Source organism: Caballeronia sp. AZ7_KS35, from assembly GCF_023631045.1.
GTDB classification, from domain to species: Bacteria; Pseudomonadota; Gammaproteobacteria; order Burkholderiales; family Burkholderiaceae; genus Caballeronia; species Caballeronia zhejiangensis.
On sequence record NZ_JALQDV010000036.1, the window covers coordinates 56,667 to 112,164 of the forward strand.

Sequence of the window (55,498 nt, forward strand, 5' to 3'; positions counted from 1 at the left end):
GGACTGCGCGTAGTGGCCCTTCGCGCGCTCGGCCAGCACGGCGCACACGCGCGGCAGGCGTGCGTCGCCGACGATGCTCGCCGGATCGCTCGTCGAAATGCCTTCGCGCGCGAGCAACTCGCGCGGCAGATACACGCGGCCGATTTCGGCGTCTTCGTCGATGTCGCGCAGGATGTTGGTGAGTTGCAGCGCGCGCCCGAGATGATGCGCGAGCCGTCGGCCGGCGTCCTCGTGCATCCCGAAGATCCTCACCGACAGCCGGCCGACGGCGCTCGCCACGCGGTCGCAATAGAGGTCGAGCGTGGCTTCGTCGGGTGCGACGATATCGCCGGCGGCGTCCATCGCCATGCCGTCGATCACGGCGTGGAAGTCGTCGCGGGAAAGCCGGAAAGCCTGGATGTGCTGCGTGAGCGCTTCGAGCGATTTCTTCGGCGCGCCGGCGTAGCACGCATCGATGTCCTCGCGCCACTGGTCGAGCGCGAGCGCGCGCTCGCGGCGCGGCAGCGTGCCTTCGTCGGCGATGTCGTCGACCGCGCGGCAGAACGCGTAAATCTGGTACATCGCGTCGCGCTGCGCAGCCGGAAGGATACGCATCGCGAGATAAAACGAGCTTCCCGACGACGTTTTCGCGGCGTCGGGGGCAGGATCGTCAGCGATGATGTTGGAAACGGCCAAGACGAACTCCGCTGTGGCGCCCCCACGGGCAAATTAAGAGATCGGGCGCCGGACCCGACGCGGCCCGGCGCGCGCGGAACCACCTGGCGCTGAGCGGGACGATCAAGGAAGAAAGCCGGCGCGAGCCGGCTGCGACTGCGCCGGAAGCGGCAAAGAGTATATCAATACTTTGCCCGATTGCGCCGGAGCCGCGCGGGACATGGCGCGGCGCATCGGGCGCGGTTTCAGGGGCGGATTCAGGCGCGTTTTCAGGCAAATCCCACCGAGCGATTGCGCCCTTCGCGCTTGGCCGTGTAAAGCGCCGCATCCGCCTCGTTGATGAGCGCTTCGTACGACGACGTCACGCCGGTACGCGCACGCGCCACGCCGACGCTCGCCGTCACGGGCACGCGCGCGTTCTGCACGTCGACGGGCGTCTCGCCGATCTCCCTCCGCACTTTCTCCGCGACGATCATCGCGTCGTCGAAATTCGTGCACGGCAAGAGCAGCGCGAATTCCTCGCCGCCAAAACGCCCGAACACGTCCTGGACGCGCACGGCCTTGGCGACGCGCTCGGCCATCACGCGCAGGACCGTATCGCCGACGAGGTGGCCGCGATCGTCGTTGATGCGTTTGAAATGGTCGAGATCGAAGAGCAGCATCGACAGTTCGCCGCCGTAGCGATGCCAGCGCTGGAATTCGTCGCGCAATCGCAGCTCGAAATAGCGCCGGTTCGCGATGCCGGTCAAGCCGTCGCGGTCCGCGAATTCCTGCAGTTTCGCGACGGCTTCGTCCCGGGCGCGCTGCATCATGCTCGCGTGCGTCACGTCGGAAATCGTCACGCAGACGGCGCGCACGTCGCCCTCCAGCGTGAGCGGCATGAACGTGCAGTCCTGCTGCATGTAATCGACGCCGCCGGTGATCGGCCGGTCGTGGTCGAACTTGAAGAGATACGGGCGCTGCTCCCACGAACTGAACGCGAAGCTGCCGAGCTGGAACACGCTTTCGACCTTGCGCGTGAACCACACGCGCGGCAGTTCCGGAAAGCTCGCGAAAATCGATTTGCCGATCACTTGCTCGGCCGTCTTGCCGCTGTGGTCCTGCATGAAGCGGTTCCACATCAGCACGTTGAGGTCGCGATCGAGCACGAAGATGCCGAATCCGACACGCTCGATCACCAGCTCGCTCAGCAGATGGCGCAGGTCTTCCATTCGTCAGAGGCTCGACAGCAGCGCATCGAGCGCTTCGCTCAGATGCGCGATCGCGTCCTCGGCCATCAGCATCACGAGATGCGCGCGAAAACTGTGGTCTTCGAGCGCGAAATTCACTTCGAGCAGGAGCGCCGTCTTCCACGCGAGCATCGCGGGCTGAAAGACCTCGTCGAGCCCGATGTCCGAGCCGAGCATGCCGGGCGGCGAAAAAATCGGCGAACGGCCGAGGCGGTCGAGAATGCACGACACGCACGCGCCCATCAGCACCGTCGCGATATCGAAGACGAGCTCGGTGCGCGTCGTCGTCGTGTACGTGGACTTCGTGTAGGGATCGTCGACGAGCGCGCACAGCTGATCGACGCTGCCGCTCTTGCAGAGCACGATCGCCTCGCCCTTGATGTCCGAGCGGAAGCCCTGGCGCACGGCGGTAACGGTATCGGTGATGCCGGTCATCTCCGAAAGCGCCGCGGATGCCTCCGCCACGCTCACGACGCGCACGCGCGGCACCGACAGCTCGATGAACGTGCCGAGCAGCTTCGAAAGACGCGTCGCGGCCTGGCCCATCGCCATGTTGGCCACTTCCTGCAGCGCGTCGCGCTGATCTTCGTTGAGGGCGGTTTCAAGCATGGAGACCGTACTCCTTCAATACGGGGCGCAGCGCTTCGGGCGTCACCGGCTTCGGCAGGAAGGCGATCGCGCCGAGCGCGCGTACGCGTTCCTGGGCCATCGGCTGCACATCGGCGGATACCACAATCACGAACGTATTCAGATCTTCGTGCTGCAAGGCGTCGAGAACCTGATAGCCCGTCATGTCGGGCATCGTCAGATCGAGGAACATCACCGAGGCGCGGCCGGCCCGATAGTGCTCGAGCGCCTCGCGCCCGTTGGTCGCGTAGGAGATCTCGACGTCCCAGTCCGGGGGCAGCGCGCGCGTCAGCACCTTGCGCGCGAGCAGTGAATCATCGGCAATGACAATCGGCAACGGCATGGTCGGCAGGATCTTTTAGGCTGTTTTCGGGCGGAGAACGGTCGTGTCGACGGACACGGCGGGCTCTCGTATGGATTACGGCATCCGCGCAGCGATCTTTATAGCGATGTTCACGGAAGAACCGGCGTGAGCCCTTGGGCCCGGCGGGAATGCGGGCGCTGTCGGTGATGCAGGTCGGCGGCGATGAGCCAGGCGCGTCGCCTGTCGACGTCGGCGCGCCACGCGGCGGGCGGGCGCTGTGTAATCAGCGCGCGCCCAGTGCGCGATGGATGCTGGCTCTCGATCGGCGTCATGTTGCCTGCCCCGTGCGTGATCCGGAGATTCCGGACCTTGGCCTTTTTCTCCTCGCTCGGTCGCGCTGCCTGCCCGCATCTGCCGGGCAAGCGGTACTTCGCCCCGACGCGCGCCGGGAGGCTGCTTGTATTCCCCGGCCGACGCTCTCAGCGGCGTTTCGGATCGGAGGATTGCATTGTCTGATTATCAGAATGTCAAAGCAACTCGATGAGGCGCCAAGCGAGAATTAATATGATGAAATAAGGTTCGATACGGGTGAATTCTGCTCGATGCGTTCCGATGCGCTGTCAGTCATGCTTTTGTGTACGTTTGCGCTTCCAAGAATCTCGCTAACTGCGCGCCGCGTGCAAGCTTCGTTCGACGGCCGGGAAGGCTGAATCGCGCCGATCCGGCATGCTTCGTGCGTCCTAGTTGCGGTTGCACCGTCCACGCCCGCCACCGCGTACGAAAGGTACGGGCCATGAGTAAGTTTTCCAATTCGCTGCCAAAAATGACGCTGCAACGTGAGGAGTCCGACGCCGTTCCCGCCGCGCAGTCGTGGCAGGAGGAACCGCCTTTTCCGGTGGTGCCCGAGCGCAACTTCGCCGCGCAGCGCCTGACGCTCTATGCGTTGCTGGTCGCGGCGGTCGTGCTGCCGTGCGTGTACGTCGCCATCACCGCATACACCGATTACCACGCGCGCGTCGCCGACGCCTCCGATCTGGTCGCGCGCAACGCCCGCGTCGCGGAAGAACACGCGCTGAAAGTCTTCGATCTGAACGTGACGCTCAACGAGCGCATCGTCGATCTGCTCGACGGCCTCGACGCCGGCGCGATCCGCCGAGAAAGCGCCACGATCCATCAGCGCCTCACGGCGATCAGCGGCTCCTATCAGCAAGTTGCGGCGGCATCCGTGTTCGGCGCCGACGGCAAGCTGCTCGCGACGAGCCGCATCTGGCCGACGCCCGACATCTCCGTTGCCGAGCGCGACGATTTCGGCGGCCTGCGCGCCGGCCAGAGCCAGCGGATTTCGCGCGTGATGGTCGGCCGCGTCGCCGGCGAGCAGGTGTTCAACACGGCCATCGCGCGGCGCACGCCGGCGGGCGCGTTCGACGGCATGGTGACGATCGCGCTGCGCCCATCGTATTTCAGCGCGTTCTATCGCGAGCTGATCGGCGATAACCCGAGCGTGTCGCTCGGTCTGACGCGCGCGGACGGCGAAGTGCTCGCGTGGTATCCGCCGCGCCCGGCCGATCGCATGGCGCTCGCGGCCAGCTCGCCGCTGCGCGAGGCGTACCGCGCGGGCGGCCGAAGCGGCGTCGTCAGGATGGTTTCGGGGCTGGACGATCAGCTGAAGATCGTCGCGTTCCGGCGCGTCGGCGGGTATCCGGCCTATGTATCGAGCGGCTATCCGATCGCGACGATCTGGTCGGCATGGTGGAAGCATCTGAGCGTGCTCGCGCTCTCGATCTTCGCGCCGTGCGTCGTGCTGTGGGGCGTAATCGCGCAGTCGTTGCGGCGCCTCGCGACCGAAGAGGAAGCGTGGGAGCGCTGGCAGGCCGAAGCGTCGATGCGCCGCTCGATCGAATCGGCGTATCGGCAGGCGCGCAAGATGGAGGCGCTCGGCAATCTCGTCGGCAGCGTAGCGCACGACTTCAACAATCTGCTGATGATCGTCTCGACCAACGTGCAGATCGCGCGGCGGCGCGGCGCGCCCGGCCTCGATCGCGAACTCACGGCGATGGAACGCGCGCTGAAAAGCGGCCAGTCGCTCACGCGGCAACTGCTCGGCGTCGCGCGCAAGCAGCCGTTGCGCAGCGAGATCATCGCGATCGGCAAATGGGTGCCGGCGGGGCGCGAGTTGCTGCGCGCATCGCTCGGTGCGAAGGTGGCGCTCAGCGTCGAAGTCGCGCCGGAGGTGTGGGCGATCCGCGTCGATCCGGCGGAACTGGAGCTCGCGCTCATCAACGTCGCGGTGAACGCGCGCGACGCGATGCCCAACGGCGGCACCTTCACCGTGCGCGCCGGCAACGTGCGCTTTCGCCACGAGGACGGCTTTCCGATCACCGGCGAATTCGTGCAGATCACGCTCGAAGACAACGGCTTCGGCATGAGCGCCGAAGTGCTCGGGCGCGCGTTCGAACCGCTTTTCACGACCAAGCCGAAAGGCATGGGCACGGGCCTCGGCCTGCCGCAGGTGTTCGCGTTCTGCGAGCGCGCGGGCGGGCTCGCGACCATCGACAGCGCGATCGGCGCGGGCACCGCCGTGCGTCTGTACCTGCCGCGCGCGACGGCGGCGGCGCCCGGCGCGGCCGCGAAGCACGAACAGGCGGCGTCGCAGGAAGCGGACGGCTTGCGCGTGCTGCTCGTCGAGGACAACGAGGAAGTCGCCGCCGGCACCGAAGCGCTGCTCACGATGATGGGCCACCACGTCACCTACCTCTTCAACGCCGATGCCGCCGCCACGATGCTCGAAGCCGCGCGCGCCGACGCATCGGCCGGTTTTCCGTTCGATGTCGTGCTCTCCGACATTCACATGCCGGGGCAGATGAACGGCATCGATCTCGCCGAAATGATGCAGCGCTTTCACCCGCGCATTCCGGTGATTCTCGTCACGGGTTACGCGGAAGAGCTCGACCGCGCGCGGCAGGTCGGCGCGCGCGTGCTGTCGAAGCCGTTCGACATCGCGCTGCTCGACGCGCTCCTGCGCGCGATCCGCGACGGCGCGACGCCTTCCGATCTGCGCGCGGCGCGTTCGGTCGATCGCTGAACCGCCCGCGCTGCAATCGACTTTTGCACGCGCGTTTGTAAAAGCGCCGGCTCCTTTTCCCGCGCCGTGCCGCTCGCGCCGGTTCACGCGCATCCGGCACGCGAGTTGCGTGAATGCCGACATGCGCGGCGACCGACGTCGCCGATTTTCGGAATTCGCCCATCCGCAGGAGGCGTACATGCGACACACCGTCATCGGAGTTTTCGACACCTATGCGCAGGCCGAGGACGCGCGCTCGGCCCTGATCGCCGCCGGCTTCCTGCGCGCGGATATCGAACTGCAGGCCAATCCCAAGCGCGACGATGCAGCCGCGCCGTCCGACATGCCCGATGCCGTCACGCATCAGGAGCCGGGCGTGCTCGCCAACATCGAGCGCTTCTTCAGCATGCTCTTCGGCGGACGCGATCAGCCGCCGGAAGTCGCGCACTATTCCGAGGCCGTGCGGCGCGGTGCGATCCTCGTCGCCGTCGAAACGCCGAGCGTGGAGCAGGCCGACATCGCGCGCGCGACGCTGTCCGATCAGGGCGCGATCGATATCGATGAACGCGCGGCAAGCTGGACGACGCTCGAACACGGCACGTCCGCGGCGGCCGCCGATGACCGCGATCATTCGGTGCTCGACGAACTGGGCCTCGGACGCGGCAGCGCGGTGCCGGGACGCGAGCCGGTGAACGATCCCGACCAGACGCCGTCGCGTGCGCGGGCTTATCCGCACGCTGATGTCGGCGATCCGGCCGCGCTGACGCCGCGCGATTACGTCAGCGATCCCGCCGACGATCCGCTGATGCCGCGCGGCGGCATGTCGCAATCGCAGTCCCAATCCCAGTCGATGACGAGCGACGCCGAACGCACCGCCCGCGATCCGCTCGCCGGTCGCGACCCGGTCACGGGCCGGGATCCGTACGCGACGACCGGCGCCGATCCGCTCGCCGATCCGCTCGCCGGGACGCCCGCCGATCCGCTCGCGGCGCGCACCGAACTCGCGGGCGATTCGCTATCGGAGCGCGACGCCATCGCGGGCCGCGATCCGCTGCGCACGACCGGCGCGGTGCCGCCCGAGCGCGCTCCGTTGCCCGGCGTGCGTACCGACACGGCGTCCGAATGGCGCTCCGTCGAACCGTTGAGCCCGCTCGACGAACCCGCGACGCCGTCTCAGGCGGGCGCGGCGCGCGCGGCGGGATCGTCGCCCGATCCGGTTGTCGCTTCGGCGGGAACGCAGGCGGGCGGGCCGGTCGGACCCATCGGAAATCCGCAAAACGTGCCCAATGAATTCATGGAGTACGAAGACGACTTCCGCGCCGATTACGCATCGAAGTATTCGGCGACGGGCGAGCCTTACGAGGACTATCAGGGCGCGTATCGCTACGGCGCGACGCTCGGCAACGACGATCGATTCCGCAGCCGCACCTGGGACGATCAGATGGAATACGAAACGCGCCGCGACTGGGAGAGCAAGCACCCCGAAGGCGATACGTGGGAACGCTTCAAGGCGGCGATTCGTCACGGCTGGGATCGTGTGACGGGACATCATCACGTCTGAGTTCCGAGCCGCTCACGACAACGGCCCGCTTGCGCGGGCCGTTTTTTCGTGTGAACGGTGAGCGCTCAGGCCGCCCGATCCCGCACCCATGCGACGTACTTGTCCATGAACGTCTGCAGATATTTGCGCGTGTCTTCGCTCACGATATTGCCGTTTTCGTCGATGCGCTTTTCGTCGTGCTTGATGTACATCTCCGGCTGATTCATCAGCACGATGTCGAGGTACGCGCACACGCCGCGCAGATGCGACTGCGCGATCGCCGTGCCGATCGCCCCGACCGACGTCCCGATGATCGCGCCCGGCTTGCCGCCCCACGCGCTTTGTCCCCACGGACGCGAGCCCCAGTCGAGCGCGTTCTTCAGCACACCGGGAATCGAGCGGTTGTATTCCGGCGTGACGATCAAGAGGCCGTTTGCTTCGGCGATCTTCTGCTTGAACGTGCGCGCGGCTTCGGGAAAGTCGCTGTCGTAGTCCTGGCTGTACAACGGCAGGCTGCCGATGTCGAGAAACTCGAACGAGAAATCGCCCGGCGCGAGCGACACGAGCGCATGCGCGAGCTGCTTGTTGAACGAACCCTGTCGCAGACTGCCGACGACCACCGCGATCTTTAAGGCCATGAGATCTTCCCCGTCAAAGGTATGAAAAGGCGGATGAAGCGTTTCAGACAACGCCGTCCTCGCGACGGCGCGCGTGCACATGATAGGCGCATCGCGGGTCGGCCGTCTTCATGCGCGCAGTCAATCGGGACTATTTTTGCGATGAATCGAGCAATGTACCTCGCGCCGCGCCACTACGCGGTTCACAGTGAGCTATCCCCATGGTTATCCACAGTTTCTGTGGATAAGTCGAGAGTAACTTTCATTCCGATAATTTTCTGATTCAACCACGAAACAAAGCGCCCCAAGTCGCGCAAAAAGGTCGTACGAATCGGAACGCATCCTTGCTGATCGCGTAAAAATCTCCGCATTAAGTGAGCGATTACTTGCCATCGCGGGCCCGCATTCATCCACTCTGAACAACAATGTGTTGGCTCAATCAGTATTTTTGTCCAATAGGAATCCTCCTAGACTGCCTCTCAAGCGTCGGCCCCGACGCACACGCATCCAGGAGATTCAAATGAAAAGCTCATTGATCGGCGGTCTCGTTTTGTCGGCGCTTCTCGCCACCGCGCCCGCTTTTGCGCAATCGACGCCTGTGGGCAAGACCCGCGCCGAAGTGAAAGCGGAGCTACAGAGCGCGCGTCGCGCGGGCGATCTGGATGCGGTCAACGCGCTGAGCTATCCGCAATTGCGTCCTTATCAGGAACGGCACGCACAGCTTCAGGCCGGCGTGCGCGACGGTTCCAGCGCGCACTGAACAGCAGCGATTTCGATAATCAGAGGAAGCAGTCTAAACTGGCCCTCCTCCACCGTCGGAATGAAGGTGGTTCGCCCGGTGCCCCCGCGCCGGGCTTTTTTTTCGCGGTCAGAGCAAAGCCGCGTTCAGTACGCGTAGCCCGCGATGATGAGACCGAAGACCGGCAGCATGATGGTGAGCTCCGAGGGAAAAAGGTGAGACGTTTCGGGAGCCTCCCCACGGTGAGCCAGCCGATACAGCCGCGCCTCACTTATAGCCGGATCATCGGGATCGCGAAGCAATTTCGGCAGCTCAGTCACATTCTTAAGTGGACCACCCAAGCCGTTGTTCTTTAACGCATTCGACTTGCTTGACCACGATGCGGCGCGGCATGTACTTCGAGCCGCCCGGTCATCGTTTCGAAACGCGCCGGCTTCGGCTACGCGACGCGCTCCGCTAAAGGTGAGCATATTCGGGAGTCAGGAAAAGGCCTTGTCGTCAGGCCGCGGCCCAGGAATTAAACCCAGTCGGCACAGCTACTTGCGCTTCCCGCGGTTATTTACCCGCGTCATGGATACGCCTTGAGGTGAGGAAATTCGGGAGCCACTCGGCGGACGGAACGGCACTTGCTGCTCTGTCAGCCCTCGTACTTCTCACCCACCCCGGCAACATGACCATCAAAAGACCTTGGGCATACGGCGCTGCGGCGCTGGCTCTGATCGGCGGCGTCGCGACGCTGGCTGCATGCGCGTCGAACGGGGCGCGCCCAAGCGGCAACGACAACGTGCCCGAACCGTCGAAGGCTGTCGACATCGATCGCTATCTCGGTCACTGGCACGAGTTCGCGCGTTACGAAAATCGCTTCGAGCGCAATTGCGAAGCCGTCACGGCGAACTACGCGCGTCGCGAGGACGGGCTCGTATCCGTCGTCAACGCGTGCAGGCAAGGCGGGCTGAGCGGTCCGTACCGGTCGGCGGAAGGACGCGCGAAGATCGTCCCCGGATCGAATGGGACGAAGCTGAAGGTGTCGTTCTTCGGTCCGTTCTATGTCGGCGACTACTGGATTCTGGATCACGCCGACGATTACACGTGGTCCATCGTCGGCGAACCGACCGGGCGTTATCTGTGGATTTTGACGCGCGAGGCGAAGCCTTCGGCGGAGTTGCGTCGCACGCTGATCGAGCGCACGCGCGCGCTCGGTTACGACGTCACGATGCTGCGCGAAACGCAGCAAGGCTGACTTTTCAGCTTGCCTTGCAAGCGACGAGCAGCGAGTTCTGATTGTTCTCGGTCGACTGGCCAAGCACGTCGTAGCCGTTCGGACAGAGCGCCTTCGCGTTGTCCGTGCAATTGCGCCATCCGCCGTAGGCGGGGCATTGAATCTGTTGCGTCGGACGCCCGTCGGCGGAGAAAAGCGGCGGCGCGCTGCTGCATCCGGCGAGCGCCCACGCGCTGCCCGCCAGCATGATCGAAAGGCCGAGTTTTCTGCCGAGTTCCGTCGCGCTTTTCATCCGCTACCCCTTTGATTCTTGGTCGTTATTTTTCGATTTCGGGAGTATGCCACGCGAAGCTTTCGCGACAATTCGCCTGTTCGCAAAAGTGCGTCAGACGGCGATGCCGAGCGCCGCGATCTTCTTGTACAACGTCGCCCGTCCGATGCCGATTTTCTCCGCCGCATCCGCGACCCGACCGCCGCTCGCGCGCAACGCATCCGAGAGAAAGCGCCGCTCGAAATCGGCCATCGCGTCGGCGTACGACACGTTCGGCGGCTCGTCGCCTTCCTGGGCGACGGGTTCGGCCTGCGCCGCGATCGCCACTCGCCCCGCATCGATGAACGCGGAGAGCGCGCGGGCGTCGATGTGCTCGGTTTCGGACAGCATCAACGCGCGTTCGAGCGTGTTGCGCAGTTCGCGGACATTGCCGGGCCAGGAATACGCCTCGAGCAGTTGCAGGCCATCTTTATGCAGCACGAAATGGCCGACGTGCCCCGGCCGCGTATCGGCGGACAGGTCTTCGAGGATCGCGTAAGCGAGCGCTTCGATATCGGCGAGCCGGTCGCGCAACGGCGGCGCGTGGATCGTCAGCACGTTCAGCCGATAGAACAGGTCCGCGCGAAAGCGTCCCGCCGCGACGAGCGCGGGCAGATCGGCGGAGGTCGCCGCGATGATGCGGACATCCGCGCGCACGATGCGATTCGAGCCGAGCGGCTCGAACTCCTTGTCCTGCAGCACGCGCAGCAGCTTGCCCTGAAGCGGCAGCGGCATATCGCCGATTTCGTCGAGGAAAAGCGTGCCGCCATCGGCGAGTTCGAACTTGCCGACGCGCCCTTTCCGCTCCGCGCCCGTGTACGCGCCCGCCGCCGCGCCGAAGAACTCGACTTCGAGCAGCGTGTCGGGGATCGCCGCGACGTTGACGGTCACGAGCGGCTTACCCGCGCGCGTCGACGCGCCGTGGATCGAATGCGCGAGCAGTTCCTTGCCGGTGCCGGTTTCGCCGAGCAGAAGCACAGGCGAATCGACGAGCGCCGCGCGCCGCGCCTGACGTTTCACTTCGAGACTGACCGGGCTCGTGCCGACGAAGCTCGAAAACGTATACTTCGCGCGCCTCGCCTGCGCGAGCGACTGGCGCGTCGCGATCAGTTCCTGCTGCACGCGCGAGTAATGCGCGAACAGCGGCGTCAGCGCCTTCATCTCGTCGAAGAGCGCGAAGCCGATCGCGCCGACCGTCGCGCCCGAGTCGTCCTTTAGCGGCAGACGCGTGACGACGAGCGGCTCGCGATCCGTTTCCAGCACGTCGAGCAGAATCGGCTTGCCGGTCGCGACGACCTCGCGCATCAGGCTGTTCGGAATCACCGCTTCGCAGTCGAGTCCGATCGCGTCGAGCGGATCGTCGAAGCCGAAGCGCGCCGCGTAGCGCTTGTTGATCCACACGACGCGCGCGTCCGCGTCGACGATGAAGGTGCCTTCGCTCAAATTCTCGAAGGTCTTGAAAAGCGACTCCATCGCGCGGCGCATCACGTCGCTGTAGTCCGCCGGCACGTTGATCCAGTCGTTGCGCATGGCGCCCAAAGTCTCCGTTTTCTCCATATCGAGACGACTATCTCAATCCGGAGACGCGCCCGCTATCCGCATCTGCACTAGTTCTCAATGCTGTATGCAGCTGTTTCGATAGACGAGGATGTCTCCATTCGGAGACATTTTCCTGAAACCTTGCGATGTCATCTTCCCCTGATGCCTGTCGCGCCTGAGTTTCAGCACACTGGCACGGAAAGTGCATTTTGCACGCGCGGTGCGTTATCCATGCGCCGGCAGCGCTTCCAGAAGAGGCGCGCTGACAGTTTCAAAGAACAACCATCACGGAGACTCAATGTCGTTCATCATCGTGCTCGCCGCCCTGGCGTTCCTGATGCTCGCCGCCTATCGCGGCTACAGCGTCATTCTTTTTGCGCCGATCGCCGCGCTCGCGGCCGTCCTCCTCACCGATCCCGCTGCCGTCGCGCCCGTTTTCTCCGGCATCTTCATGGAGAAGATGGTCGGCTTCGTGAAGCTCTACTTTCCTGTGTTTCTGCTCGGCGCGGTGTTCGGCAAGGTCATCGAGCTGTCGGGATTCTCGGAGTCGATCGTCGCCGCAGCCATTCGATACATCGGCAAGTCGCGCGTGAATGCGGTGATCGTCGCGGTGTGCGCGTTGCTCACCTATGGCGGCGTGTCGCTGTTCGTCGTCGTGTTCGCGGTGTATCCGTTCGCGGCTGAGATGTATCGGCAGAGCAATATTCCGAAGCGTCTGATGCCGGGCGCGATTGCGCTGGGCGCGTTCTCGTTCACGATGGATTCGCTGCCGGGCACGCCGCAGATTCAGAACATCATCCCGACGACGTTCTTCAAGACGACTGGCTGGGCCGCGCCGTGGCTGGGCGTGATCGGTTCGCTGTTCATTATCGTCGTCGGCCTGGCGTTTCTCGAATGGCGCCGGCGCTCGGCGATGGCCAAGGGCGAAGGCTACGGCACGTCGCTCGTGAATGAGCCGGAGCGTGTGGAATCGACGTCGCTGCCGAATCCGATGCTCGCGATCGCGCCGCTGATTCTCGTCGGCGTTGCCAACTTCGCGCTGACGAAGTGGATTCCGACGTGGTATGGCGCGAGCTATACCGTGCCGCCGGAAGTGCTGCCGGGCGTGCATGCGCCTGTCACGACGGCTGTCAAAACCGTCGTCGCGATCTGGGCGGTGGAAGGTGCGTTGCTGCTTGGCATCGTGCTCGTTCTGCTGACCGCGTTTTCGCGCGTGAAGGAGCGGTTCGCGGTGGGGACGCGGGCGGCCGTTGCGGGGGCGCTCCTCGCGGCGATGAACACGGCTTCCGAATATGGCTTCGGTGGTGTGATCGCGGCTTTGCCAGGGTTTCTCGTGGTCAGCGATGCGCTCAAGAGCATTCCCAATCCGCTCGTCAATGCGGCTATCTCCGTTTCGTCACTCGCGGGGATTACGGGGTCTGCTTCCGGCGGGATGAGTATCGCGCTTGCTGCCATGTCGGATACGTTTATCGCTGGCGCTCAAGCTGCACATATTCCTTTGGAAGTGCTGCATCGCGTTGTGGCTATGGCCTCCGGTGGTATGGATACGCTGCCGCATAACGGTGCTGTTATTACTCTTCTGGCCGTGACCGGGCTCACGCATCGCGAGTCTTATCGCGATATTTTCGCTGTGACCATCATCAAGACTTTGGCTGTGTTCTTTGTTATCGCGGTTTATTACGCGACCGGCATTGTTTGATTTTTTTCGGTTTACGCCGGATCCCGTTTTCTTAGTGGTCTATTAGCGTTGCCCCTGTGCGGGGCGGCACCTACTTTCTTTGCTGCTGCAAAGAAAGTAGGCAAAGAAAGCAGCTTTTCAAGCCCGCGGTCACACGCAATTTGGGTAGTCCTCTCGTCCTAGGCGGCACTCGCCTAAAGAGTGCCCTCGAAGGACTAACCGGGCTTGGCTCGCGCACGGTCTGCCGCCCGAAACCGTTGAGAACGCTGGTTCAGCACGAAATGGCTTCGGCACAGCGCTACGCGCTGCCGCCGGGTCCGCAAGGGAAACCAACGTGAGGCAAGTGCAGTGAGATGGAGGCGTTAGTGAAGAAGCGCATGCATCCCCGCTTGACCGGTCGGCCGCGAAGCGGGCTGGAGCTATTTCGTGCTGAACCAGTTTGTTATGTGGTGCGATGTTACAGACCGTGCGCGAGCCAAGCCCGATTAGGTGTTTGAGGGCACTCTTTAGGCAGCCCACGATGGACGAGAGGACTACCCAAATTGCGTGTGACCGCGGGCGTATCAGTAGCTGCTTTCTTTGCTTACTTTCTTTGCAGCAGCAAAGAAAGTGAGTGCCGCCCCGCACAGGGGCAGTGCTAATAGACCGACGCGAAAACGGGATCCGGCGAAAAAAAAGAAAAAACCCTAATTTACGCACAGCAAGCCAACACACCAAACTCCGCAGAACCCGATCAAAACTCCGGAAAGAAGGAAAAAACCCGCATATGACCCAAACCGCATTGAACAAAGCGCTCGCCGGCAAGACGGCATTGGTCACCGGCTCGACGAGCGGCATCGGCCTCGGCATCGCGACGGCACTCGCACAGGCAGGCGCGAATCTCGTGCTCAACGGTTTCGGCGATATCGAAGGCGCGCTGAAGCAGATCGAAGCCACCGGCGTGAAAGCGGTCCACCATCCCGCCGACATGACGAAGCCCGAAGAAATCGAAGCGATGATCGCCTTCGCAAACGAGCAATTCGGCGCCGTCGATGTCCTCGTCAACAACGCCGGCATCCAGCACGTCGCGACCATCGACGAATTCCCGGTCGATCGCTGGGACGCGATCATCGCGATTAACCTCAGCTCGGCGTTCCACACGATGCGCGTCGCGCTGCCGCAAATGCGCGCGCGCAACTGGGGCCGCGTCATCAATATCGCGTCGGTGCACGGGCTCGTCGGCTCGGCGGGCAAATCGGCGTACGTCGCCGCGAAACACGGCATTCTCGGCCTGACCAAAGTCGCCGCGCTCGAAAACGCCCGCACCGGCGTGACCGTCAACGCAATCTGCCCAGGCTTCGTGCTCACGCCGCTCGTGCAGAAACAGATCGACGATCTCGCCGCCCGCGACTCGCTCACGCCGGACGCGGCCCGCGCCAAGCTGCTCGGCGACAAACAGCCGTCCGCGCAATTCGTGACGGCGCAGCAGATCGGCGATATGGCCGTGTTCCTCTGCTCCGATGCCGCCAGCGAAATGCGCGGCTCGGCGCTGCAAATCGACGGCGGATGGAGCGCGCAGTAACTAACGCGCCCCTATCGGCGACAAATCGCCACACTTGAGCGTTTCAGTCGGATTCCCCTAAAGATTGTGGGGCCAATCGCCGTTATGTCCTTGTAATAAGACGCGCGCCGCCTTCGAAAAGCGGCGCGCGACGCGAAGAAGAATCAAGGACACCATGCGCAATAATCAGCCCGTAACCCAGCAAGAGTTCGAATTCCCCGCCTCGGCGATGCTCGTCTCCGCCACCGACCTTTCCGGCAACATCCAGTACTGCAATCCGGCTTTCGTGTCGGTGTCGGGCTTCTCGCGCGACGAGCTGATCGGCCAGCCGCACAACCTCATCCGCCATCCCGACATGCCGCGCGAAGCGTTCGCCGATCTCTGGTCGACCGTGCGCGCCGGCCGCTCGTGGACCGCGCTCGTCAAGAATCGCCGCAAGAACGGCGATCACTACTGGGTGCGCGCGAACGTCACGCCGGTGATGGACCACGGCAAGGTCGTCGGCTATCTCTCCGTGCGCGTGAAGCCGACGCGCGATGAAGTCCGCGACGCCACCGCGCTCTACGCGCAGATCAAGGCCGGCAACGCGTCGCGACGCCTCGTGCGCGGCGCGCTCGTGAAGAACGGCATCGCGGGCAAGCTCGCGGCGCTCGCGAACCTGCCGGTGAGTTCGCGTCTCGCCACGGCTTTCGCCGCCGTGCCCGTCAGCATGCTGGTCGCGGCGCTGGCAGGATGGCGCGGCGCGCCGCCGCTGCCCTTCTGGATCGCGCTCGGCGTGAGTTCCGTTGCGAGCTTCGTGGGCTGGCTCGCGCTTTCGCGTCAGGTCGATGCGCCCGTCCGCACGATGTCCGGTTTCGCGGCGCGCATGGCCGCGGGCGATCTGACCGCCGACATGCCCGATGCGCGTCACGACGATCTCGGCGACGTGCAGCGCGCGCTCGGGCAGTTGAAGGCGAATCTCGCGGCGATCGTCTTCGACGTGCGCGGCCAGATCGGCGGCATGCTCGAGGCCGCCAACGAGATTTCGAGCGGCAACACGGACTTGTCGCGCCGCACGGAGATGCAGGCGGCATCGCTCGAACAGACGGCCGCGACGATGGATCAGCTCACGACGACCGTGCAAGGCAACGCCGACGCCACCGTGCGCGCGCTGGAAGTCGTCAAGGAAGCGCAGGCCGCGGCGGACGACGGCGGGCGCATCGCGAGCCAGGTCGAGCAGACGATGGCAGGCATCACGGCGGCGTCGCGGCGCATCGCGGACATCACCGATGTCATCGACGGCATCGCGTTCCAGACCAACATCCTCGCGCTCAACGCGGCCGTCGAGGCGGCGCGCGCGGGCGAAGCGGGCCGCTCGTTCGCGGTCGTCGCGACCGAAGTGCGCAATCTGGCGCAGCGCTGCGCGGCATCGGCGAAGGAAATCGAAGGCGTCGTCGCGACGAGCGTCGCGCAGATCGCGGAAGGCACGAGCCTCGTCGCGCGCACGACGAGCCAGATGCGCGCCATCGACGAAGCGGTGAACCGCGTATCGGCGATCATCATGGAAGTCGCGAAGGCGAGCGGCGAGCAGGCCGAGGGCATCGCGCAGGTGAATCAGGCGGTCGCGCATCTCGACGATTCGACCCAGCAGAACGCCGCGCTCGTCGAGCAGGCGGCGGCCACCGCGCAGCGCCTCGCGGAACGCGCGGTCGTGCTCGACGAAGCCGTGCGCCTCTTTACCGTGGCGAAGGCTTAGGATCGCTTGGTACTATCGGACATTGCCCACGAGGAGTGTCTCCGATGACCGCTGAGAACAATCGCACGGAAGAAGCGCGAGCGATGGAACGTATCGTCAACGCGACGCGCCAGGTTCAGTCCGCTTTCCTGGCGCTGCAAAAGCAGTTTCCGCCCGAAGGCGACGGCCGGCCTTCGCAGATGGCGCTGCAGACCTTCGACGCCGCGCTTCAGGAACTCGAAGACGCGCAAGCCGCCTTCGACACCATGCTCAACGATCTGTTCGACGGCAACCGCTAAATCGCCACGTTCTCGCGCGGGCCGTTCAGCGCGGTTTCATCGCCGGCGTCGTTGAGGCCCGCCCACGGCACGCCGTCGGCGGACTGGCGGCGCGCGGCGGCCACGCACGCTTCGACCAGCTCCCTGAACGACACCGCCGCCGAACTCGTACGCACGAGCACTTCGCCTTGCAGCGAACTTTCGGGGAAGATCAAGCCGACGATCAGTTCCGCCGACGGCGCGCGCTGATGCAGACGCCGCAGCAGGTTGCGCAGATACGGCGGCGACTCGGCGGCATCGAACGACACGACGCAGATGATCGTCACGCCGGCGAGATCGACCTCGCCGAAGCGTCCGCGCGAAAAGCGCTCGTAGCCCGCGAGGTCCGCGTACAGGCCGTGCTTGCGAAACAGCTGCACGGCGATGGTCGCCGCGAGATCGTCGAGCTCGTTTCTCCCCGCGATGCAGAGCACCGACGCCGTGTGGCCTTCCTTCTGCGCATCGAAGCGCGCGGGCGGCGTCTCGGGCGCGATGCGCGGCCCGTCGTCGGGCGATTCGAAACTCGCGGGCAAGTCCTCTTTCGGCGCGACGGTGACGGCCGTGTCCTCCGCATCCTCCAGCCCTTCGATGATGTCGAGCGCCGACTCGTTGATGCGCCGCAACTGATCCGCCGTGACGACGCCGCGCAGCACGTCGTTATGCGCGTAGCGCAAGCCTTCGAGCGCGACATCGTCGTAATACGCGATCAGAGAGCGTTCCTTGAGCAACGTCTCGGCCTGCACGAGCGCCTCGTCGGGATCGTTCGCGAGCAGGCGCTGATAGAAGTTCTCGGCGGGCGTGAGCGCGGGCCGGTCGCCGAACAGCACGTCGAGAAATTCGAGGCGATCGACATGGCGGCCGAGAATCACGAGGCAGAGCGTGAGCGGCGTCGAGAGCACGAGGCCGATCGGCCCCCAGATCCAGCTCCAGAAAATCGCCGCGACGATCACCGCGAACGGCGACAGGCCCGTGCTATGCCCGTACAGCAGCGGCTCGACGACTTGACCCGCGACGATGTCCGTCACGCCGAAGAGCACGATGGTCCACACGAGCATCGCCCAGCCGGGACCGACGGCCGCCGCGAACACGACCGCGACGATCGCCGCGATCCACGTTCCGACATACGGCACGAAGCGCAGAAGCGCGGTCATCACGCCGAAGAGCAGCGCGCCCGGCACGCCGATGATCGCGAGCCCGATCGAAATGACGATGCCCACGCCCACGTTGATGCCGAGCTGCGCGAGGAAGTAGCGCGACAGGCGCCGCGCGGCTTCGTCCATCGCGGTGGTCGCCCGATGCAGGTCGCGCGAGCCGAAAAGCCGTATCAGCCGGTCGCGCAGATCTTCGCGCTGAAGCAGGATGAACACCGCGACCACGAGCACGATGCCGGTGGTTTCCAGCGGACTGATGATCGGCGACAGAAAGCGCTGCGCGAGTTCCAGCGGCGTCGGCGTGGGCTCGTGCACTTCGACGGGCATCGGCTGGTCGATCGGCGAAGCGGCCGGATTGTCCTCGTTCTTCGGCTCCTGCTCGCGCGCGGGCGAAATCCGCTTCAGCGCGCGCGATGCGCGGCCGAGAAACTCATCGGCGCGGCCGACAGTCATCTTCTGCACGGAATCGATTTTGCGCTCGACGGCGACCTGATACTTCGGCAGGTCGCCCGCGAGCTGCGCGACCTGAGCGCCGATCAGCGCGCCGACCGCCGTCAGCACCGACAGCGCGACCACTACGGCGACGATCACGGAAGGCACTTGCCCGAAGCGCAGCCGCCGCAGGAAATCGACGAACGGCGCGAGCAGAAAGCTCAGCAGAATCGCGAGGATGATCGGGATCATCACCGCGCGGCCGAAGTACAGCGCGCAAATGACGATGACGCCTGTCACGAGCGACGCCAGCGCGCGCACGCCGGGCGCTTCCGGCGGCAGGATCTTCGCGGGTGGCCGGCGCGGCCCGGGTGCTTGCGGCATGGAAACGGCTCGCTTTTAGTGTGTGGTCGGCGTGGAACGGCCAGTGCGCAGGCCGGAGCAACGTTGCATTATGCAAGACGCGTGCCGTCGATAAGCCGTTCGCCGCGAATAAGGTGAGCGCCTCCGGGATTCAAATTCGGCTGCGATCGGTTCAATGGTGAGGCAATACGGGAGCGAGCGCGCCGGAACAAACGCTGGTCTGGTTGTAAGAAGGGTGATCGGCCAATGCACCGGCGCGCGGACTACACTGAATCACGCTCTGCATTGGAGTCCGCCATGAACGCGATCCGCGCTTCAGTCGTAGTCATATCGGCATTCGCCGTCACATCGGCGTTCGCGCAGCTTCATCCGAGCGCCGAAACCGACATGTACGCGCCGCAAAACAGCACCAAGCTCATGCCGAACGCGCCGCTCGGCAGTCAATACCCGACGCACGGCAACGCGCAGGCCGGCGAGCTCAATCTCAATCCGAGCGATCCGCGCGCGCAGCTCGTCAACGGCCTGCCGAACAACGCCAACAGCGGCGGATACGGTTCGCCGCTCGCCGGCAACAAGGCGAACGTGCCGCGCGGCGAATAAATGACGTGGGTCCGCGCACCGAAAGCGCGCTCACCATTCTCGTTTCGAGAATGGTGATTTGAAAATCGACGGGATTCTCCTCATCGCGGCAAGAACCGATACTCGATTCACAGGACGGGACGTCTCCCGGCCATCAACCGAATCAGGGAATCTGCCGTGAAGATCTATCACCATCCGCTGTCCGGGCACTCGCACCGCGCGCGTCTCTTCCTGAATCTGCTGGGCGTCGAACACGAAGAAGCGTTCGTCGATCTCGCCGCCGCCGCGCACAAGACGCCCGACTATCTGAAGCTGAACCGCTTCGGCCAGATTCCCGTGCTCGTCGATGGCGACACGGTCATCGCCGATTCGAACGCGATCCTCGTCTATCTCGCGAAAAAAGCCGGCAACACGAAGTGGCTGCCCGAAACGCCCGCCGAAGCCGCCGCCGTGCAGCGCTGGCTCTCCGTCGCGGCCGGGCAGATCGCGTTCGGTCCCGCCGCCGCGCGTCTCATCACCGTGTTCGGCGCGAAGTTCGACGCGAACGAAGTCATCGCCCGCGCGTACAACGTCCTCAAGGTGCTCGACGCGGAACTGGCGAATCGCGACTGGATCGCCGATATCGACGAGACCGCCGCCGCGCACCCGACCATCGCGGATGTCGCGCTCTACAGCTATATCTCGAGCGCGCCCGAAGGCAACGTCGACCTTTCCGCCTACGCGAACGTGAACGCGTGGCTGAAGCGCGTCGAAGCGCTGAAGGGTTTCGTTCCGTTCCAAAAGACGGCCGCGGGTCTCGCGGCGTAAAGGGAGCGCGGCGGCCGGCTCGCGCCGTGCCGCCGCGCCCGAATCGAAGAGGCATACGATCATGTCCGCTTCCGCGCTTGGCAATGTCAAACAGGTCGCCACGCCCTCGCCGTGGCATCGCGGCGAACTCGCCATTCAGAAGGCTTTCGGCGTCGACGAGCGCATGGACGGCGTCGGCCGGCGCGTCGTGCGCGATTACATGCCGGATCAGCATCGCCAGTTCTTCGGGCAACTGCCGTTCATCGTGGCCGGTTCCGTCGATGAACGCGGCGATCCGTGGGCGACGCTGCTCGCCGGGCATCCCGGCTTCATGCACGCGACCGATGCCAAAACGCTGTCGATGAGCCCCGCCCGCGATCCGCTCGATCCCGCCGACGCCGGCATGCACGATGGCGCGTCGATCGGCCTGCTTGGCATCGAAATGCACACGCGCCGCCGCAATCGGATGAACGGCGTGATTCATCGCGATGGCGCGAACCTCGCGTTCGACGTGGCCGTCGAACAGAGCTTCGGCAATTGCCCGCAGTACATCCAGTTGCGCGATTTCGAGTTCGTGCGCGATCCTTCCTTGCCGTCGCCGGTCGAGCCGCTCGAATCCGACGCCCTTTCGCCGCGCGCAAAAGCGATGATCGCGGGCGCGGATACGTTCTTCGTCGCGTCGTATTTCGATCGCGAGGACGGGCATCGGCAAGTGGACGTGTCGCATCGCGGCGGCAAACCGGGTTTCGTGCGTCTGTCGGACGACGGCTCGCTCACGATTCCCGATTTCGCCGGCAATCTCTTCTTCAACACGCTCGGCAACATTCTCGTGAACGCTCGCGCGGGACTCGTGTTCGCGGACTTCGAAACCGGCGACATGCTGCAGCTCGCGGGCGACGCGGAAGTGCTGCTCGACTCGCCCGAAACCGCCGCATTTCAGGGCGCGGAACGGCTGTGGCGCTTCACGCCGCGCCGCATCGTGTATCGCGCCGAGGCGCTGCCCTTGCGATGGAAAGCGCGCAGCGACGGCGCATCGCCCAATTCGCTGATGACCGGCGACTGGACGCAAGTGGCCGAGCGCCTGAAGGCGTCCACGCTCGCGAACGTGTGGCGCGCGTTTCGCGTGAGCAGAATCGTCGATGAAAGCGATGCGATCCGCTCGTTCCATCTCGAACCCGCCGATGGCGCGGGCATCGTTCCGCACAAGGCCGGTCAGCATCTGCCGATGCGCGTGACGCTGCCGGGCGAGGCGAAACCGCAGATTCGCACGTACACGCTGTCGGTCGCGCCGTCGGACGGCGTGTATCGCATCAGCGTGAAGCGCGACGGGCGCGTGTCGGCACATCTGCACGACACGCTGAAAGCGGGCGACGTCATCGAGGCGCGCGCGCCCGCCGGAGACTTCACGATCGATCCGTTCGAGCAGCGTCCCGCCGTGCTGATGGCGGCGGGCGTCGGCATCACGCCGATGCTCGCGATGTTGCGGCACATCGTCTACGAAGGCTTGAGGAAGCGCCGCGTGCGGCCGGTGTGGATGATCGTGTCGGCGCATTCGCTCGCGAGCCGCGCGTTCTCGCGCGAAATCGATGCGCTCGCGCAGAGCGCGGGCGGCGCGGTGACCGTGATCCGCGTGCTCAGCGACACGAACGGCGCGCAAATGGACCGCGATTACGACGTGTCCGGGCGCATCGACATCGATCTGCTGACGAGCCGTCTGCCCTTCAACGACTACGACTTCTATCTGTGCGGGCCGGGCGCGTTCATGCAGTCGATCTACGATGGCCTGCGCGCGCTCAATGTCGCCGATGCGCGCGTGCATGCGGAAGCGTTCGGTCCATCGGCGCTAAAGCGCACGGCGGATCGCGGCGCCGACGTCAAGCCGATGCGTCCCGCCGCGACCGAGCCCGTGAAGATCGAATTCCTGAAGTCGGGCGCGAGCGCGCAATGGCAGCCGGGCAGCGGCACCTTGCTGGAACTCGCCGAAGCGAGCGGTCTGTCGCCCGAGTTCAACTGCCGCGGCGGCACTTGCGGCACATGCCGGACGCGCATCGCGAAAGGCGCGGTGTCGTATGAAAGCGAGCCGGCGTTTCATGTCGGCGATGACGAAGCGCTGATCTGCTGCGCGATGCCCGCCGCCGATGGAGACACGCTCGAACTCGATCTGTAACGATTGTGCCCCGCGCGCATATCCGTGAGAATGCACGGCATCTCAAGCCTGCATGTCTCGTGCTTTCCCATGGACCGTTTACAGGCAATGACGACCTTCGTCACGGTGGTCGAAACCGGCGGCTTCGCATCGGCGGCGCGCAAGCTCGACGTGTCGCCGTCGGTCGTGAGCCGCGTCGTGACGGAACTCGAAGAACATCTCGGCGTGCGCCTGCTCACGCGCACCACACGCGTCGTGCGTCTCACCGACGCCGGCAGCGGCTATTTCGAGGACTGCCGCCGCATTCTCGGCGAAATCGATAACGCCGAACTTTCCGCGACCGGCACGCATTCCTCGCCGCGCGGACTGCTTTCGATCACCGCGCCGGTGATGTTCGGCCGCCTGCACGTCACGCCGATCGTCCTCGATTATCTGGGCCGTTATCCCGAAGCGGACGCAAGCTGCTGGTTCGTCGATCGCGTGGTGAATCTCGTCGATGAAGGCATCGACGTGGCGGTGCGGATCGCGCAATTGCCGGACTCGTCGTTGCAGGCGATCAACGTCGGGCGCGTGCGGCGCGTGCTGTGCGCCTCGCCCGCTTATCTCGCGAAGCACGGCACGCCACGTCATCCGGACGATCTCGCGGAGCATGTCGTGATTGCGTCGACGGGTTCGTCGACGCCCCCGGAATGGCGTCTCTCCGACGGCGAGCGGCAGTTTCTCGTGCGCTCGCATCCTCGCCTGACGACGACCACCAACGACTCGGCCATCGCCGCCGCGCTCGCGGATTTCGGCATCGCGCGGCTCCTGTCGTATCAGATCGCGCAACACGTTGCCGACGGGCGTCTCGCAATCGTGCTGCCGGAGTTCGAGACGCCGCCCCTGCCGATCCATCTCGTGCATCGCGAAGGGCGTCACGTCACGCAGAAGGTCCGCGCATTTCTCGACCTCGCCGTGACGACGCTGCGCGCGAACGAATCGTTGCGCTGAGCGCGTTAAACAAACACGTCTTCGGTGACAAATCGTGCATCGCTCGCCGAATCGAACGGCCGTTAGCACGACTGCCGTGCAAAATGCCGGCAAAACATGCAACATAGCTGTCTCGAACGATCGCTTCGATCGCCGCGCTTTCGGCTTATCTGAACCCTTACCGGCTCACGCACCATGACGAATCCAACTTCTCCCGTGAATGAACGCCCGCTCGACATGATCATCTTCGGCGGCGGCGGAGACCTGGCGGCGCGCAAGCTGCTGCCGGCGCTCTACATGGCGCACACGCACTGCAACCTGCCCGCGGACACGCGCATTCTCGCCATCGGCCGCAAGGACTGGACGCGCGAGGATTACCTCAAGAATTTCATGGAAGAGCAGGCGCGCCCTTTCATCGATTCCAAGGTTTTCGATGCCCAGTCGTGGGACAAATTTCTCGCGCTCTTCGATTACGTGCGCATCGACGTCGAGAATCCCGGCGATTTCGAGCGTCTCGCACAGGCCGTGCGTCCTGGCTCGCAGCGCGTGCTGTATCTGTCGACGTCGCCGGAACTGTTCGTGACGATCTGCACCAACCTCGATAACGCCGGCATTCTCGACGAAAACGCCCGCGTCGTGCTTGAAAAGCCGCTCGGCCACGATCTCGCATCGGCGCGCGCCATCAACGATGCGGTCGGCAAGCACTTCAAGGAAGAGCAGATCTATCGCATCGACCATTATCTCGGCAAGGAAACCGTGCAGAACCTGATGGTGCTGCGCTTCGGCAACGCGATCTTCGGCCCGCTGTGGCAGGCGCCGTACATCAAGAGCGTGCAGATCACGGTGTCGGAGACGGTGGGCGTCGGCAGCCGCGCGGGCTTCTACGATCACACCGGCGCATTGCGCGACATGGTGCAGAACCACTTGCTGCAACTGCTTTGCATTGTCGCGATGGAGCCGCCCGTCTCGCTCGATCCGGACGCCGTGCGCGACGAAAAGCTGAAGGTGCTGAAGTCGCTGCGGCCGATGACCGTCGCCGATATCGCACGCGACACCGTGCGCGGCCAGTACACGGCGGGCGCGGTCGGCGGCGAGGCGGTGAAGGGCTATCTCGAAGAGCAGAACGTGCCCGCCGACAGCCGCGCGGAAACCTTCGTGGCGCTGCGCGCGCATATCAACAACTGGCGCTGGGCCAACGTGCCGTTCTTCCTGCGCACGGGCAAGCGCATGCAGAATCGCCGCTCGGAGATCGTCATCGACTTCGCGGACCTGCCGTTCTCGATCATCCCCGAAGGCCCGCGCCATTACGGCAACCGCCTGACGATCACGCTGCAGCCGGAAGAATCGATCCAACTCCAGATGATGGCGAAGGAACCCGGCAGCGGCATGCACATGCAGCCCGTCACGCTCAATCTCGACCTGCAGCAGGCCATGACGCAGCGGCGCGCGGAAGCGTACGAGCGCTTGCTCATCGACGTGATTCGCGGCCGCCTCACGCACTTCATGCGGCGCGACGAACTGGAAGCGGCATGGACGTGGGTGGAGCCGATTCTCAACGGCTGGAAGGAACTCGGCGACCGTCCGCGCGGTTATACGGCGGGAACGTTCGGCCCGGCCGCTTCGAGCGCGTTGATGGCGCGCGAGAATCTCGCCTGGGCGGAAGAAGCCTGATTCACCGCATCGCGGCGTGCGGCCCCCGTTTCGAGGCCCACGCCGCGCCCGCGGCCATCACCGCGGACAACACCACGATGCCCGCGAGAATGCCTTCGAGCCGCATCAGCGCGGGCATCGGGTCCGACGACCAATGGTGGTCCTGCACGAACACCATGATGAACGCGATGCTGAACTGCCGTCCGACATAGCTCGCGCCCTGCGTGCCCGTCTGCACATGACAGCCGATCCACACGCCCACGCATAGCGCGATCATGCAGGCGAACGCGTTGTCGCCGAGTAGCGGCAACAGCGCGAGACTCGCCGCGCCCGCCAGCAGACAGCCGATGAAACGCTGAATCATGCGCTCGGCGATCGGCTTTCGCGTCGGCTTGCCGAGCGCCGATGTCGGCAAGATCAGCACGGCAACCGCCGTCACCATCGCCTGCGCGAAGCCCGGCAGATTCCACGCATACGCGATCGCCGCGAGGATCATCACCGACCATGCGCCTTGCCACGCGAGCCGCTTGCGCATCGCGAGCGCGGTCTGCTCGGCGCGCGCGAGGTGCGTCGCGTCGAGCGCCTGCACGGCGCGGGCGGCATCGGAAGGAATGACGGTGACGGTTTGCGCGTTGACGCCATCGACGCGATCCACGGTGGATGCCGCCTGCGCGCGCGGCACCGGCGGCGCGCCGCGCGACTTGCGATAGTGCTGCACGCCCGCATGCACAAGCGCCGACACGGCCACGCACGCGGCCGTCCCGACCATCACTTCGGCGACGCGCAAGAGCGCAAACGACGCCGTCGCCGCCGCGGATTCGAGCCGATGCGCCTCGAACGTGACCATGAGCGAGGTCACGCCGCCGAGCACCCACGCGTAGCCCGCATCGGAAACGAGCGCCCGATACACCGACATCCCGACGATCGCCCCGAGCAGCGGCACGAAGAGCCACGGCACGTCGCCGATGATCGGCCCGGCGACCGCGCCGATCAGCGCGCCGGCGATCGTCCCGACCACGCGATGCACGCCGCGTTGCGCGCACGCCGAGAATTTCGACTGCATCACCGCGAAGCCGCTGATCGCGGCCCACCAGATGTTGCTCAAATGGAAAGCGTAGGCGAGCGCGACGGCAAGTCCGACGGAAAGCATCGCCTGCGTGGCGAAGAGCGCACGGGCGGGCGTCGGCCTGATCGCGACGAGTTCGCGCCCGAGCGCGGCGAAGGCGTCGCGGACGATGTGGACGAACGCGGCTGCGGCGGTTTCGTGCGGGATCGGGCGGGCGCTTCGGGAAGAATCGTCGGTCGGCATCGTTCTCGCGATTGTTCGGACGTCTGGCTTGAGCGTAGCCGCCGATCGTCCGGATGCAAAGCCGAACCGCGAAAGTGCGGCAAATCCGCTACACGCGCGAAGTGAGCAGACGCAGGCCCGCCGCGCCGAACACGAGCGCGAGACATGCATCGAGGCCGCGCTGGATGCGTTTGTACATGCGCCGCGCGGAGGCCATCGAGAAGAGCGCGGCATAGCCGCCGAACACGCATACGCCGATGCAGAGGCACCCCGCGACGACGACGAGCATGTGTCCCGGCCCTTCCCCCGCCGACGATCCGAGCGCCGCCACGGACATCCACACGAGAATCGCTTTCGGATTCGTGAGATGCAGAAGTGCGCCGCGCGCGTAGAGCCTGCGCGCGCTCTGCCCTTGCGCATCCGCCGACGAAGCGCGCAGCGGCGGCTTCAACGCCGCGCGTCCCGACTTGAACGCGAGCCACAACAGATACAGCCCGCCGCAGATCTTCACGCCGACGAGAAAGCCCGAGTACGCCGTCAGCGCGGCGGAGAGGCCGAGCGCGGCGAGCATCGCCCAGAAGAAGGAGCCGGACATCACGCCCGCCGCGAACGCGAAGGCCGCGCGCCGCCCGGACGTGCTCGCGATCGACATGATCGCGAGATTGCTCGGCCCGGGACTCGCGGTGCCGACGAAATACGCCGAATAAGCGATGAGCAGATTCGCGCTGAGCAAGGCGTGGCCGTTCATGGCGTGTGCGTCTCCGGTTCGGGTTTCGGGCAGTGTCGTCGAAGGCAGACGCGCGCGTCCATGAACGCTTCGCATTTTTGCGGGCAGGCCAGTTCCTTGCGCACGCACTCGCCGGTGCTATCTTTGAATGCGCACAAGCCCCTCTCACAAGGACACATCATGGCGAAAGTACTGGTTCTCTATTATTCGATGTACGGCCACGTGGAAACGATGGCGCAAGCGATAGCCGAAGGCGCGCGCGGCGTCGCGGGCACGGAAGTCACGCTCAAACGCGTGCCCGAAACGATTCCCGCCGATCAGGCCGCGAAGATCGGCGTGAAGCTCGATCAGCAGGCGCCGGTCGCGACCGTCGACGAACTCGCCGACTACGACGCGATCATCTTCGGCACGCCGACGCGCTTCGGCAACATGGCCGGCCAGATGCGCACGTTTCTCGATCAGACGGGCGGGCTCTGGGTGAAAGGCGCGCTCGTCGGAAAGATCGGCAGCGTGTTTTCATCGACGGCTTCGCAACACGGCGGACAGGAAACCACGATCACATCGTTCCATACGACGCTGCTGCATCACGGCATGGTGATCGTCGGCGTGCCGTATGCGTGCGCGGGACTCACGAACATGAGCGAGGTGTCCGGCGGCACGCCCTACGGCGCGACGACGCTCGCTTCGTCCGACGGCAGCCGTCAGCCATCGCAGAACGAACTCGATATCGCGCGTTATCAGGGCAAGCACGTCGCCGAGCTGGCCGCGAAGCTCGCCGCTTAAGCGACGCTCACGCCTCGACGTCGAGCTTCACTTCGTACAGCGACTTGCCGTTGAGGTCGTGCAGCGAGACCGTCAGCGCGCGGCTCGCGGGATCGATCTTCGCGCGGCCATAGAACTGCTGCATGGCCGCCGGCGAACGGTTCTGCGGATTGTCCTTCGGCACGCTGACATAGCGCAGTTCGGGACCGAACGTCATGTCGAGATCGTTCGGGCCGAACGTGCCCGCGTTGATCGGCCCGCCGACGAATTCCCAGAACGGCTTGAACTCCGTGAACTTCGCACGCGACGGATCGTAGTGCGTCGCCTGCGCGTAGTGCACGTCCGCCGTAATCCACACGACGTTCTTGATGTCTTCCTGCTTGATGAAGCGCAGGATGTCGGCAAGCTCCAGTTCGCGGCCGGACGGCGCGCCGTTGTCCGCGTTGGCCCATGCCTCGAAGGTGCCTTTGGGCACATCGGGGTTCGCATCGGGCACGACGAGCGAGATCGGCATGTCGCTCGCAATCACCTTCCACGTCGCGCGCGATGCCTTGAGCGATGCCTTCAGCCACGCGGTCTGCTGCGAGCCGAGAAATGCCGAATCCGCGTCGAGACGCGTTTGCGTGTTCGGCGAGTTCGCGCCGCGATACGAACGCTCGTCGAGCATGAACACATCGAGCAGCGGCCCGAACTGAAAGCCGCGATACACCTGTTCCGGATCGAGCTGATTGATGCGATACGGGTTGTACTCGAACATCGCCTGCTTCGCGCGCGCTTCGAGCAGGTTGATCGAACGCGTCTGATAACGCTTCTCCGCTTCGCCGATCAGTTGTCCCGGATACCAGTTGTTGCGCACTTCGTGATCGTCCCATTGCACGAGGAACGGCACTTCGGCTGCGAAGCGGCGCTTGTTTTTATCGAGCTGGTTATAGGCGAACGCCGCGCGATAGTCGTCGAGCGTCTGCGCGACATGCGACTTCCCTTCGGTCACGATGTTCGTCCACATCGTGCCGTCGGGCAACTTCACTTCCGGTTCGATCACGCTGTCCGCATAGATCTGATCGCCCTGATGGATGAAGAAATCCGGCGCTTCGCGACGCATCGCTTCATAGATGCGATAGCCGCCGAAGCGCTCGTTGATGCCCCAGCCCTGCCCCGCTTCATCGCCGGAAAATACGAAGCAGATCGGCTTCTCCGCTTCGATCGATGCCGTGCGCAGACGTCCAGTCACCGGCTCGCTGTAGGCTTTGCCATCGACGAGATCGGCGAAGCGCACGCGATAGAACACATCGGCGCCGGGCGGCAGGCCGGTCAGATCGACGCGCGCCGTGAAACCGCTGCTTTCGAGCGCGGCCGGTCCGATGCGCCGTTGAATCGTCCTGAAGCTTTCGCTCGCCGAATACTCGACGATCATGCGCGCGGGCCGGTCCGTGCGGCTCCAGACGATGCCGCTCGTCGCGGTGACGTCGCCGCTCATCACGCCGCTGGGTAGTTGCGGACGCAACTTGTCGGCGGTGACGACGGCGGGCGCGACGCCTTGCGCGAGGGCATCGGCGAGACCCGCGCCTGTCAGGGCGAGGCCCGTGCCGGAAACGAGGCCCTTCAGCAAGGTGCGTCGGGACGGTTTGATGATGCGATCCGGCATGGCGAGCTTCCTCTCGAACTGAATGATGGGGTTGTGCGCTGCGTCGAATCGACGATGGTAAAGCGTAACGGTGTCGCTTTTGTTTCAACGCTCGCTTCATTACCCGCGCGGTTCGATGCGATCAGCACGCGGCGATTGCTGTGGCGGCTCACGGCATCGGCCACGCGTTCTTCCCAGAAACGCCAGTGCGTGGCTTTCGTGCGGCCTATCACGATGAGATCCGCGTCGAACTCGCGCGCCGCCTGCGCGATCGTGCGCGCGAGCGTCGTGCCGCCCGGCAGGTCCATCGTCACGCACATGCCGTTGATGCTCGATGCGCGTATCGCCTGAAGCGTGCGCTTCTCGACTTCGCGCGCGAGGTCGTCGACCTGCGCGAGCGCCACGCCGAAGTCGTATTGCGCGGACGATATCGCCCAGAACGGCGCGCGGTCCACGACATGAAGCGCCGTGAGGCGCGCGTTGCATTCGCGGGCCCGCGCGATGCCGAGCGCAAGCGCTGCATGGCTGCCATCCGGTCCCACTGCGACGAGAACGTGTTGTTGCATGATGTCGTCTCCGGTTGAGTTTCGCGCGGTTCAGTGCATGCGCCACGCGCGCTTCACGGCATCGATCACGGCGGCTTCCGTGCAACTCATGACGCCATCCGCGACCACCGCCGATTCGCACAGCGTGAGCACATCGCGTCGCACGCGCTCGTCGGATACGTCCTGCGCGAGCTGATGCACGACATGCGGGTCGACGCGGCACACGTCGTCCCATGTCAGATACGAGCATCGCGTGAGATCCTCGCAAACCTCGCGCACGACGTCGTGCAACTCGCCCGCATGAAGCCCGAGCCGCGCATAGAAGCCGCGCCGTTCGAGCGCTTCGATTTCCGCACTGCCGATATGCCCGTCCGCGATCAGCGACATCACGACGATGCGCGCGGCCGCGCGAGGACTGTCCGATGGATAGTGGCGCATGGCATTACTCCTTCGATGAAACGTCGTCAATGAAAGGCAGTGCGATGGTTTCGATCAGGACCGCGCCGCCCGGATGCCTTGCATCGTAGGCGCGGACAATGAGCGTCGAATGAGCGTGCGATGTCTGCGCGAGCCGCACAGCGGCGCCGAAAAAGCGTTGGCCTTGGCACGACAGTTCGCATCTCCGCGCGCCTGCTACTCCCGTTCTGTGCGCCTTGCCACACAAGGCTTTCGCGCGCGCGATGCACCGACTGGCATGGCGGATGCATAAGGCCTGCCGTCGCGTCATGACTGCCTGCCACTGTTTGACGCGACCGGGCCGACGCCTCGCGCGCCGGCCCGTTTCTTCCGGCGCCGCGACGATGGTTCCGGCGGCACGCGCAGGCGCCAAGGAGATCGACATGAACAGCTTCGACGACGCCTTCGAAGCGCTGATCGGCAGCGAAGGCGGCTACTCATTCCATCCGGCGGACCCGGGCGGCGAAACGATGTGGGGCGTGACGGCGCGCGTCGCACTCGGCTATGGCTATGCGGGCGCGATGAAGGACTTGCCGCTCGATCTCGCGAAGCGCATCGCGAAGCAGAAGTACTGGGACCCGCTGCATCTCGACGAATTCGATCCGCGCGTCGCGTTCCAGATCTTCGATGCCAACTACAACGGCGGGCTCGTCGTGCTGTGGATGCAGAAGGCATCGGGCGCAAAGGAAGACGGCAAGTTCGGCCCCGATACCGTCGATGCCGTGAAAGCCGCCGATCCGATGCGCTTCGTCCTGCGCTTCATTGCGTATCGATTGCGCTATCTGAAGGGCCTGCACGCATGGCCGACGTTCAGCCGCGGCTGGACCGAGCGCATGGCGACGAATCTTCTTTTGGGAGCAGCATGATGGACTGGTCGAAAGTGGCGGCAACCATCGGCGCGAAGGCGCCTCTTCTCGCGGGTCTCATCGGCGGGCCCGTCGGGCTTGGCGTCAGCACGGCGGCCGCGATCATCTCCCATGCGCTCGGGACGCCTAACGATCCGGATATCGTCGCGACCGCGCTCAACGATCCCGCCGCGCTCGACAAGATCAGCCAGGCCGAAAACGCGAACTCGTTGCAGTTGCAACAACTCGTGGTGGCGGCGGCGCAGGCGCGTCTGTCGTTCGAAGCGGACATGGCGCGCATCTCGGCGGGCGACCGCGCCGATGCGCGCGCAATGGGCATCGCGAACAGGGACTGGGTGCCCAAGTTCCTCGCGATGGCCGTGACCGGCGGCTTCTTCGGCATTCTGCTGCTGATGGCGTTGCGCGCGTTGCCCGAGGCGAATCGCGATCTCGTGAACGTCGTGGTCGGCGCGCTCGGGACCGCGTGGATCAGCATCATCGGGTATTACTTCGGGACGTCGGCGGGCTCGATGCGCAAGACCGAACTGCTCGCGCAACCGAGCGTGCCGATCACGCCCGAAACGGCGGTGACGTTGCGCGATCCGGCGCCCGCGTCGGGCGCGAACGGCGATAGCGCGCATCGCGCATTCGTGCCGGGCGGGCAAGGCCCGATCTTCACGGGCGCGTCGTGAGCGTCATCGTGTCAGAGCTCAGTTGGTCGTGCAACGCGCATGTTGATCGGCGATGTCTGCGCATAAACCGGCGCTGAGCCGACTCCGAGTGAAAGCGCGGTGGCGACCGTTGCTGCCGACAGACTGAGAAGCCGTTTCGCGTCGAACTGAGTCATGTCGATTCCCCTTTCCTTGTGTCGATATCCGCTTGGCGTTGCGAACGCTGGTCGCTGCAACCGTGGGGGGAATGTGGAGCTGGGGAATTAGGTAAAAGTGAGGATGATGCGGTCTGATCCCGAAAACGCTCACCTTTGCGTCATAGGCGATTCAGAAATTACCTTTAAACAAGGGCTGCGAGCGCCATTCGACACGCATTCCCGAAAACCCTCACCTTTGCGCGATCTCGCCGCGGTCAGATCACGTTCAACATCGACAACGCCGTCTCCTGCAACGGCGGCAGCACGCGGGCAAGCGCTGCCTCGGCGGTTTCCTTTCCGATCGGCATGTTCGCCGACAACGCCGCGACCACTTCGCCGTGCCGGTTCTTCATCGGCACCGCGATGCCGCGCACGCCCATCTGCAATTGCTGCTCGATCGCGACGTAGCCATCCACGCGCGCCTGCCTGATCTTCTCGTATAGCTTTTCCTTGTTCGTGATCGTGAGCGGCGTGAAGGGCTTGAACTCGGTCGCTTCGAGCCAGCCGCGCACCGATGCCTCGTCCATATACGCGAGCATTGCGATGCCGCCCGACATCAGCGCGGCCGGCACGCGCGCGCCGAGCACGAAGCCGGTCGTCATCACGCGCGTCGAACCATTGCGCGCGATGATCACGAGGTCCCAGTCATCGAGCACGCTGACATACACCGACTCGTGAATCAGCGCGCTCAATTGCTGCAGATAAGGCTGCACAATCCGCGGCAGCCGCGCCGACTCGAAATACGACCAGCCCATGCGCAGCACGCGCGGCGTGAGATTGAAGAGCTTGCCGTCGGTCTGCACGTAACCGAGATGCGCAAGCGTCAGCAGATAACGCCGCGCCGCCGTGCGCGTGAGGCCGGTGCGCGCCGCGGCTTGCGTCGGCGTCATGCGCGCGTGCTGATCGTCGAAGGCTTCGAGAATCGCCAGTCCCTTCTCCAGTCCGGCGATCCAGTCGCGCTTGTCGAGTTCCGGTTTAGTCATGCTTGCATGCTTGTTTAGTTATGGATGGGCCGATGTTTCGGCGCTCCATCAAAGTCAATTGCTAGTGCTAACCCCCAAAGTGATCGATTATCGGACACGCGCGTGCGATAATCGCGCAAAACTTATCATAAATCGTTGATCGAAAGGGGTTGCGCTTTTATTCTCCAATCACTTTCAGAGCGCGCGTATTGCGACAAACCAAAACGCTCCGCCGCTCGGCCAGATTCCAGGCTCAACTCCATAAACCCATTGTTCGGAGACATCTCTATGGCTAGCCCTAAGGAAGACGCGCACGGCGGCCGCCAGGCGAAAAAAGCGACCGCGAGCGGCTGGATCGGCTCGGCGCTGGAGTATTACGACTTCTTCATTTACGCCCAGGCTGCTGCACTCATTTTCCCGCAGTTGTTCTTCCCGTCGGGCAATCCGAAGGTGGCGATCATCGCGTCGCTCGCGACCTACGGCGTCGGCTACGTGGCGCGTCCCATCGGCGCATTCGTGCTCGGTCATCTGGGCGATACGCACGGCCGCAAGAACGTGCTGCTCGTCTGCATGTTCCTGATGGGTATCTCGACGATGGCTGTCGGCCTGCTGCCGACGTATCACCAGATCGGCATGGCCGCGCCCGCGCTGCTCGTCGTGTTGCGCCTGCTTCAAGGCTTCGCGGTGGCCGGTGAAATCTCCGGTGCAAGCTCGATGATTCTCGAGCACGCGCCGTTCGGCCGACGCGGCTACTACGCGAGCTTCACGCTGCAAGGCGTGCAGGCCGGCCAGATTCTCGCGGCCGCCGTTTTCCTGCCGCTCGCCACGTTCATGCCGGAAGACATGTTCAACTCGTGGGGCTGGCGTGTGCCGTTCCTGCTGTCGGCCTTCGTGCTGGTCGCGGGCTACATCATCCGTAAGGAAGTGCATGAAACGCCCGCGTTCACGTCCGAGGAATCGCATGGCGGTGTGCCGAAGTCGCCGATCAAGGAAGCGTTCGCCAACAGCACGCCCGACATGATCCGCGTCGTCTGCATGGCGCTGATGAACGTGATTCCCGTGGTCGCGACGATCTTCGGTGCGGCGTATGCGGTGCAGTCTTCCTACGGCATCGGCTTCCACAAGAGCGTGTATCTGTGGATTCCGGTCGTCGGCAACATCGTCGCGGTGCTGGTGATTCCGTTCGTCGGCAATCTGTCGGACAAGATCGGCCGTCGCCCGATGATGATCGGCGGCTCGCTCATCTCCGGTCTGCTGGCCTTCGCGTATCTCTACGCGATCAGCATCCATAGCGTGCCGCTCGCGTTCCTGATGTCGCTGCTGATGTGGGGTGTCGTGTATCAAGGCTATAACGCGATCTTCCCGAGCTTCTATCCGGAACTCTTCCCGACCCGTTCGCGCGTTTCGGCGATGGCGATCTCGCAGAACATCGGCACGACGATCACCGCGCTGTTGCCCGCACTCTTCGCGGCCGTTGCGCCGCCGGGGTCGGACAACATTCCGCTGACGGTCGGCGCCATTGCCTTCGGCGTGACGATCATCGCGGCGATCGCGGCTTACTCGGCGCGTGAGACGTATCGCATCCGCCTGAGCGATCTCGGCAAGAAGGACGCCGTGCCGATGAGCCAGCAAGAATACGAGCGCCTGCGCGCCGATTCGATCTCCGTGGACAAGGTCGCGAAAGCGCACCACGCATGAGTTGACCGTGTTGGAGTGATCTTCCGGGCCCTTCGGGGCCCGTTTTTTTGCGTGACGCGATAACATGAATGCCTTCTCATCCATGACGCGGAGGCATGAATGGCCGGCTTCAACGAACGCATCCTCAACGGCATCAGCGTGTTCGCGGCGATCGTCGATGCAGGCACGTTCGCCGCGGCGAGCGATCGGCTCGGCATGTCGCAGCCCGGCGTGTGCCGCGCGATCGCGCGCCTCGAAGCGCGTCTGAAGATTCGTCTTTTCGATCGCACGACGCGCAGCGTTTCGCTCACCGACGATGGCCGGCGCTTCTTCGAGCACGTCATGCCGCATCTCGCGGGACTGGAGGAAGCGGCGGCCACGGCATCCGAAGGCGCGACGGCGGTGCGCGGCCGCTTGCGCGTGAACGTCGATCCGATCTTCTCGCGGCTTCTGCTCGGCCCGAAGCTCGACGCGTTTCTGAAGGCGCATCCCGATCTGCAACTCGAACTCATCACGAGCGACCGTCTCGGCGACATGATCGCGGATGGTTTCGATCTCGCCGTGCGCTTCGGCGAGCCGCGCGATTCGAGTCTCGTCGCGCGCAAGCTGCTCGATACGCCGGTGCGGACCGTCGCCGCGCCGTCGTATATCAAGCGATGCGGCACGCCCGCTACCCCGCAGGCGCTCGCAGACGGCACGCATACGTGCATCGAGTTTCGCGATCCCGAAACGGGACGGCCGTTCGCGTGGGAGTTTCATCGCAAGAAGAAGCGCATCACGGTGGAAACGCACGGCCGTCTCACGCTCAACGATCCCGGCACGATGCTGAGCACGCTGCTCTCAGGCTATGGCGTCGCGCAGATTCTGCTGCTGGGTCACGAACATCTGATCGCCGATGCCAAGCTCATCGACCTCTTCCCCGACTGGCCCGACGAGCGCTTTCCGCTGTATGCGTTTTATCCGTCGCGGCATCATCCGCCGGCGAAGACGCGCGCGTTTCTCGATCTCGTCATCGCGCTGACGGGAGGCGTCAACGCAAACTCTTCTCGAACCAGTGATGCGCGTAAGCCTCGTCGCTGAACGGCGCGACCTCGACATAGCCGGATCGCCGATACAGGCCGATCGCTTCCCCGAGCGCCTTGTTCGTCTCCAGACGCACGGCTTTCGCTCCGTTCTTCGACGCGAGCCGTTCGGCCTCTTCGAGCAGCCGACGTCCGACGCCGAGTCCGCGCGCGCCGGCGCTCACCCACATGCGCTTCAACTCGGCCGGCGACGCGCCGTGGAACTTGAGCGCGACGCAGCCTATCGCCGCGCCGCGCAGCCTCGCAACGATCAGCGCGCCCTGCGGCGCCGTCAATTCGCGCGCATCGGCGGACAGGCTGACGGACGGATCGAAGCCCGCTTCGAAGCGCGCGTTCAACTCCGCGAAGTATTGGTCGATGCACCATTGCGCATCCTCGCTCGTCGGGTCTTCGATCGCGAAGCGCATCAGCGAAGGTTGCAGCAAGCGCTCGACTTCGGCCATCGCCGCGATCAGCCGCTTGCGCTGCGCATCGTTCAACGGCGCGAGCATGCCCCCCGCGACCGCGTCCGATAACCTTTCGAGTTCTTCACGTTCGGCGCAGCCCGCATCGGTGAGGCTCGCGCGGCGCACGCGGCGGTCGTCGGGACGAGACTCGACCGCGACGAGACCTTGTCGCTGCAGCGCGGCGAGCGTGCGGCTCACGTAACCCGAATCGAGACCGAGACGCTCGCGCAACACGCGAAGATCGACGCCCTGCGCACCGATTTCCCAGATGAGCCGTGATTCGCCCATCGGACGGCCGCGCCCGAGAAAATGCTCGTTGAGCGCACCGATGCCCTCGGCAACGGTGCGATTGAAGCTGCGAATCTGGCTGATGTCGGTCGGGTTCATATCTCTGACTCTAGTCAGAGAATCGCCCGGCGTCAATCAATGTGCTTGGGTCTCGGCTTCCACGCGCGTTTTCTCCCGGCGCCACGTCGCGGGCGGCTTGCCGACGAGGCGCTTGAACGCACGAATGAACGCCGCTTCGGATGCATAGCCGACGTCCTGCGCGACCGCTGCGATCGTCGCGTTCGTGTTGCGCAGCAGTCCGGCCGCGACCTGCATGCGCCAGTTGACGAGGTACTGCATCGGCGGCAAGCCGATGATCTCGCTGAAGCGCTCGTGCAACGCCGAACGCGAGAGGCCCACGCGCTCGCCCAGTTCTTCGACGGTCCACTCGTGCGCGGGCGCATCGTGCATGACGGCGAGCGCGCGCCCGACGAATCGGTCGCGCAGGCCCGCGAGCCAGCCGCGGCTTTCATCGGGCAGTACATCGACGTAACGGCGCACGGCATCGACGAACATCATCTCGCTCATGCGTTCGAGCATCGCTTCGCCGCCCGGCCGCTTGTGACGCGATTCGACGACGGCCTGCTGCATGAAGTGATTAATCCAGCCCTGCGCGCCCGATTCCTTCAGATGCAAGAGGCGCGGCAACGTCGCGATCAGCGGATTGAACGGACGCAGATCGCAGCCGAGAAAGCCGCATACGAGCATCGTTTCATACGCGTCGTCGGGGCGTCGATTGTTGCGCGCCTCGACCGCGTCGTAGGTCAGCGTGAAGGGCAGCTGATCGATCTTCATCGAGAACGGATCGATATCCGCTTCGGCGCGAATGCCCGGCGCGCTCGAAATCACATGCGCGTCGCCGTGCGGAAACACGATGATGTCGCCGCTCGCAAGACGCACCGGCGCTTCGCCGACGAGCGCGCCCCAGCAGTTGCCGTGCGTCACGACGTGATACTCCATCACATGCTCGCAATCCGGCATGACGATGCTCGCGATGTCGCGCGCGGGCGGCGCCTCGGCCGCCCAGCTTCGATTGCCGCTCACGTGAAAGAACAGCGCGCCGCGCAAGCGCACGGTGCGCAGCACGTCGGACAGGATGTCGAGACTCATGGCGTCTCCCGGTGATCGTAAGCATCGCAAAGCGGACGAACGGACAATTCGCGGCGACTTGCGGACAGGCGTCGAAGCGATGGTAACGGGATACTGCATCTGCCCGCTATCAGGGCGACGCTCGACACATCATCCGGAACTGGAGAACGAACCATGCATGCGTTGAATACATCCGCGGTCTGCGACGAGCCGGCCAAATCACAGCAACCCGATTTCGCCGCGATCAAGGCCCGCCAGCAAGCCACCTGGGCGAGTGGCGACTTCGCGGTGATCGGCACGACATTGCAGATCGTCGGCGAGATGCTTGCCGAATCGATCGATGTGCGCGCCGGCGAGCGCGTGCTCGATATGGCCGCCGGCAACGGCAATGCGACGCTCGCCGCCGCGCGACGTTTTGCCCGCGTGACATCGACCGATTACGTTCCGGCGCTGCTCGAAAAAGGCCGTGCGCGCGCGCAAGCCGAAGGACTCGCGATCGACTTCGAGGTCGCCGATGCCGAGAACCTGCCCTTCGACGACGGCAGCTTCGATGTGGTGCTGTCGACATTCGGCGCGATGTTCACGCCGGATCACAGGCGCTCGGCGAGCGAAATGCTGCGCGTGGCGAAGAGCGGCGGACGCATCGGCATGGCGAACTGGACGCCCGAAGGTTTCATCGGCCAGTTGTTCAAGATCATCGGCGCTTACGCGCCGCCGCCCGCGGGGCTGCAATCGCCCGCGCTTTGGGGCACCGAGCCGCATCTCGTCGCGCTCTTCGGCGCCGAGGCAGCTGATATTCGTTGCGTACGCAAGTACTTCAACATGCGCTATGAATCGCCGGCGCACTGGATACAGGTGTTCCGCGATTTCTACGGGCCCGTGCATCGCGCGTTCGCGGCGCTCGATGCAGCGAAGCAGGCCGATCTCGAACGCGAGATCGGCGGCCTGCTCGAACGCTGCAATGTTGCGGGACCGTCTTCGCTCGTCGTGCCGAGCGAATACATGGAAGTGGTGATCGTCAGGCGTTGACGAGATGCGCTCGCGCGCGAATCACAGCGTGACGGGCTTGCCGCTGCGCGCGCTTGCGATGATCGCGGCGAGCGTCGCGGCATTGTCGAGACTCACTTGCGCGTAGTACTCGATGGCGGCGGCATCGTGCGTTGCGACCATGCGCGCGAAGCTTTCCGCCGCGAAGAAGAAGCCGCTTCCGGTGTCCGACTCGACCGTCTCGAACGGCACCGAATTCGGAATGCCGCGACGCACGCGCATTTGGCTCGGCAGATAGCCGTATTGATCGCCCGCCGTCTGCGCGCTCGTGTGATTCAGATATTCGGTGTCGATCGTGCCCTGCGTGCCGATGATCGTCGCGTGCCGATGATTCGCCGCATCCATCGAGCACGAGACTTGCGCGCGGCGGCCATCGGCGTAGATGAGCGTCGCCATGAGGCTGATGTCGACGTTGCTGTCGGCCCATGTCGCGATTGCATCGACGCGTTGCGGCGCGCTGCCCATCACGAGACGAATGAGGCTCAGCGGATAACTCCCCGCATCGAGCAGCGCGCCGCCGCCGAGCTCGGGCTTCATGCGGATGTTTGCGCCGGGATTGCCGACGGTGAAGCCGAAGTTCGCCTGAATCGCGCGCACGTCGCCGATCGCGCCTTCGCCGATTAGCGCCATCATCGTCGCGGTCTGCGGCTGGAAATAGTATGGGAACGCTTCGAGCAGCAGCACGCCGTTGCGATCGGCGGCCTCGAACATGCGCGCGGCTTCGTCGCGATCGAGCGCGAGCGGCTTCTCGCACAGGATGTGCTTGCCGTGATCCGCGGCCTTGATCGCCCATTCGGCATGCAGGCTGTTCGGCAGCGGAATGTAAACCGCGTCGATGTCCGGGCTCGCAAGCAGCGCGTCGTAGCTGCCGAACCATTTTTCGATGCCGTTTGCTTGCGCGAAGGCTTGCGCATTCTCGTCGCTGCGGCTCGCGACCGCGACGACGCGCACGCGCTCGCTCGGTCTCACGTCACGCGTGAATTGTCTGGCGATGTTCGCGCCACCGAGAATGCCGAGGCGCAGGACGGACGATGCTTGAGTGGATGACAAGGCGGGCTCCTGAATTTGTACCAAATGGTTCACCACGTCAAAGGTAACACAATCGCGTGCTTCAAGGCATGCACTTGTCGGGACGAACTTTCGTGCCGCGCCGGTCCGCCGGGACGTGGCAATTGTCCACGCGTTGATCGTCGCTGGCCTTGTCGCCGAGACGTTCCTTCAAGGTCTTCGGTTCCGGTGCGGCGGACGAAGCCGCAACGGGCGCTTCCGCTGCGTCCGTTGCAAGCGCGGCGCCGGTCCACGCGAGACAAGCGCATAGAAGAACGAGTGTCTTCATGACAGACCGCCATGAAAGATGAAACGAGCAGCTTCGCCGCGCGGCGAGCGCACGACGCCCCGCTTCTTGCGGTTTCATTCAGGCATGCATTCCGCTGACGACATCCTTCGCGCGCGCCGCCGACGCAACCGGACACAAGCCGCGCACCGCGACGATCAGACCGCTCGCGTCATCGCGGTTCCTGACGTCGAGCGTCGCGTGATGCCGTTGCGCGACGCGCAGCGCGATTGCGAGACCGAGCCCGCTGCCGTGTCCCGACGTCCCGACGCAACGATAAAAGCGGTCGCATACGCGATCGATCTCGTCCGGCGGAATGCCGGGACCGGAGTCCAGCACGGTGAGCGCGATGCCATCCGCTTGGCGCCGCAAGGTCACGTCGACGCGCCCACCGTGCGGCGTGTGACGGATCGCGTTATCGAGCAGGTTGTTCACGAGGACGGCGAGCGCGTGCGTGTCGCCCATGATCGTGAACGGATCGTGATCGTCCAGCGCATGTTCGAGTTCCAGGCCGAGGTCGATCGATCGTGCTTCGGCCAGCAACGAGAAATCGCTCACGCGGAGTTCGCAGAGCGTGCGCAGGCTCATCGGCGCGATGGCCGCTTCGCGCGCGGCGTCTTCGCGCGCCATGCTGAGTAGCTGCTGCGCGAGATGGATGAGGCGATTCAACCGGCCGTCGATCTTCGCGAGCGTCGCGGCATCGACCTGAAGCGAGCCATCGCCGATTGCGCCCTGGATTTGCAGCTTGAGCGCGGTGAGCGGCGTGCGCAGTTCGTGCGCGGCATCGGCGACGAACGTGCGCTGCGCCTGCGATGCCTCCGAGAGACGCGCGAGCAGGCCATTCAACGCATCGACGAGAGGACGCAGCTCGTCGGGCATCGGCTTGTGGAAGACGACGGGCTCGAGCGATTCCGGCGAGCGCGCGACGAGCGATTGCGACAGCCAGCGCACCGGCGAAAGCCCGCGCGCGACGACGAGAAGCACGATCACGACGATCACCGGAATCAGCAATGCGAGCGGCCAGATCGTGCGCAATGCGAGCGCCATGGCGAGATCGTCGCGGATGAAATAAGGCTGCGCGACCTGCACGAAGCGATCCGGCTGCGCGACGCCGAACGCGCGCCAGCGATACCCTTCCCGCTCCGCCGATTCGAAACCGTCGCCGAAACGCGGCAAGGCGGGCTCGCGCCGCGAGTGATAGATGAGGCGGCCCGTCCGATCCCAGATGTCGATGACGAGCCGGTCGTCCGCGATGCCGTGCAGTTCGGGATTGCGGCCCTCTGCAACGTCGTCGGCGGTGATGTTATGCGGCAGCGAGAGCGCGACGGTGCGCAGTTCGTAGTCGAAGAGTTCGCCGGCTTCGAGGCGCGCGGCGTCGAATATGCCGACGCCCGCAATCAGGCACGCGATGCCAAGGCTGCAGATGAGCCAGCCGAGCAGCCATCGGCGGATCGTTGTCATCCGATCCTCTTCAATCGATAACCGACGCCGCGCACCGTCACGATCTCATCCGCGCCGATCTTGCGCCGCAAGCTGTGAACGTGGACTTCGATCGCGTTGCTGCCCACTTCCTCGCCCCAGCCGTACAGTTTTTCTTCGAGCTCGGGGCGGCGAAATACGCGCGACGGCTCTTCGATCAGCGCCTGCAGCAGCGCGAACTCGCGCGGCACGAGATTGAGCGCGACGCCGCCCTTGGTCGCCTCGTGCGCGGCCGGATTGAGCGTCAGCTCGCCGTGCGAGTACACCGGATGCTTGTGCCCGGTGCGGCGTCTCAACAATGCGCGGACGCGAGCCGCGAGCTCGTCGAGATCGAAGGGCTTCATCAGATAGTCGTCCGCGCCGGCGTCGAGGCCGCGGATGCGGTCATCAACGGCATCGCGCGCCGTCAGGATCATCACGGGCGCGTCGCCGCCGTTCTTGCGATACGTGGCGAGCACGTCGAGGCCGTCGCGCTTGGGCAGGTTCAGGTCCAGCAGCACGAGGTCGTACACGCCGTTGCCGAGCGACAGCTCCGCGGCCCGTCCGTCCTGCGCCCAATCCACCGTGTAACCGGCGCGGCGCAACGCGGCGAGCACGGTCTCCGCGATCATCTCGTCGTCCTCCACCAATAACAGGCGCATGCGCTTTCTCCAGGCTCAACAGGTCGCCGCCGATTGTCCGGCTTGCATGCTTAAGCGCCACTTAAGCTTTGCGCGCAGCCGCACATTATGTCCCCGATAACGCCTTGCGGCGCCGGCGGCTTAAGCATCGCATAAGGTTTGTCCACGCACTATACGTCGAGCGCGCCGATTCGCGGCCGTGCGGCCCCGGAGATGCCGATGCGAGCGTCCACTGTCGTTTCCCTGCGTGCGAACGCCGTGCTGATCGCATTGTGCGTCGCGGCATCGGATGCGGCGTGGCTCGCGGTCTGCGGTTGCACGGGCCATGTGCATGCGCTCGAAACCACGACGATGCGTCTCGCGACGCTCGGGAGCGCGGCAGGCATCGTCTTCATCGTGCGACGCATCGCCAAGCTCGAATTCGATGCGGCCAGAGCCGCAAGGCGCATCGCCTGGACCACCGACAGATTCGTCATCGACGGAACCTGTCCCGGCGCCTGGCTCGTGCAGCTCCATGTGGAGCTTCATCCCGACGGCTCACGGTCGAGCGCCGCGCACGCGTGTCCCCACGCAGCGGCGTCCAGCAGAGTGCCACGCGGTCGGGCGTGACCTCGGAATCGCGCCCGACCTCCTTCGACCCGGCTCATGAGCCGGGTTTTTTTTGTCCGCGAATATTTACCGCGTCTCGCACTACACATTGCTTTCGCTCGCATTTCAATGTCCATTCGTTCGCTTACCTAAGCATCCCCGGCTGTTTCGTGCGCGGCGCGTGTGCGAGTTCGCGTGGGGCGGCATCGCAATCGTGTTGCTGCGCGTGGCGGAACCGCGGCGCGCGAGCGAATTGGCGCGCCATCGCGGCTAAAGGTGAGGCTTTTCGGGAGCGCGATTTTTCTTGCGAAAGTTGCAGATCGCAACTAAATTAGAGGCATTTGGTTGCGCCTCGCAACCGATGGAGAGGACATGGACTTCATCGACACACCCGTTCAATCGCGCGACAAAACCATTCTCGAACTGCGCGAATTCTCGCGCAAGCTCGTGCGCGAACTGGGCTTCATGCGCAACACGCTGGCCGACAGCGGACTCGCGCCTTCGGCGGTTCACGCGATCATCGAGATCGGGGCGACGCCCGGCATTCAGGCGCGCGACATCGCGCAAATTCTGCGGCTCGACAAATCCAACGCCAGCCGGCAGATCGCGCGGCTCGAAGCGGCGGGGCTCGTCACGCGGCAGACATCGAGCGAAGACGCGCGTTCGTCCGAGCTGTATCTCACGGCGAACGGACAGAAGCTGCGCAGAAAGATCGACAAGTTCGCGACGGATCAGGTTTCCGACGCGCTGCGCCGCATGGTGCCCGAAGATCAGCAGACGCTCGTGCGCTCGCTCGCGCTCTACGCCGATGCGCTCGCCCACGGTCACGAACACAAGATCGATCACAGGACGCCGCATGCCGCGCATACGGAAAGCGCGCGCATCGTCGAGGGATACCGGCCCGGCTGCATCGGCGATGTGGCGAGCCTGCACGCGCGTTTCTACGCGCATCACGCGGGCTTCGGCGTGTTCTTCGAGCGCAGGGTCGCGACGGAATTGGCCGCATTCGCGGAAAGTCTGCCGGTCGAAGGCCGCGCGTTGTGGCTCGTGATGGAAGGCGAGCGCACGCTCGGCTCGCTCGCGATCGATGGCGATCTCACCACGCGCGTCGCGCATCTGCGCTGGTTCATCGTCGACGATTCGTTGCGGGGCAGCGGCATAGGCAGGCAATTGATGGCGCGCGCGATGAGCTTCGTCGACGCGCACTACGACGAAACGTATCTCTGGACCTTCAAGAGCCTGGACGCCGCGCGGCACTTGTACGAATCGTTCGGATTCACGTTGAGCGATGAAGCCGAAGGCACGCAATGGGGCACATCCGTGATCGAGCAGCGCTTCACGCGGCACGCGGCGCGCTGATTCATCGGCGCAAGACGCGCGATGTCGGCCCTAGTCGTTGCGCGAAACGGCGCGCGCATTCGATGCCGAACGGCGTCGGACGCGCGCCGCGATCGTGCTGCACGTCGAAGCCCATGCGCCACGCCGCGATGCGCTTGCCGTAACAGGTGAGCGTTTCCAGGGACTGCATCACGAAGACGATTTCCGGCAGCGTCTCCGCATACAGCGATTCGGCATCGTCCTCGCGGCCTTCGGCGAACGCGTCGTAAATGGCGGCCTGACGATCGAACGCGTCGGGCGCGACGATCAGGCCATCGCAGCCCGCACGCAAGTTGTCCACGAGTTCCTGGCCACCGCGCCCGTTGAACACCGCGAGCGTCTGTTCGAGCGCGCGCAATCGTTCGATGGTCGCGCGGATCGTCACGGCCGGGCCCTCGCCCTTCAGCAAACGGAAGTTCGGCCGCTCGGCAGCGAGCGCGGCAATCGATTCCGCCGACAAACCCACGCCCAGATATTCCGGCGCGTTCTGAATGCCCGCATTCGCGCCGGTCCGTTCGAGCACCGACGCGAAGAAGTCGTAGTAGAACGCTTCCGGCTCGCCGCGTTTGGACGGCGGTTGAAGGATCAACCACGACGCGCCGCGTTCGAGCGCATGGCTTGCGAGCGCGACTTGTGCATCGACGCTGTCGCCGGTGATCGTGACCGCGAGCGGCACGCGACCGGCGATATGCGCGGCGCATACGTCGATCATCGTGCGCTTCTCGTCTTCCGACAGGCGATGCACTTCCGTCGCGAGACCGAGCGTGACGATCGCCGGCGCGCCCGCCGCGAGGGTCGCGTCGATCTGCTTGCGCGTGGCGTCGTGGTCGAGGCGGTTCAGCGCATCGAAATAGGCGTACAGCACCGGCCACATGCCGGGCGGCGGCGTTTGCAGGTTCGTCATCGATTGCCTCCGCTCAATGCGAATCGCGCGGCACGGGCGCGCCGCTCGAACCGACGAGAAAGTCCAGGTCCGCGCCCTGATCCGCCTGCAAGACATGCTCGACATACAAGCGGTAATAACCGCGCTTCGGCAATTCGGGCGCCTGCCATGCGGCGCGGCGCTTCGCCAGTTCTTCGTCCGATACTTCGAGATGCAGACGCCGCGCTTCGACGTCCAGTTCGATCATGTCGCCGGTCTGCACGAGCGCGAGCGGACCGCCCGCCGCCGCTTCCGGCGACACATGCAGCACGACCGCGCCGTAGGCGGTGCCGCTCATGCGGCCATCGGAGATGCGGACCATATCGGTGATGCCTTTTTGCAGCACCTTTTTCGGCAGCGGCATGTTGCCGACTTCCGCGAAGCCGGGATAACCCTTCGGCCCCGCGCCCTTCAGGACCATGATGCAGTGCTCGTCGATATCGAGCGAATCGTCGTCGACCTTCGCGTGCAACTCTTCGACGTTTTCGAATACGACCGCGCGCCCGCGATGCTTCAGCAACGATTGCGTCGCCGCCGATGGCTTGATGACCGCGCCGTTCGGTGCGAGATTACCCTTCAGCACCGCGATGCCCGCGTGCGGCTTGAACGGCTTCTCGAACCGCGTGATGACCTTCTCGTCGTAGTTCTGCGCGTCGCTGACGTTGTCCCAGATCGTGCGGCCGTTCACCGTGAGCGCATCGCGATGCAGCAAGCCTTGCTCGCCGAGCTGACGCAACACCGCGGGCAAGCCGCCCGCGTAATAGAAGTCTTCCATCAGATACTCGCCCGATGGCTGCAGATTCACGAGGCAAGGCACCTTGCTGCCGAGTTCCCAGTCTTCGAGCGTGAGCTCCACGCCGATACGCTTCGCCAGCGCGATCAGATGCACGACCGCATTCGTCGATCCGCCGATCGCCGCGTTCGTGCGGATCGCGTTCTCGAAGGCTTCGCGCGTGAGGATCTTGTCCATCGTGAGATCGTCCTTGACCATATCGACGATGCGTCGTCCGGCCATGTGCGCGAGCACCTGACGGCGCGCATCGACGGCGGGAATCGCGGCATTGTGCGGCAAGCCCATGCCGAGCGATTCGACCATCGAGGCCATCGTGGATGCGGTGCCCATCGTCATGCAATGGCCGCGCGACCGGTTCATGCACGATTCGGCTTCGACGAATTCTTCCTGCGTCATCGTGCCCGCGCGCACTTCCTCCGACATCTGCCAGACGCCCGTGCCCGAGCCGATGGTGCCGCCGCGAAAGCGGCCGTTCAACATCGGTCCGCCCGACACCGCGAGCGCGGGCAGATTGCACGACGCCGCGCCCATCAGCAAGGCGGGCGTGGTCTTGTCGCAGCCGACGAGCAGAATGACGCCATCGATCGGATTGCCGCGTATGGATTCTTCGACGTCCATCGACGCGAGATTGCGGAACAACATGGCTGTTGGCCGCAGATTCGATTCGCCGAGCGACATCACCGGAAACTCCAGCGGAAAGCCGCCCGCCTCGCGCACGCCGCGCTTCACGTATTCCGCGAGCTCGCGAAAATGCGCGTTGCACGGCGTGAGTTCCGACCATGTATTGCAGATGCCGATGACCGGCCGGCCATCGAACTGATCGTGAGGTATGCCCTGGTTCTTCATCCACGAACGATGGATGAACGCGTCTTTATCGTTGCCGCCGAACCAGCTTTGCGAGCGTAGCTTCTTGCGCATGGAAGTCCCCTTTATCGCGCTTTCTTCATAGTGTGGGATCCAGTAAAAAAGGCCGCGCGGGCGGCCTTTTCAGAAACCCGGACACGTCGAGTTATACACCTCGCATACGCATCCGGCGCGCGTGCAGCGCAAGATTTGACGATCAGTCGAGCATTTCCTGCGACCTTTCGCGCATGCACGCCACCGCGATCACGGAGAGCACGCCGCAACCGATCACGTACCACGCGGGCGCCATCACGCTCTTCGTAATGACGATGAGCGACGTCACGAAGAACTGCGCGAAGCCGCCGAAGATCGCCACGCCGATGCTGTAGACGATGGCCGCGCCCGTCGCGCGCACCGAACGCGGGAACAGCTCGCCGAGCATCGCGCCGGTCGGACCGACGTTGAGCGAATGCACGATAGAGAGCACGGTGACGACCGCGAGCAGCGTCGTCGCGTTCGGCGATTTGTTCAGCAGCGCGAAGGCCGGCCAGATCGCGAGCATCAGCAGGATGCGCGTCGTCTGCGCGAGCTTGTTGCGGCCGATGCGGTCCGACAGATAGCCACCTATCGGCGCGACGATAAAGAGAATCGCGCCCGACACGCAGCCCGAAAGCATCGACGTCCAGCTCGGCAGGCCGAGCGTCTTCACGCCGTAGATCGACAGATAGAACACGATGATGAAGTGCGCCGACGTGCCGCCGATCGTGAGGCCGAGTCCGTTGAGCACCGCGCGGCCATGTTCGCGCAGCACGGTGACAAGCGGAATCTTCGGTGCCTTGGGCGCGGCGGCGACGTTTTGCGGCGGCGCTTCTTCCATCGTGCGACGCAGCCACCAGCCGACGGGCACGATCGCCGTGCCGATGAAGAACGGCACGCGCCAGCCCCAGCTTTCGAGTTGCGCGGTCGTGAGCGTCGCCGTGAGCGCGACGCCGGTCAACGCGCCGGCGAGCGCCGAGAGTCCCTGGCTCGAGAACTGCCACGATGCATAGAAGCCGCGCCGGTTCGCGGGCGCCTGTTCGAGCAACAGCGTCGTCGATGCGCCGACTTCGCCGCCCGCCGAGAAGCCTTGAATCAGCCGTGCGATCACGAGAATGATCGGCGCGGCGATGCCCGCTTGCGCGTAAGTCGGCGCGACGGCGATCATCGCGGTGCCGAGCGCCATCAGCCCGAGCGTGAGGAGCATCGCCTTCTTGCGGCCGGCGCGATCGGCGTACATGCCGATCAGCAAGCCGCCGATCGGCCGCGTGAAGAACCCGACGCCGAAGCTCGCCACCGCAAGCAGCAACTGGCCGACCGGATCGTCCACCGGAAAGAACAGCTTGCCGATGGTCAGCGCGAAGAACGCATAGACGATGAAGTCGTAGAACTCGAGCGCGTTGCCGACCGCCGCCGCCAGGACGAGCCGCGTGCGCGCCGCGCGGCGGGTTTGCATCGAAGGATTCGCCGGCGCGCTGGCAAAGGTAGGTGCGTTCATGATGGATTCCGAAGGATCAGTCGGCGAGCCAGGCTTCGGCCAGGCGCACCCAGTAGCTCGCGCCGATCGCGAGGATGTCGTCGTTGAAATCGTAGCCGGGGTTGTGCACCATGCAGCCGCCCTTCGAGCCGATGCCGTTGCCGATCCACGCATACGTGCCGGGGCACGCTTCGAGCATGAAGGCGAAATCTTCGCTGCCCATCAGCGGACGCGCGGCCGGATCGACGCGTTGCGCGCCGAGCATTTTTGTCGCGACATCGGTGGCGAAGGCGGTCGGTTCCGCGTGATTCACGAGCACCGGATAGCCGAGTTCGTAGTCGATGTCGGCCGTGCAGCCGAACGCCAATGCCTGCGCGTTCACGAGCGCGGTGATGCGCTCCTGAAGCTGCTTGCGCACGCCCGCGTCGAGCGCGCGCACGGAGAGCTTCAGCAGCGCGGTCTCGGGGATCACGTTGCACGCCTCGCCCGCCTGCACGCTGCCGACGGTGACGACCGCGGATTTCTGCGCATCCACTTCGCGCGCGACGATGCTGTTGAGACCGAGCATGATCGATGCGACCGCGGGCATCGGATCGCATGCGACGTGCGGCATCGCGCCATGTCCGCCGACGCCGCGCACGGTGATGTTCACGCGATCCGACGACGCCATGCCCGGACCCGGCGTGAAGAACATGTCGCCCGCGGGCAGGCCGGGCATGTTGTGCAGGCCGAACACGGCGTCGCACGGGAATTTTTCGAAGAGACCGTCTTCGATCATCGCGCGCGCGCCCGCCTCGCCTTCCTCGGCGGGCTGGAAAATCACGATCAGCGTGCCCGAGAACTGGCGGCTTTCGGCGAGATGGCGCGCGGCGCACAGAAGCATCGCGGTGTGGCCGTCGTGGCCGCATGCGTGCATCGTGCGCGCGTGTTTGCTGGAATACGGCAGGCCGGTGGCTTCCTCGATCGGCAACGCGTCCATGTCGGCGCGCAGTGCGATGCGCTTGCCGCCCTCGCCTTCCGTCAACACGCCGACGACGCCCGTCTTGCCCAGCCCGCGATGCACTTCGTAGCCCCATTGCGCGAGCAATCCCGCGACGAGATCGCTGGTTTGCGTTTCCTCATACGCAAGTTCCGGATGCGCGTGAATGCGCCGGCGCACATCGACGAATTCCGATGCGATGGCGGCAATGCCGGGGATGACGGGCTCGACTGACAACATATGACGCTCCTTGCTCGATGCGATTCGATGTGTGCCAAGCATATAAAGCCGATAAGCAAACCAAAAGACGGTAAATTTATTGCGTGATGACTATTGGTTGTCGGCGATAACCCTAGGATGTCGGCCATGAGCATGAAATATCATCAGTTGCGCGCTTTCCTGACGACCGCCGAGCAAGGCAGCATTCGCGCGGCGGCGCGCAGCCTTCATTTGTCGCAAGCGGCGCTGACTAAGGCGATCAAGGAACTGGAACAGGATCTGGGCGTACCGCTCGTGTTGCGCACAGCGCGCGGCGTGCAACTGACGGCGTTCGGGCAGCAGTTGCGCGTGCGGGCGCATCTGATCGTCAGCGAAATGCGCCGCGCGGAAGACGACATCGCGCAGATGAAAGGCGCCGGCGCGGGCAGCGTGAGCGCGGCCGTCACGCCGACTGCCGCGCTATCGATATTGCCGCAGGCGTATCGGGCGTTTCGCAAGCAGATGCCGGACGCGCGCGTGAGTTTCATCGAAGGCTTTCCGGGCGTCGCGATGCCGCGTCTGCGCGATGGTTCGCTGGACTTCGTCGTGGCGGTCGTCGTGCCCGAACATCTCGCGCCGGAGTTTGATCACATCGAGCTGTACGAGAGCCGCTCGGCGATCGTCGGGCGCGCGGATCATCCGTTGCGGCACTGCACGTCGCTCGCGGAGTTGTCGGATGCGGAGTGGCTGCTGAATCCGTCGCCGGAAAGTTCGACGCAGGCGCTGCTCGATTCGTACGCCGAGCGCGGTCTGATGGTGCCCAAACGCGTGATCGAATGTCCGAGCTTCATCATCGCGCACGGGTTGTTGCGTGGCTCGGATGCGCTCGCCGCGATGCCCGCCGCGTTGCTGGAACATCCATGGGTCGGCGAAGGGCTCGCGATCTTTCCTATCGTTGATCCGTTGCCTGCCGTGTCGGTGCGAATCGTGACGCGCAGGGACAGTCCGCTGACGCCCGCTGCAACGTTGATGCTGGAGTGCTTGCGGCACGCGGCGCGGGGACAGTGAGGCAGGTGCGCTTCAAGAAGATTCCGGATTCGTGGAATAGACAGCGAGAATCGGGGCTGTGAGGAGGAATGCACTCACTTTTTCTGGACGATCATTGCATCAGTCGATGCCTATCCGAATTAGCGACTAAACTTCAAAGAGGCGTCGGTGCATGCGTCCAACGTCTGCGCCCAACCAGTCACGATCCAGGCGTGCAAGCGAAGGAGGCAGACCCATGCCGAAAACCGTTCGAACCCCTGAGCAGATTCGCGACGAACTGCAAAGCCGCATGGCCAAAATCTCCGCTGACGCGCCGGGAGCCTTGCGCGTGCGCATACCGCTGCCAGAGCGGCATCCGCCCGACGCATCCGGCCGCAACTGGAACATCGCGCCGCTCAACGACCTCGGTGCGGACTATGTACATCACGTCGAGAAGGTGATCGAAGACATGCGTACCGAGTTCGTGCTGCCAGATTGACGCTGAAAGCATCGGCAGCACGCCAACAGAATATCAATCGCGCTTTTCGCGATCCCGCGCGGCGCGCTCTGCAATCGCCGCATCGACGGGATCGTCGCGTTGCCGCATTAGCCAGTAGACGCTGCCGAGCGCGATCAGCGCGGCCGCCAGTGCGGCAATGCGGCCCGGGTCCGTGGCTGGATCAAGGATGATGAACTTGCGCGCTATCGCGAGCATCGCCACGAGAAGCACTGTCTTGACCTGCACGATGTGATCGCGTCTTAACATGACGCGAGTGATCGAATGCTTGAATTCCATCGCGATCAACAACGTCATCACCATGCCGAAAACCGCCTGAAAGATCGCATGATCCAGCGGATCGAGCGCCCCCGACAGCGTCAGCGCTATGACCGCCCGAATCAACTGCCACAGCGATACGACGATGATCACCGAGATCACGACGCTCAGGATGTGGGCGATGATCTGCTCGAAGCGCTCGTAGAAGGTCAGCACGCGCCATTGCAGCCGATATTCGTCGAGCTTCATGCGAATCTGGGTTGGCTTGCTCATGGATAGGGTCGCAGAGAGACTCGGGCACGGAGTGACGCCGACATCGCGTAGCGAGCCAAAGCCGGGCCTATGACGTTGAGCCATGCGTGCGGCGTTTTCTTTCGTCCACGTGCTGATTCTTTTCTCTTGTCTGCTGTGCACGATGCGTCACATCGCACCCCTCAGCAATCGTTGGGCCGCCAACGCTGGTGTAATGAACGCATGCGCGGCGCGCCTGACAGCGTCGCCGGTTTGCCTCGGCCGCGAAGGCGTTAGCTGGATTCTCGTTCAGTCGTCTGGAGCTTGGGAGTACGTCACAAACCACAAACCCCGCACGATGTTCAGAATCGCAGTCTGAGCATGAACCCAAGCGTGAATGGAAGATCGCTCGAAGGGATCGGCGGAATCAGGATGATGTTCGCGCCGACGCGCTTGTATTCCAGCATGATGAGCGGCGCGGCAACCGGACCGACCGTATGGTTATGGCCGAGGCCGTAGCTGCCGTAGTCGTAGCCGGAGATGAGCCCGGCCATGACTGCGAGCCTGATGTAATTCCAGTGAAGGAAGTCCGGTCCCCACACGCCGCCGCCGTAGAACGACGGCTTCGACAGCGAATTGCGAAAGTAGCCGCCTGTCACCGCCCATTGCGGCGTGACCCAGCATTCCACGCCGATGCCCGGATTGAATTGCTCGAAGTCCTTGTCCGGGTGAAAGTGATGCGAAGCGACCATCGCGTCGAGCCAGAGACCGTCGCCGCACCAGCTTGCGTGCGCGGCGGGCGTCCAGCCCAGCGCGACGAGCGCGGCAACCGCCGACAAGTGCGCGCGAAACGTTCGGAATCGGGACAGCCATGTGCACATGTTTTATCCGCCAACGCGCGTACGGTGGCGCCGCTTTTTTGAGATGTAGGTCGAGGCGAACTCTACCCGATCGCGACATTTTCGTGTGTGCTGACGAAAAGTCCGTGACGGCTTGCGCGCGTTCGGATGATCTCGGCGAAACTTGTCGACGTTCTATTTTTGTTTTCGAGGCAATGCGCGATGAAGGCTTATAAGCGTCTCGTTCTTTTTCTCGCGGCGATCGCATTGACGGCGTGCACGCCGCTTCAGGTCGTGACGCATCACGTTTCGTCGAGTGAATCGAGCGTGCCGGCAGGACGTTATCAGCTCGATCCGCATCACTGGAACGTGAGTTTCGACGTCGATCATTTCCACTACTCGCGCTTCGTCATCCGATTCGATAAGACCACGGCGCAACTCGACTGGAACGCGGACGGAATGTCCGGAAGCTCGGTACGCGCGCGAATCGACGCGTCCAGCGTCAACACCAATGTGCCGCTGCTCGATCGCATGCTGAAAGGGCCGGACATGTTCGATGGCGCGCGTTATCCGGACATCGTTTTCGTCAGCACGGCGTTTCAACGCACCGGCGAAGACAAGGGCATATTGACGGGCGATCTGACGATACGCGGCACGACGAAGCCGGTCACGCTCAACGTGACGTTCAACGGTCACGCGGTCAATCCGCTCACGAAGCAGGAAACGCTGGGCTTCTCCGCCGACGGACATTTCAGCCGCGCTCAGTTCGGACTGACGACGTGGTATCCGGCCGTCGGCGACGATGTGCACGTCGCCATTCAGGCCGAATTTTCGAAGGCGTCTGCGGACAACGCGCCGTGATGCGTGCCGCTCAGGCCGCGACGGCGGTCCAGTCGAGCACGACCTTGCCGCTGTTGCCGGAGAGCATCGTGTCGAACGCGCGCTGATAGTCGTCGACGGGAAACGTGTGCGTGAGGATCGGGGAGAGATCGAGGCCGCTTTGCAGCATCGCGACCATCTTGTACCAGGTCTCGAACATCTCGCGTCCGTAGATGCCCTTGATTTCGAGTCCCTTGAAAATCACCTGATTCCAGTCGATCGCGGTCTGCGCCGGCGGAATGCCGAGCAGTGCGACCTTGCCGCCGTGATTCATCGATTCGAGCATCGCCGTGAATGCGCTCGGCACGCCGGACATTTCCAGGCCCACGTCGAATCCTTCGGTCATGCCGAGTTCGCTCATCACGTCGCGCAGGTTTTCGTTCGCCACGTTGACCGCGCGCGTCGCGCCCATCTTGCGGGCAAGTTCGAGCCGATAGTCGTTCACGTCGGTGATGACGACGTTGCGCGCGCCGACGTGCCGCGCGATCGCCGCAGCCATCACGCCGATCGGCCCGGCGCCGGTAATCAGCACATCCTCGCCGACGAGATTGAACGAGAGGGCGGTGTGCGTCGCGTTGCCGAACGGATCGAAGATCGCAGCGAGATCGTCGGAAATGTCAGGCGGAATCTTGAACGCGTTGAACGCCGGGATCACGAGAAACTCCGCAAATGCGCCTTCACGATTCACGCCGACGCCGACCGTGTTGCGGCACAGGTGACGACGGCCCGCGCGGCAGTTACGACAAAAACCGCATGTGATATGGCCTTCGCCCGACACGCGATCGCCGATGGCGAAGCCGCGTACTTCCTGTCCCATCTCCACGATCTCGCCGACGTACTCGTGACCGACATGCATCGGCACCGGAATCGTCTTCTGCGCCCATTCGTCCCATTTCCAGATGTGGATGTCGGTGCCGCAGATCGCCGTCTTGCGGATGCGGATGAGAACGTCGTTGTGACCGACTTCGGGTCGCTTCACGCGCGTCAGGGTGAGGCCGGGTGCGCGTTCGAGTTTGGCAAGGGCTTTCATTGCGTTTGATCCTGGCGTTTGGTCTTGATGATGCTGCTTCGAAGGTCGCGGGCCTTTATGCGCATAAAGTCAGCCGATGACGCCGAGGGATCGGCCGACGCGAGCGAACGCATCGACTGCACGATCGATCTGTTCCGGCGTGTGTGCCGCGCTCATCTGCGTCCGGATGCGCGCGCGTCCTTTCGGCACCACAGGGTAGGAAAAGCCAATCACATAGACGCCTTCGTCGAGCAGCGCATCAGCCATCTTGGACGCGAGTTGAGCGTCGCCGAGCATGACCGGAATGATCGGATGTTCACCGGGGACAAGATCGAAGCCGAGCGCGGACATCGCCTTGCGGAAGTGCGCCCCGTTCTCGCGGACGCGCCGGCGCAACGTCGCGCCTTCGTCGCTCGCGAGCAGTTCAAGCACTTTCAGCGATGCCGCGGCGATGTTCGGTGCCAACGTGTTCGAGAAAAGATACGGCCGGCTGCGCTGACGCAGCAAATCGATGACTTCCTTATGGGCGGCGACATAGCCGCCTGACGCGCCGCCAAGCGCCTTGCCGAGCGTGCCGGTAATGATGTCGACGCGATCGAGCACGCCGCATTGCTCCGGGGTTCCGCGCCCGTTCTCGCCGATGAAGCCGACGGCGTGGGAATCGTCGACCATGACGAGCGCACCGTAACGGTCAGCGAGATCGCAGATGCCGGAAAGGTTGGCGATGATGCCGTCCATCGAAAAAACCCCGTCGGTCGCGATCAGCTTGAAGCGTGCGCCGGCTGCATCGGCTTCCTGAAGACGCGCTTCCAGATCGGCGAGGTCGTTGTTCTTATAGCGCAGACGCCGGGCCTTCGAGAGCCGCACGCCGTCGATGATGCTGGCGTGATTCAGTTCGTCGCTGATGATCGCGTCTTCTTCGGTCAGCAGCGTTTCGAAGAGGCCGCCGTTTGCATCGAAGCAACTCGAATAAAGAATGGCGTCGTCCGTTTCGAGAAAACCCGCGATCGCCTGTTCGAGTTCCTTGTGCACGGTCTGCGTGCCGCAGATGAAACGCACGGACGCCATGCCGAAACCATCGGCGTCCAGTCCGTCCTTCGCGGCCTCGATGAGCCGGCGATCGTCCGCGAGACCCAGGTAGTTGTTCGCGCAGAAGTTAAGCACTGCCGCGCCGTTCGCGAGCCG

53 protein-coding genes (2 of these 53 only partly in view) are annotated in these 55,498 nt (G+C 64.3%); 24 read left to right on the top strand and 29 right to left on the bottom strand.

Annotated elements, in window-relative coordinates:
• From hpnD to NCT05_RS22245, 4 genes are all read right to left on the bottom strand, one after another.
• Window positions 1-675: the 5' portion of a presqualene diphosphate synthase HpnD gene (gene hpnD, locus NCT05_RS22230; RefSeq protein ID WP_250436266.1), read on the bottom strand. Its footprint begins 174 nt before the window's first position; only the first 675 of its 849 coding nucleotides appear in the window; it begins with the start codon at window positions 673-675; the stop codon falls past the left edge of the window.
• Window positions 676-923: 248 nt separating this feature from the next.
• Window positions 924-1,865: a sensor domain-containing diguanylate cyclase gene (locus NCT05_RS22235; protein ID WP_008354268.1), complete on the bottom strand. Its 942-nt coding sequence runs from the start codon at window positions 1,863-1,865 to the stop codon at window positions 924-926.
• 3 nt (window positions 1,866-1,868) lie between these two features.
• The gene (locus NCT05_RS22240) at window positions 1,869-2,492 is read right to left on the bottom strand and encodes a chemotaxis protein CheC (protein ID WP_008354267.1); all 624 of its coding nucleotides are present in this window, start codon (window positions 2,490-2,492) and stop codon (window positions 1,869-1,871) included.
• On the bottom strand, window positions 2,485-2,853 hold the full coding sequence (locus NCT05_RS22245; protein WP_008354266.1) for a response regulator: 369 nt from the start codon (window positions 2,851-2,853) through the stop codon (window positions 2,485-2,487). The genes NCT05_RS22240 and NCT05_RS22245 overlap by 8 nt, the downstream gene beginning before the upstream one ends.
• Before the next feature lie 784 nt (window positions 2,854-3,637).
• On the opposite strand from NCT05_RS22245, the gene NCT05_RS22250 reads away from it, so the two are divergent.
• On the top strand, window positions 3,638-5,896 hold the full coding sequence (locus tag NCT05_RS22250) for a hybrid sensor histidine kinase/response regulator family protein (RefSeq protein ID WP_502801797.1): 2,259 nt from the start codon (window positions 3,638-3,640) through the stop codon (window positions 5,894-5,896).
• Window positions 5,897-6,074: 178 nt separating this feature from the next.
• Window positions 6,075-7,436, top strand: a complete 1,362-nt coding sequence (locus NCT05_RS22255) for a hypothetical protein (RefSeq protein ID WP_250503180.1) — start codon at window positions 6,075-6,077, stop codon at window positions 7,434-7,436.
• Between the two features lie 65 nt (window positions 7,437-7,501).
• On the opposite strand, the gene NCT05_RS22260 is transcribed toward NCT05_RS22255, so the two are convergent.
• The gene (locus NCT05_RS22260; protein ID WP_008354262.1) at window positions 7,502-8,053 is read right to left on the bottom strand and encodes an NADPH-dependent FMN reductase; all 552 of its coding nucleotides are present in this window, start codon (window positions 8,051-8,053) and stop codon (window positions 7,502-7,504) included.
• 499 nt (window positions 8,054-8,552) lie between these two features.
• On the opposite strand from NCT05_RS22260, the gene NCT05_RS22265 reads away from it, so the two are divergent.
• Together NCT05_RS22265 and NCT05_RS22270 are read left to right on the top strand one after the other, a co-directional pair.
• Window positions 8,553-8,792 carry a DUF4148 domain-containing protein gene (locus NCT05_RS22265; protein WP_008354261.1) on the top strand — a complete coding sequence of 80 codons (240 nt, stop codon included), beginning with the start codon at window positions 8,553-8,555 and terminating at the stop codon, window positions 8,790-8,792.
• Window positions 8,793-9,441: 649 nt separating this feature from the next.
• Window positions 9,442-10,011: a lipocalin family protein gene (locus NCT05_RS22270; protein ID WP_008354260.1), complete on the top strand. Its 570-nt coding sequence runs from the start codon at window positions 9,442-9,444 to the stop codon at window positions 10,009-10,011.
• Between the two features lie 4 nt (window positions 10,012-10,015).
• Here NCT05_RS22270 and NCT05_RS22275 read toward each other — a convergent pair whose 3' ends face one another.
• Together NCT05_RS22275 and NCT05_RS22280 are read right to left on the bottom strand one after the other, a co-directional pair.
• Window positions 10,016-10,282: a hypothetical protein gene (locus NCT05_RS22275; protein WP_008354259.1), complete on the bottom strand. Its 267-nt coding sequence runs from the start codon at window positions 10,280-10,282 to the stop codon at window positions 10,016-10,018.
• 93 nt (window positions 10,283-10,375) lie between these two features.
• Window positions 10,376-11,830 (bottom strand): sigma-54 interaction domain-containing protein, encoded by a 1,455-nt coding sequence (locus tag NCT05_RS22280; protein ID WP_008354258.1) that lies wholly within the window; start codon window positions 11,828-11,830, stop codon window positions 10,376-10,378.
• A 307-nt stretch (window positions 11,831-12,137) separates the two neighbouring features.
• Here NCT05_RS22280 and NCT05_RS22285 point away from each other — a divergent pair, with 307 nt between their 5' ends.
• The 4 genes from NCT05_RS22285 (at window position 12,138) to NCT05_RS22300 (ending at window position 17,070) form a co-directional block, all read left to right on the top strand.
• Window positions 12,138-13,538 carry a GntP family permease gene (locus NCT05_RS22285; protein ID WP_008354257.1) on the top strand — a complete coding sequence of 467 codons (1,401 nt, stop codon included), beginning with the start codon at window positions 12,138-12,140 and terminating at the stop codon, window positions 13,536-13,538.
• A 745-nt stretch (window positions 13,539-14,283) separates the two neighbouring features.
• Window positions 14,284-15,078: a 3-hydroxybutyrate dehydrogenase gene (locus tag NCT05_RS22290; protein ID WP_008354256.1), complete on the top strand. Its 795-nt coding sequence runs from the start codon at window positions 14,284-14,286 to the stop codon at window positions 15,076-15,078.
• A 154-nt stretch (window positions 15,079-15,232) separates the two neighbouring features.
• Window positions 15,233-16,792, top strand: a complete 1,560-nt coding sequence (locus tag NCT05_RS22295; RefSeq protein WP_175982344.1) for a methyl-accepting chemotaxis protein — start codon at window positions 15,233-15,235, stop codon at window positions 16,790-16,792.
• A 44-nt stretch (window positions 16,793-16,836) separates the two neighbouring features.
• Entirely contained in the window at window positions 16,837-17,070 is a 234-nt protein-coding gene (locus NCT05_RS22300) for a hypothetical protein (RefSeq protein WP_008354254.1), read from the top strand.
• Here the strand turns inward: NCT05_RS22300 and NCT05_RS22305 are convergent.
• Window positions 17,067-19,055, bottom strand: a complete 1,989-nt coding sequence (locus NCT05_RS22305) for an AI-2E family transporter (protein ID WP_250503181.1) — start codon at window positions 19,053-19,055, stop codon at window positions 17,067-17,069. The two genes, NCT05_RS22300 and NCT05_RS22305, sit on opposite strands and share 4 nt — an antisense overlap.
• Window positions 19,056-19,331: 276 nt before the next feature.
• Between NCT05_RS22305 and NCT05_RS22310 the strand changes: the two genes are divergently transcribed.
• The 5 genes from NCT05_RS22310 to zwf all read left to right on the top strand — a co-directional run bounded on the left by NCT05_RS22310 (window position 19,332) and on the right by zwf (window position 25,185).
• The gene (locus NCT05_RS22310) at window positions 19,332-19,634 is read left to right on the top strand and encodes a hypothetical protein (protein WP_008354251.1); all 303 of its coding nucleotides are present in this window, start codon (window positions 19,332-19,334) and stop codon (window positions 19,632-19,634) included.
• Between the two features lie 156 nt (window positions 19,635-19,790).
• Entirely contained in the window at window positions 19,791-20,420 is a 630-nt protein-coding gene (locus NCT05_RS22315; protein WP_250503182.1) for a glutathione S-transferase family protein, read from the top strand.
• Between the two features lie 61 nt (window positions 20,421-20,481).
• Window positions 20,482-22,566 (top strand): 2Fe-2S iron-sulfur cluster-binding protein, encoded by a 2,085-nt coding sequence (locus NCT05_RS22320; protein WP_250503183.1) that lies wholly within the window; start codon window positions 20,482-20,484, stop codon window positions 22,564-22,566.
• A gap of 69 nt (window positions 22,567-22,635) precedes the next feature.
• Window positions 22,636-23,535 (top strand): LysR family transcriptional regulator, encoded by a 900-nt coding sequence (locus tag NCT05_RS22325; RefSeq protein WP_008354248.1) that lies wholly within the window; start codon window positions 22,636-22,638, stop codon window positions 23,533-23,535.
• Between the two features lie 174 nt (window positions 23,536-23,709).
• Window positions 23,710-25,185 carry a glucose-6-phosphate dehydrogenase gene (zwf, locus tag NCT05_RS22330; RefSeq protein WP_033535836.1) on the top strand — a complete coding sequence of 492 codons (1,476 nt, stop codon included), beginning with the start codon at window positions 23,710-23,712 and terminating at the stop codon, window positions 25,183-25,185.
• A gap of 1 nt (window position 25,186) precedes the next feature.
• On the opposite strand, the gene NCT05_RS22335 is transcribed toward zwf, so the two are convergent.
• Complete coding sequence (locus NCT05_RS22335; protein WP_175982347.1) at window positions 25,187-26,473, bottom strand: FUSC family protein; 1,287 nt, start codon at window positions 26,471-26,473, stop codon at window positions 25,187-25,189.
• Window positions 26,474-26,561: 88 nt separating this feature from the next.
• Complete coding sequence (locus NCT05_RS22340) at window positions 26,562-27,200, bottom strand: LysE family translocator (RefSeq protein ID WP_175982348.1); 639 nt, start codon at window positions 27,198-27,200, stop codon at window positions 26,562-26,564.
• Window positions 27,201-27,359: 159 nt separating this feature from the next.
• Between NCT05_RS22340 and wrbA the strand changes: the two genes are divergently transcribed.
• A complete protein-coding gene (gene wrbA, locus NCT05_RS22345; RefSeq protein ID WP_008354244.1) occupies window positions 27,360-27,962 on the top strand; it encodes an NAD(P)H:quinone oxidoreductase in 603 nt (200 codons plus the stop codon).
• A 7-nt stretch (window positions 27,963-27,969) separates the two neighbouring features.
• On the opposite strand, the gene NCT05_RS22350 is transcribed toward wrbA, so the two are convergent.
• From NCT05_RS22350 to NCT05_RS22360, 3 genes are read right to left on the bottom strand one after another with little or no spacing between them, the layout of a single operon-like run.
• Window positions 27,970-29,586 carry an alkaline phosphatase D family protein gene (locus NCT05_RS22350; RefSeq protein ID WP_250503184.1) on the bottom strand — a complete coding sequence of 539 codons (1,617 nt, stop codon included), beginning with the start codon at window positions 29,584-29,586 and terminating at the stop codon, window positions 27,970-27,972.
• Entirely contained in the window at window positions 29,544-30,131 is a 588-nt protein-coding gene (locus NCT05_RS22355) for a universal stress protein (RefSeq protein ID WP_008354242.1), read from the bottom strand. Before NCT05_RS22355 ends, NCT05_RS22350 begins: the two co-directional genes overlap by 43 nt.
• 30 nt (window positions 30,132-30,161) lie before the next feature.
• Window positions 30,162-30,548: a tellurite resistance TerB family protein gene (locus NCT05_RS22360; protein ID WP_008354241.1), complete on the bottom strand. Its 387-nt coding sequence runs from the start codon at window positions 30,546-30,548 to the stop codon at window positions 30,162-30,164.
• Between the two features lie 401 nt (window positions 30,549-30,949).
• On the opposite strand from NCT05_RS22360, the gene NCT05_RS22365 reads away from it, so the two are divergent.
• Together NCT05_RS22365 and NCT05_RS22370 are read left to right on the top strand one after the other, a co-directional pair.
• Window positions 30,950-31,432 (top strand): glycoside hydrolase family 108 protein, encoded by a 483-nt coding sequence (locus tag NCT05_RS22365; RefSeq protein WP_250503185.1) that lies wholly within the window; start codon window positions 30,950-30,952, stop codon window positions 31,430-31,432.
• The gene (locus NCT05_RS22370; RefSeq protein ID WP_008354239.1) at window positions 31,432-32,103 is read left to right on the top strand and encodes a hypothetical protein; all 672 of its coding nucleotides are present in this window, start codon (window positions 31,432-31,434) and stop codon (window positions 32,101-32,103) included. Before NCT05_RS22365 ends, NCT05_RS22370 begins: the two co-directional genes overlap by 1 nt.
• Before the next feature lie 11 nt (window positions 32,104-32,114).
• Here the strand turns inward: NCT05_RS22370 and NCT05_RS22375 are convergent, their stop codons facing one another.
• Together NCT05_RS22375 and NCT05_RS22380 are read right to left on the bottom strand one after the other, a co-directional pair.
• Complete coding sequence (locus NCT05_RS22375) at window positions 32,115-32,258, bottom strand: hypothetical protein (RefSeq protein ID WP_250503186.1); 144 nt, start codon at window positions 32,256-32,258, stop codon at window positions 32,115-32,117.
• Between the two features lie 236 nt (window positions 32,259-32,494).
• Window positions 32,495-33,262: an IclR family transcriptional regulator domain-containing protein gene (locus NCT05_RS22380; protein ID WP_008354238.1), complete on the bottom strand. Its 768-nt coding sequence runs from the start codon at window positions 33,260-33,262 to the stop codon at window positions 32,495-32,497.
• A 267-nt stretch (window positions 33,263-33,529) separates the two neighbouring features.
• On the opposite strand from NCT05_RS22380, the gene NCT05_RS22385 reads away from it, so the two are divergent.
• On the top strand, window positions 33,530-34,939 hold the full coding sequence (locus NCT05_RS22385; RefSeq protein WP_008354237.1) for an MFS transporter: 1,410 nt from the start codon (window positions 33,530-33,532) through the stop codon (window positions 34,937-34,939).
• A 99-nt stretch (window positions 34,940-35,038) separates the two neighbouring features.
• Entirely contained in the window at window positions 35,039-35,998 is a 960-nt protein-coding gene (locus NCT05_RS22390) for a LysR family transcriptional regulator (protein WP_250436288.1), read from the top strand.
• On the opposite strand, the gene NCT05_RS22395 is transcribed toward NCT05_RS22390, so the two are convergent.
• Entirely contained in the window at window positions 35,949-36,833 is an 885-nt protein-coding gene (locus tag NCT05_RS22395; protein WP_250436290.1) for a bifunctional helix-turn-helix transcriptional regulator/GNAT family N-acetyltransferase, read from the bottom strand. The genes NCT05_RS22390 and NCT05_RS22395 overlap by 50 nt on opposite strands.
• Before the next feature lie 36 nt (window positions 36,834-36,869).
• Window positions 36,870-37,883: an AraC family transcriptional regulator gene (locus NCT05_RS22400; protein ID WP_250436292.1), complete on the bottom strand. Its 1,014-nt coding sequence runs from the start codon at window positions 37,881-37,883 to the stop codon at window positions 36,870-36,872.
• Between the two features lie 153 nt (window positions 37,884-38,036).
• Between NCT05_RS22400 and NCT05_RS22405 the strand changes: the two genes are divergently transcribed.
• Complete coding sequence (locus tag NCT05_RS22405) at window positions 38,037-38,891, top strand: class I SAM-dependent methyltransferase (protein WP_250503187.1); 855 nt, start codon at window positions 38,037-38,039, stop codon at window positions 38,889-38,891.
• A gap of 21 nt (window positions 38,892-38,912) precedes the next feature.
• On the opposite strand, the gene NCT05_RS22410 is transcribed toward NCT05_RS22405, so the two are convergent.
• The 4 genes from NCT05_RS22410 to NCT05_RS22425 form a co-directional block, all read right to left on the bottom strand.
• Window positions 38,913-39,959 carry a Gfo/Idh/MocA family protein gene (locus NCT05_RS22410; RefSeq protein ID WP_175982354.1) on the bottom strand — a complete coding sequence of 349 codons (1,047 nt, stop codon included), beginning with the start codon at window positions 39,957-39,959 and terminating at the stop codon, window positions 38,913-38,915.
• A 61-nt stretch (window positions 39,960-40,020) separates the two neighbouring features.
• Entirely contained in the window at window positions 40,021-40,245 is a 225-nt protein-coding gene (locus tag NCT05_RS22415) for a hypothetical protein (RefSeq protein WP_239295342.1), read from the bottom strand.
• Window positions 40,246-40,323: 78 nt separating this feature from the next.
• On the bottom strand, window positions 40,324-41,703 hold the full coding sequence (locus tag NCT05_RS22420; protein WP_250503188.1) for an ATP-binding protein: 1,380 nt from the start codon (window positions 41,701-41,703) through the stop codon (window positions 40,324-40,326).
• Window positions 41,700-42,362 carry a response regulator gene (locus NCT05_RS22425; protein WP_008354227.1) on the bottom strand — a complete coding sequence of 221 codons (663 nt, stop codon included), beginning with the start codon at window positions 42,360-42,362 and terminating at the stop codon, window positions 41,700-41,702. Before NCT05_RS22425 ends, NCT05_RS22420 begins: the two co-directional genes overlap by 4 nt.
• A 198-nt stretch (window positions 42,363-42,560) precedes the next feature.
• On the opposite strand from NCT05_RS22425, the gene NCT05_RS22430 reads away from it, so the two are divergent.
• Window positions 42,561-42,950, top strand: a complete 390-nt coding sequence (locus tag NCT05_RS22430; protein WP_175982357.1) for a hypothetical protein — start codon at window positions 42,561-42,563, stop codon at window positions 42,948-42,950.
• Between the two features lie 351 nt (window positions 42,951-43,301).
• Window positions 43,302-44,288: a bifunctional helix-turn-helix transcriptional regulator/GNAT family N-acetyltransferase gene (locus tag NCT05_RS22435; RefSeq protein ID WP_175982358.1), complete on the top strand. Its 987-nt coding sequence runs from the start codon at window positions 43,302-43,304 to the stop codon at window positions 44,286-44,288.
• Between the two features lies 1 nt (window position 44,289).
• Here NCT05_RS22435 and NCT05_RS22440 read toward each other — a convergent pair whose 3' ends face one another.
• The 4 genes from NCT05_RS22440 to NCT05_RS22455 all read right to left on the bottom strand — a co-directional run bounded on the left by NCT05_RS22440 (window position 44,290) and on the right by NCT05_RS22455 (window position 49,596).
• Entirely contained in the window at window positions 44,290-45,210 is a 921-nt protein-coding gene (locus NCT05_RS22440) for a dihydrodipicolinate synthase family protein (RefSeq protein WP_008354223.1), read from the bottom strand.
• Between the two features lie 13 nt (window positions 45,211-45,223).
• Window positions 45,224-46,939, bottom strand: a complete 1,716-nt coding sequence (locus NCT05_RS22445) for an IlvD/Edd family dehydratase (protein ID WP_008354222.1) — start codon at window positions 46,937-46,939, stop codon at window positions 45,224-45,226.
• A gap of 142 nt (window positions 46,940-47,081) precedes the next feature.
• On the bottom strand, window positions 47,082-48,398 hold the full coding sequence (locus NCT05_RS22450; RefSeq protein ID WP_250503189.1) for an MFS transporter: 1,317 nt from the start codon (window positions 48,396-48,398) through the stop codon (window positions 47,082-47,084).
• Between the two features lie 16 nt (window positions 48,399-48,414).
• The gene (locus NCT05_RS22455) at window positions 48,415-49,596 is read right to left on the bottom strand and encodes a M20 aminoacylase family protein (RefSeq protein WP_250503190.1); all 1,182 of its coding nucleotides are present in this window, start codon (window positions 49,594-49,596) and stop codon (window positions 48,415-48,417) included.
• 132 nt (window positions 49,597-49,728) lie between these two features.
• On the opposite strand from NCT05_RS22455, the gene NCT05_RS22460 reads away from it, so the two are divergent.
• Window positions 49,729-50,622 (top strand): LysR substrate-binding domain-containing protein, encoded by an 894-nt coding sequence (locus NCT05_RS22460; protein ID WP_033535848.1) that lies wholly within the window; start codon window positions 49,729-49,731, stop codon window positions 50,620-50,622.
• A gap of 214 nt (window positions 50,623-50,836) precedes the next feature.
• The gene (locus NCT05_RS22465; protein WP_250503191.1) at window positions 50,837-51,079 is read left to right on the top strand and encodes a hypothetical protein; all 243 of its coding nucleotides are present in this window, start codon (window positions 50,837-50,839) and stop codon (window positions 51,077-51,079) included.
• Window positions 51,080-51,112: 33 nt separating this feature from the next.
• Here NCT05_RS22465 and NCT05_RS22470 read toward each other — a convergent pair whose 3' ends face one another.
• Both NCT05_RS22470 and NCT05_RS22475 read right to left on the bottom strand, forming a co-directional pair.
• Window positions 51,113-51,604 (bottom strand): phosphate-starvation-inducible PsiE family protein, encoded by a 492-nt coding sequence (locus NCT05_RS22470; RefSeq protein WP_008354218.1) that lies wholly within the window; start codon window positions 51,602-51,604, stop codon window positions 51,113-51,115.
• Window positions 51,605-51,948: 344 nt separating this feature from the next.
• On the bottom strand, window positions 51,949-52,467 hold the full coding sequence (locus tag NCT05_RS22475) for a hypothetical protein (protein WP_250503192.1): 519 nt from the start codon (window positions 52,465-52,467) through the stop codon (window positions 51,949-51,951).
• Between the two features lie 180 nt (window positions 52,468-52,647).
• Here NCT05_RS22475 and NCT05_RS22480 point away from each other — a divergent pair, with 180 nt between their 5' ends.
• Window positions 52,648-53,286, top strand: coding sequence for a YceI family protein (locus tag NCT05_RS22480; RefSeq protein ID WP_034472270.1), 639 nt, complete (start codon window positions 52,648-52,650; stop codon window positions 53,284-53,286).
• A 10-nt stretch (window positions 53,287-53,296) separates the two neighbouring features.
• Here the strand turns inward: NCT05_RS22480 and tdh are convergent, their stop codons facing one another.
• Both tdh and NCT05_RS22490 read right to left on the bottom strand, forming a co-directional pair.
• Entirely contained in the window at window positions 53,297-54,334 is a 1,038-nt protein-coding gene (tdh, locus tag NCT05_RS22485) for an L-threonine 3-dehydrogenase (protein WP_008354214.1), read from the bottom strand.
• Between the two features lie 69 nt (window positions 54,335-54,403).
• Window positions 54,404-55,498: the 3' portion of a glycine C-acetyltransferase gene (locus NCT05_RS22490; RefSeq protein ID WP_250503193.1), read on the bottom strand. The gene runs 108 nt beyond the window's last position; the window shows 1,095 of its 1,203 coding nt (coding positions 109-1,203); its start codon lies off the right edge, out of view; it ends in the stop codon at window positions 54,404-54,406.

Bases quoted from the DNA above. Each gene is read 5' to 3' on its own strand.
- NCT05_RS22235 (WP_008354268.1), bottom strand. From the start codon at position 1,865: ATGGAAGACCTGCGCCATCTGCTGAGCGAGCTGGTGATCGAGCGTGTC.
- NCT05_RS22240 (WP_008354267.1), bottom strand. From the start codon at position 2,492: ATGCTTGAAACCGCCCTCAACGAAGATCAGCGCGACGCGCTGCAGGAA.
- NCT05_RS22245 (WP_008354266.1), bottom strand. From the start codon at position 2,853: ATGCCGTTGCCGATTGTCATTGCCGATGATTCACTGCTCGCGCGCAAG.
- NCT05_RS22250 (WP_502801797.1), top strand. From the start codon at position 3,638: ATGACGCTGCAACGTGAGGAGTCCGACGCCGTTCCCGCCGCGCAGTCG.
- NCT05_RS22255 (WP_250503180.1), top strand. From the start codon at position 6,075: ATGCGACACACCGTCATCGGAGTTTTCGACACCTATGCGCAGGCCGAG.
- NCT05_RS22260 (WP_008354262.1), bottom strand. From the start codon at position 8,053: ATGGCCTTAAAGATCGCGGTGGTCGTCGGCAGTCTGCGACAGGGTTCG.
- NCT05_RS22265 (WP_008354261.1), top strand. From the start codon at position 8,553: ATGAAAAGCTCATTGATCGGCGGTCTCGTTTTGTCGGCGCTTCTCGCC.
- NCT05_RS22270 (WP_008354260.1), top strand. From the start codon at position 9,442: ATGACCATCAAAAGACCTTGGGCATACGGCGCTGCGGCGCTGGCTCTG.
- NCT05_RS22275 (WP_008354259.1), bottom strand. From the start codon at position 10,282: ATGAAAAGCGCGACGGAACTCGGCAGAAAACTCGGCCTTTCGATCATG.
- NCT05_RS22280 (WP_008354258.1), bottom strand. From the start codon at position 11,830: ATGCGCAACGACTGGATCAACGTGCCGGCGGACTACAGCGACGTGATG.
- NCT05_RS22285 (WP_008354257.1), top strand. From the start codon at position 12,138: ATGTCGTTCATCATCGTGCTCGCCGCCCTGGCGTTCCTGATGCTCGCC.
- NCT05_RS22290 (WP_008354256.1), top strand. From the start codon at position 14,284: ATGACCCAAACCGCATTGAACAAAGCGCTCGCCGGCAAGACGGCATTG.
- NCT05_RS22295 (WP_175982344.1), top strand. From the start codon at position 15,233: ATGCGCAATAATCAGCCCGTAACCCAGCAAGAGTTCGAATTCCCCGCC.
- NCT05_RS22300 (WP_008354254.1), top strand. From the start codon at position 16,837: ATGACCGCTGAGAACAATCGCACGGAAGAAGCGCGAGCGATGGAACGT.
- NCT05_RS22305 (WP_250503181.1), bottom strand. From the start codon at position 19,055: ATGCCGCAAGCACCCGGGCCGCGCCGGCCACCCGCGAAGATCCTGCCG.
- NCT05_RS22310 (WP_008354251.1), top strand. From the start codon at position 19,332: ATGAACGCGATCCGCGCTTCAGTCGTAGTCATATCGGCATTCGCCGTC.
- NCT05_RS22320 (WP_250503183.1), top strand. From the start codon at position 20,482: ATGTCCGCTTCCGCGCTTGGCAATGTCAAACAGGTCGCCACGCCCTCG.
- NCT05_RS22325 (WP_008354248.1), top strand. From the start codon at position 22,636: ATGGACCGTTTACAGGCAATGACGACCTTCGTCACGGTGGTCGAAACC.
- zwf (WP_033535836.1), top strand. From the start codon at position 23,710: ATGACGAATCCAACTTCTCCCGTGAATGAACGCCCGCTCGACATGATC.
- NCT05_RS22335 (WP_175982347.1), bottom strand. From the start codon at position 26,473: ATGCCGACCGACGATTCTTCCCGAAGCGCCCGCCCGATCCCGCACGAA.
- NCT05_RS22340 (WP_175982348.1), bottom strand. From the start codon at position 27,200: ATGAACGGCCACGCCTTGCTCAGCGCGAATCTGCTCATCGCTTATTCG.
- wrbA (WP_008354244.1), top strand. From the start codon at position 27,360: ATGGCGAAAGTACTGGTTCTCTATTATTCGATGTACGGCCACGTGGAA.
- NCT05_RS22350 (WP_250503184.1), bottom strand. From the start codon at position 29,586: ATGCCGGATCGCATCATCAAACCGTCCCGACGCACCTTGCTGAAGGGC.
- NCT05_RS22355 (WP_008354242.1), bottom strand. From the start codon at position 30,131: ATGCAACAACACGTTCTCGTCGCAGTGGGACCGGATGGCAGCCATGCA.
- NCT05_RS22360 (WP_008354241.1), bottom strand. From the start codon at position 30,548: ATGCGCCACTATCCATCGGACAGTCCTCGCGCGGCCGCGCGCATCGTC.
- NCT05_RS22365 (WP_250503185.1), top strand. From the start codon at position 30,950: ATGAACAGCTTCGACGACGCCTTCGAAGCGCTGATCGGCAGCGAAGGC.
- NCT05_RS22370 (WP_008354239.1), top strand. From the start codon at position 31,432: ATGGACTGGTCGAAAGTGGCGGCAACCATCGGCGCGAAGGCGCCTCTT.
- NCT05_RS22375 (WP_250503186.1), bottom strand. From the start codon at position 32,258: ATGACTCAGTTCGACGCGAAACGGCTTCTCAGTCTGTCGGCAGCAACG.
- NCT05_RS22380 (WP_008354238.1), bottom strand. From the start codon at position 33,262: ATGACTAAACCGGAACTCGACAAGCGCGACTGGATCGCCGGACTGGAG.
- NCT05_RS22385 (WP_008354237.1), top strand. From the start codon at position 33,530: ATGGCTAGCCCTAAGGAAGACGCGCACGGCGGCCGCCAGGCGAAAAAA.
- NCT05_RS22390 (WP_250436288.1), top strand. From the start codon at position 35,039: ATGGCCGGCTTCAACGAACGCATCCTCAACGGCATCAGCGTGTTCGCG.
- NCT05_RS22395 (WP_250436290.1), bottom strand. From the start codon at position 36,833: ATGAACCCGACCGACATCAGCCAGATTCGCAGCTTCAATCGCACCGTT.
- NCT05_RS22400 (WP_250436292.1), bottom strand. From the start codon at position 37,883: ATGAGTCTCGACATCCTGTCCGACGTGCTGCGCACCGTGCGCTTGCGC.
- NCT05_RS22405 (WP_250503187.1), top strand. From the start codon at position 38,037: ATGCATGCGTTGAATACATCCGCGGTCTGCGACGAGCCGGCCAAATCA.
- NCT05_RS22415 (WP_239295342.1), bottom strand. From the start codon at position 40,245: ATGAAGACACTCGTTCTTCTATGCGCTTGTCTCGCGTGGACCGGCGCC.
- NCT05_RS22420 (WP_250503188.1), bottom strand. From the start codon at position 41,703: ATGACAACGATCCGCCGATGGCTGCTCGGCTGGCTCATCTGCAGCCTT.
- NCT05_RS22425 (WP_008354227.1), bottom strand. From the start codon at position 42,362: ATGCGCCTGTTATTGGTGGAGGACGACGAGATGATCGCGGAGACCGTG.
- NCT05_RS22430 (WP_175982357.1), top strand. From the start codon at position 42,561: ATGCGAGCGTCCACTGTCGTTTCCCTGCGTGCGAACGCCGTGCTGATC.
- NCT05_RS22435 (WP_175982358.1), top strand. From the start codon at position 43,302: ATGGACTTCATCGACACACCCGTTCAATCGCGCGACAAAACCATTCTC.
- NCT05_RS22440 (WP_008354223.1), bottom strand. From the start codon at position 45,210: ATGACGAACCTGCAAACGCCGCCGCCCGGCATGTGGCCGGTGCTGTAC.
- NCT05_RS22445 (WP_008354222.1), bottom strand. From the start codon at position 46,939: ATGCGCAAGAAGCTACGCTCGCAAAGCTGGTTCGGCGGCAACGATAAA.
- NCT05_RS22450 (WP_250503189.1), bottom strand. From the start codon at position 48,398: ATGAACGCACCTACCTTTGCCAGCGCGCCGGCGAATCCTTCGATGCAA.
- NCT05_RS22455 (WP_250503190.1), bottom strand. From the start codon at position 49,596: ATGTTGTCAGTCGAGCCCGTCATCCCCGGCATTGCCGCCATCGCATCG.
- NCT05_RS22460 (WP_033535848.1), top strand. From the start codon at position 49,729: ATGAAATATCATCAGTTGCGCGCTTTCCTGACGACCGCCGAGCAAGGC.
- NCT05_RS22465 (WP_250503191.1), top strand. From the start codon at position 50,837: ATGCCGAAAACCGTTCGAACCCCTGAGCAGATTCGCGACGAACTGCAA.
- NCT05_RS22470 (WP_008354218.1), bottom strand. From the start codon at position 51,604: ATGAAGCTCGACGAATATCGGCTGCAATGGCGCGTGCTGACCTTCTAC.
- NCT05_RS22475 (WP_250503192.1), bottom strand. From the start codon at position 52,467: ATGTGCACATGGCTGTCCCGATTCCGAACGTTTCGCGCGCACTTGTCG.
- NCT05_RS22480 (WP_034472270.1), top strand. From the start codon at position 52,648: ATGAAGGCTTATAAGCGTCTCGTTCTTTTTCTCGCGGCGATCGCATTG.
- tdh (WP_008354214.1), bottom strand. From the start codon at position 54,334: ATGAAAGCCCTTGCCAAACTCGAACGCGCACCCGGCCTCACCCTGACG.